Consider the following 55,216-nt stretch of genomic DNA (forward strand, 5'->3'; position numbering starts at 1 on the left):
ACCCATGCCGGTGGTCGAAGTCACCGCCAGAAATGCTTCCGGGCCAAAAGCCTGAACATCGGCAAGTGTCGCGCGCGGGTTGTGCCAGGTTTCAAAACCGGCGGCGTTCAATAGGCTTGCGGCGTGGCGGGCGACTTCTTCGGCCGTGCCGTACACCGAGCCGGAAAGGATGGCGACTTTCATCAATCTGATCCTGAAGCTGAGTAAAAGGCCGAGATATTAACAGCACAGCCCTCATTGATCTTTTAGAATGCAGCGTACCCATCAATACGCAAAGGACTCTGCGATGATCAATGCCTCACTGCTGCAAATGGTGATCGACGCGTCCAACGACGGCATCGTGATTGCCGAAAAGGAAGGCGAGCAGGACAACATCCTGATTTACGTAAACCCGGCGTTCGAACGCCTGACGGGCTATACGAGCGAAGAAATCCTCTATCAGGATTGCCGTTTTTTGCAGGCAGGAGACCGGGATCAGCCCGCCCTCGCATTGATTCGCCAAGCGCTGGACAATGGCGCTTCCTGCCGGGAAATTCTCAGGAATTACCGCAAGGACGGCACCCCGTTCTGGAACGAACTGTCGCTTTCCACGGTAAAAAACCCGCACGACGGACAAACCTATTTTGTCGGGGTGCAGAAAGACGTCACGGTTCAGGTCAAGGCACAGCAGCGAGTTGCACAGCTGGAAGCGCAATTGGCTGAGGTACAGGCAGAACTTGCTGATCTCAAGTCGACGAACGGATCAAACCAATCTGAGAATTAGTGGTCATTTACTACAATCACCGATGACTTTGTAATTATTTCTTTCGAGCAAATCATGCAGCGCGACGCACTCCTGACCCAGGATGAGCTGGACTTTATCCAGACCATGCAACACAACCCGCAACTCAATGTGCGGGATGCGACGTCGAGTTTGCTGGTCAACGGCGGCTCGCAGATCCGTGATTTGCTCACACGCCTGGCCGCCCATGAGCAAGTCACCATCCAGGCCACTTTCGAAAATCAGCAAATGACCTTCCCGCTGCACCTGGTGGAAGATGAGTTTCACGCAATGCATCTACGCCTCGGTGTCCCCAGCATTTATGAAGACGGGCCAATGATTCGGCCATGGCGCCTGGCGCTCGAAGAGCCAGTGGCGCTGGAAAATGCCAAGGGGCAACCCGGCACGATGTGGGTGCACGAAATATCGTTCAAAGGGGTTTTGCTGGAAGTTCGCAACAAGACCAAGGCGCCAAAGCACTTCGCGCTGTGGTTCAGCCCGTCAGGCTATGAGCGGATTGCATTGCGCGGCACCCTGGAGCGTGAGACCGAGCAAGGTTTCTACGCCTACGAGTTGAGCCAGAGTGACAAGGACGAAACCGAGCGTCTGCGTCAGTACATCCTTCAGCAACATCGCCTGACCCATCCTGCTTTGCATATTTGAATCTCAGGTATCCAGGTTTCCCGCCAGGAACTGTTTCAGACGCTGGCGCATCACCCCCCCTTCGTTTCCAAGGCAACCCACCGACGACCCGGCCAGACTCTCTTGCGCCAGGTCGGACGCATCCCCGGCCAGAAACAGCTGACATTCCAGCCCCATGGCCAGACGGTTCAAACGTCGAGGCAGTTCGGCAGTCGGCGCGTGATTGGAAATCAACACCAGCGCCCTGGGCTTGATCTTCTCACAGACCAGGATCAACTCGTCGAAGGGCTGCCCGATCGCCAACAACTGAATAGCCGAATCGATGCTGCTCAGATACAGCGCCGTGACCAACACTTCGAGTTCACGACATTGGTCGGCCAAGGCGCAGACAATCACTCGTCGCGGTTGCATGACACGCACCAGCAGCAGGCGTTGCAATACTCGAGAACGCAGAAAGCCATCCAGAAAAAGCCACTCGCTGGTCTGACCGAACGCATCTTGGCGTTGTAGCAATAGCTTCCAGATCGGAATCAGAATGTCCTGGAATACAACTGTCAGCGGATAACTGGAAAAAATCTGACCGTAGATGTGTTCCAGCTGAACTTCGTCAAAAACACTCACCGCCGCCTTGACCTGCTGCTGCCATTGGCCGTAGTCGGCTTGAACGAGCTCGTCGGGAATGATCCGCTCCAGCGCCTGGAGCGGTTCGGTCTTGGCCAGTATCTTGCCAACCTTGCTGACCGCGACACCGCGCTCGATCCAGCCGAGGATGCTGCGGACACGCTCGATATCGATCATCGAATACAAACGGTGCCCGCTTTCGGTGCGGGTGGGCTGTATCAGCCCGTAGCGTCGCTCCCAGGCTCGAAGCGTGACCGGGTTGACTCCTGTCATGCGCGCGACCTCACGAATCGGGAACAGCTCTTCTCGAATCAGGGAGATACCAGAGGACAAGCCAGGCGTAACGTCGGTCAGCGCAGGCATCTTTGGATTTACGTCCATGTAAAATATTGGATCCCATTCTAACTCTCCTGCCCCGGTAGCTTTCAACACGTAGTTGAAAGAAGTTGGTACTGACGTCCATGACGTAATCAGGAATAATCCTTGCTTGTCCCGAGACGCAGCCCACCACCCCGGCGCTGTGTCTGGCGAAGCTCTTATCCGGAGCGACGCGTTTGTCATATGGAGATACACAATGTCTACTTCCCCCGTCACGCTGATGGTTGCGCGTCGCGTCGCCGACGGGCGTTATCAGGACCTGATGGCCTGGTTGCGCGAAGGCGAACAATTGGCCACCGACTTCCCCGGTTACCTCGGCTCTGGCGTGCTCGCTCCGCCACCCGACGATGACGAATTCCAGATTATTTTCCGCTTCGCCGACGAGCAGACCCTGCATGCCTGGGAGCATTCCGCCTCGCGTACTGCCTGGCTGGGACGCGGCAGCAATCTGTTTGCCCATCCTTCGGAGCATCGGGTCAGTGGCATCGATGGCTGGTTCGGTGCGGTAGGGCAACGCCCGCCACGCTGGAAGCAGGCCGTGGCGATCTGGCTGGCGTTCTTTCCCGTGTCCCTGCTGTTCAACTTTGTACTGGGACCGTTATTGGCCGAAACAGGATTACTGGCCCGGGTGTTCGTCAGCACCCTGTGCCTGACGCCGCTGATGGTCTATTTCTTCATTCCATTGTCGACCCATCTGTTGGCCGGCTGGCTGAACACCGCACCGCAACAACCGTTGCCCGCAACGCCTACTACCCAAAATCAGTAACTCTTGCAGGAGCGTAGGTGCACGACTCCCGTCGCTGGTATAGTTTTGCTCTAACCGCGACGCGAGCCGTTCATGACCTCTTCCGCAGCCCCCATCCTCATCACCGGTGCCGGCCAGCGTGTCGGCTTGCACTGCGCGCAGCGTTTGCTCGAAGACGGCCATCCGGTCATTTTCAGTTACCGCAGCGAACGCCCCGGCGTAAAGACCCTGCGCGATCTGGGAGCGACCGCGGTGTTCGCGGACTTTTCCAGCGAGGCCGGAATTCTCGCGTTCATCGGTGAACTGAAGAACCACACCGACAGCCTGCGGGCGATAGTCCACAACGCCTCCGAATGGCTGGCCGAAACCCCGGGCGCCGAAGTCGAAGCCTTCACCCGCATGTTCAGCGTGCACATGCTGGCGCCCTACCTGATCAACCTGCACTGTGCCGATTTACTCAGACGCTCAAGCCCCGCCGACATCGTGCACATCAGCGATGACGTGACCCGCAAGGGCAGCAGCAAGCACATCGGCTACTGCGCCAGCAAAGCCGGGCTCGACAGCCTGACCCTGTCCTTTGCCGCCAAGTACGCGCCAGACATCAAGGTCAACGGTATCGCGCCAGCCCTGCTACTGTTCAATCCCGACGACGACGCGGCGTACCGCGCCAGGGTCCTGGCCAAATCCGCACTGGGCATCGAACCCGGCAGCGAAGTGATCTACCAGAGCCTGCGCTATTTGCTCGACAACCCTTATGTCACCGGCACGACCCTGACCGTCAATGGCGGACGGCACGTCAAATAAGCCGCCCCCGCGAGGATGTCCCCATGACGTTATCCCTGCCCCACAACGCCCTGTCCCAGAGCTATCGCGAGATCCTCATCGGCCTCGGTGAAAACCCCGACCGCGAAGGGCTGCAAGACACCCCGTTGCGCGCCGCCAAGGCCATGCAATACCTGTGTCACGGTTACGAACAGAGTGTCGAAGAGATCGTCAACGGCGCACTGTTCGCCTCTGACAACGATGAAATGATCATTGTCGACAACATCGAGTTGTACTCGCTGTGTGAACATCACATGCTGCCCTTCATCGGCAAGGCGCATGTGGCTTATATTCCAACGGGCAAGGTGCTGGGCCTGTCGAAGATTGCACGGCTTGTGGATATGTTCGCCCGCCGCCTGCAAATCCAGGAAAACCTCACCCGGCAAATCGCCGAAGCCGTGCAGCAAGTGACCGATGCCGCCGGTGTCGCGGTGGTCATCGAAGCCCAGCACATGTGCATGATGATGCGCGGCGTCGAGAAACAGAATTCGACCATGAACACCTCGGTGATGCTCGGCGCCTTCCGCGAGTCGAGCAACACCCGCCAGGAGTTCCTGCAATTGATTGGACGGAGCAAGTAGCAATGCCACAACTTCAACCAGGAATGGCACGCATCCGGGTCAAGGACCTGTGTTTGCGAACTTTCATCGGGATCAACGAGGACGAAATCCTCAACAAGCAGGATGTGCTGATCAACCTGACCATCCTGTATGCCGCCCAGGACGCCGTGCGTGACAACGACATCGATCACGCGCTGAACTACCGCACCATCACCAAGGCGATCATTGCCCACGTGGAAGGCAATCGCTTTGCCCTGCTCGAGCGCCTGACCCAGGAGCTGCTGGACCTGATCATGGCCAATGAGTCGGTGCTGTATGCCGAAGTCGAAGTCGACAAGCCCCACGCCCTGCGCTTCGCCGAGTCGGTGTCGATTACCCTGGCCGCAAGCCGCTGACCGCGTCTGGCGCATCGCTCGCCAGGCTTTTATCATCCGCGCCACGATTTGATTGCACAGAGCCCATCATGAACGATCAACAACGCCTGGAACTTGAAGCCGCCGCCTTTCGCCGGCTGGTTGCCCACCTGGACAGCCGCAAGGACGTGCAGAACATCGACCTGATGAACCTCTCGGGTTTCTGCCGCAACTGCCTGTCCAAGTGGTACAAGGCCGCGGCCGACGAACGCCAGATCGACGTCAGCCTCGATGAAGCCCGCGAAGTGGTTTACGGCATGCCGTACGCCGAGTGGAAAGCCCAATACCAGAAAGAAGCCAGCGCCGACCAACAAGCGGCGTTCGCCAAAGGAAAACCCAATGAGTGATTTGAACACCCTGCGCGCCAGCCTCAACAGCGGCGAACACGTTTTCGCCGACACCCTGGCGTTCATTGCCGCCGTTTATGACTACCAGCCCCAGGCTTTCAACAACGGTGGCGTGGAAAACGCAGCCGGGCAGAACGAAGGCTCGTGCAAGACCCTGGGCCTGGCGCTGCTGGAAGGTCTGAGCAATGAAGAAGCGTTGTTGGCGTTTGGCGAGCATTATCGTTCGGTGGTGGCCACGCCCGAAGGCAGCGACCACGGTAACATTCGGGCTCTGATTGCCCATGGCCTGGCCGGTGTGAAGTTCGCTCAGCAGCCACTGACACGCCGCTGATTCGCGAAAGATCAACATCAAAAGATCGCAGCCTTCGGCAGCTCCTACGGTATTTGCGCAAATCTTGAATAACGCGCAATCCCTGTAGGAGCTGCCGAAGGCTGCGATCTTTTGATCTTTTGCCATTCATCTCTTACCGCACATCCCGACTTTTAAGATTGACCCGGCAACTTTATTTCGTTTGCCGGGCACCTCTGCTCGCGGCTTAGATAAAAAGAAGTATCCCTTCTTCAGAGTCAGCCATCCATGCGCCGCGAAACCATCAGTCAATCGATTTCCATTGTTCACCCCATCAGTCTCAGCCACGGCAAAAATGCCGAAGTCTGGGACACCGATGGCAAGCGCTACATCGACTTCGTCGGGGGAATCGGCGTACTGAACCTCGGCCATTGCCATCCGCGCATCGTCGAGGCCATTCGTGAACAAGCCACCCGCCTGACCCACTACGCGTTCAATGCGGCTCCCCATGTGCCTTACATCGAACTGATGGATCGCCTGGCTGCGTTTATTCCGGTGGATTACCCGGTCAGTGGCATGCTCACCAACAGCGGCGCGGAAGCGGCGGAAAACGCCCTGAAGATCGTCCGTGGCGCCACCGGCCGCACCGCGATCATTGCCTTTGACGGCGCCTTCCACGGCCGCACGCTGGCCACCCTCAACCTCAACGGCAAGGTCGCGCCCTACAAGCAGAAAGTCGGCGTGCTGCCGGGGCCGGTGTACCACCTGCCCTTCCCCAGCAAAGACAATGACGTGACCTGCGCCGAGGCCCTGAAGGCAATGGATCGGCTGTTCAGCGTCGAGATCGACGTGAATGACGTGGCCTGTTTTATCGTCGAGCCGGTGCAGGGCGAAGGCGGTTTTCTGGCGATGGATGTGGAATTCGCCCAGGCGCTGCGGCGTTTCTGTGATGACAAAGGCATTCTGCTGATCGCCGATGAAATCCAGTCCGGCTTCGGCCGCACCGGCCAGCGGTTTGCGTTTTCGCGACTGGGCATTGAGCCGGACCTGATCCTGCTGGGCAAAAGCATTGCCGGCGGCGTGCCGCTGGGTGCGGTTGTCGGGCGCAAGTCGCTAGTCGACAACTTGCCCAAGGGCGGACTGGGCGGCACCTACTCAGGAAATCCCATCGCCTGCGCCGCCGCGTTGGCGACCCTGGATGAAATGAGTGATGCACATCTGCACGCTTGGGGCTCGCAGCAGGAAGAAGCGATTGTCAGCCGCTACGAAGCCTGGCGAGCACGCGGACTGTCACCGTATCTGGGCCGTTTGACCGGCGTGGGTGCGATGCGCGGCATTGAGTTGATCAATGCCGACGGCACACCGGCTTCGGCGCAACTGACACAACTGCTGGCCTTGGCGCGAGAGTCGGGCTTGCTGCTGATGCCCAGCGGCAAGTCGCGCCACATCATTCGGCTGCTCGCGCCATTGACCACTGAGGCCGCCGTGCTGGAAGAAGGGCTGGATATTCTTGAGGCGTGTCTACAGAAACTGGCTTGAGCATTTAAGCCCGCTCCCACAGGTTTACTGCATTTTTCTGAAGGCGCAAAAAAACCGGCCGAGGCCGGTTTTTTGCGTCCTGCGGAATCAGAACGAAGCGTTCTGAAGGCCGTCGAGGTAACGCTCGGTGTCCAGTGCCGCCATGCAGCCGGCGCCGGCCGAGGTGATGGCTTGACGATAAACGTGGTCGGCCACGTCACCGGCAGCAAAGATACCTTCGACGCTGGTGGCAGTGGCGTTGCCGTCACGGCCGCCCTGTACAACCAGGTAGCCGTCTTTCAACGTCAGCTGACCTTCGAACAACGACGTGTTCGGGGTGTGGCCGATGGCGATGAACACGCCGTCGACTTTGATTTCGTCGAAGCTGCCATCGTTGTTCTTCAGGCGAGCACCGGTCACACCCATGTTGTCGCCCAGCACTTCGTCCAGGGTCGCGTTCAGCTTCAGGATGATCTTGCCTTCGGCAACCCGGGCATTGAGCTTGTCGATCAGGATCTTCTCGGCGCGGAACGTTTCGCGACGGTGAATCAGGGTCACGGTGCTGGCGATGTTGGCCAGGTACAGCGCTTCTTCGACAGCGGTATTACCGCCACCGACCACAGCCACTGGCTTGTTGCGATAGAAGAAACCGTCACAGGTCGCGCAGGCCGAAACGCCTTTGCCCATGAACGTTTCTTCCGACGGCAGGCCCAGGTAACGAGCGCTGGCACCGGTAGCGATGATCAGTGCATCGCAAGTGTAAGTCGCGCTGTCGCCAATCAGGGTGTACGGCTTGGCAGCGAAGTCCACGGCATTGATATGATCAAACACGATCTCGGTTTCAAAGCGCTCGGCGTGCTCTTTCATCCGTTCCATCAGCGCCGGGCCGGTCAGGCCGTGGACGTCGCCTGGCCAGTTGTCGACTTCGGTGGTGGTGGTCAGTTGACCGCCTGCCTGCATGCCGGTGATCAGCAGAGGCTTGAGGTTGGCACGGGCGGCGTAGACCGCGGCGCTGTAACCGGCAGGGCCGGAACCGAGAATAATCACTCGCGAATGACGGACTTCAGACATGACCTGCTCCTGTTGACCGGCCCGAAACACTGGGCGCGGAACGCCGGATTGCCGGCGGGAATAAAAAAGGACCGTTGAAAGCACTTGGGGAAGGCTTGGGCTCGACAGTCCTGTAAAAGAATGGGTGCAGCGTATCGAGGGGGCGAAGATTAAGGAAATACGGTTTAACAATCCAGCTCATAGGCGGTCTCTATTCCGTTGCAGTGAATGTATAGACGCCTTTGTTACAGTTAATGTCGATGCCGCTACCGCGCTTTCACCCACCAGGCAAAGCCGGTAAGGTCGGCGCGTTTACCCCTTGCTCGGAGCACGTTATGCCCGCCCCTGTTCTGTCCGGCCCACAATATTTGCGCGAGGGCCTCAAATTGGTCCTGAGCCCGAGTCTGCGTCTGTTCGTGTTGTTGCCGCTGGCGATCAACCTGGTGCTGTTCGTCGGATTGATCTATCTGGCCGGCCATCAGTTCAGCCTATGGGTCGATACGCTGATGCCGTCCCTGCCCGATTGGCTGAGCTTCCTCAGCTATATCCTCTGGCCGATATTCGTGGTGTTGGTGGTGTTGATGGTGTTCTTCACCTTCACCCTGCTCGCCAACGTCATCGCCGCGCCATTCAACGGCTTCCTCGCGGAGAAAGTCGAAGTGGTGGTGCGCGGCACCGACGATTTCCCGACCTTCAGCTGGGGCGAACTGATCGCCATGATCCCCCGTACCCTGACCCGGGAAATGCGCAAGCTCGGCTACTTCCTGCCAAGGGCCATCGGGCTGTTCATCCTGTCGTTCATCCCGGTGGTCAACATTATTGCCGCACCGCTGTGGCTGCTGTTCGGGGTGTGGATGATGGCGATCCAGTACATCGACTACCCGGCGGACAACCACAAGCTGGGCTGGAACGAGATGCTCGCCTGGCTGCGCAAGAAGCGCTGGCAGAGCATGAGCTTCGGCGGGATCGTTTATCTGGTGCTGCTGATTCCGGTGGTGAATATCCTGATGATGCCGGCGGCGGTGGCCGGAGCGACGTTGTTCTGGGTGCGTGAGCGTGGCGCGGAGAATCTGGTGGCAGAGCGCCGTTAATCGCGTCACATATCCATCATCCCACCGTCACAATGACGACATGGCCTCAGCCGACACTGAGGTCATGACGACAGCTCTGCATATCACCCTGATCACCGAAACCTTCCCCCCGGAAATCAACGGCGTGGCCAATACCCTTGGCCGATTGTTCGACGGTTTGCGTGCGCGCGGGCATCAGGTCGAGTTGGTGCGGCCACGTCAGGGCGGCGACCCGCTGATGGGCAGCAATGATGAGTTGCTGCTGTGTCGGGGCTGGCCGCTGCCGGGTTATCCCGGCCTGCAATGGGGGCAGTCGTCGATGCACAAGTTGCTGCGGCGCTGGAAGCGCCATCGCCCGGATGTGCTGTACATCGCCACCGAAGGACCGCTGGGGTTGTCGGCGTTGCGCGCGGCACGGCGTTTGGGGATTTCGGTGGTCAGCGGCTTTCATACCAATTTTCAGCAGTACTCCAACCAGTACGGGCTCGGGTTGCTGACGCGTTTGCTGACCCACTACCTGCGCTGGTTTCACAATCGCTCGACCCTGACCCTGGTGCCCAGCGCCAGCCAGCGACTGGAGCTGGAGCGCCGCAGTTTCGAGCGCCTGGCGCTGCTCTCTCGAGGCGTCGACAGCCAGTTGTTCCATCCGGCCAGACGACTGAAATCACTGCGTGAGCAATGGGGACTGGCCGAGGATGACATCGCCTTCATCCACGTAGGACGTTTGGCCCAGGAGAAGAATCTTGGTCTGCTCAAGCGCAGTTTCGACACGCTGAAAACCACTTATCCACAGCGGAACATGAAATTGATTGTGGTCGGCGACGGTCCGCAACGAGCGACGCTGGAAAAGGAATTGCCCGAGGCGATTTTTTGCGGCTCACAACGCGGCGAAGCGCTGGCCAGTCACTATGCCTCGGGGGATGTGTTTCTGTTTCCGAGCCTGACCGAAACCTTCGGCAATGTGGTGCTTGAGGCATTGGCCTCAGGGCTGGGGGTGGTGGCGTACGATCAGGCTGCGGCGGCTCAGCATATTCGCCATGGCTACAACGGCGTATTGGCCATGCCCGGGGATGAACAGGCGTTCTGCGATGCGGCACGTTGGCTGCTGGAGGAGCGCGAAACCTTGCGCTGCGTGCGGCTCAATGCCCGCCAGCATGCAAGCCGTCAGGGCTGGGCGGCGATTATCGAGCAGTTCGAGGGGCAGTTGCGCGGGGCTTGCCGCGATCCTCGTGGCGAGGGGGCTTGTCGGAACGCCGCATCGCCCCGTTCGGCTGCGAAGCAGTCGTAAACCCAGCGCACGCTGGTGTATCTGATGAAAAACATTTTCAGGTTTCAGGGCCGCTTCGCGGCCCAACGGGGCGGTGCGGCGTTCCGACGAGCCCCCTCGCCACATTAAACCAGCGTCATCAACGCATCACGGCTGAACGGCAGGATGTCCTGCTCACGACCGTCACGCACTTTCTGCGCCCAGTCCGGGTCCACCAACAACGCACGACCCACCGCCACCAGGTCGAACTCATCGTTATTCAAACGTTCCAGCAGTTTTTCCAGGCTGGCCGGCTGTGCGATCTTGTCGGTGTTGACCATGAATTGCAGGAACTCGCCATCCAGACCGACGCTGCCAACGGTGATGGTCGGCTTGCCGGTGAGCTTGCGGGTCCAGCCGGCCAGGTTCAGTTCGGAACCGTCGAACTCCGGCTCCCAGAAACGGCGTGTCGAGCAGTGGAAAATATCCACGCCGGCGTCGGACAACGGCTTGAGAAATTCGCTCAACGCCTCTGGCGTCTGCACCAGACGCGCGGTGTAGTCCTGCTGCTTCCACTGGGAGAAACGGAAGATGATCGGGAAGCCCTCGCCAACCGCTGCGCGCACCGCCTGAATCAGTTCGATGGCAAAGCGCGAACGGTTGGCCACGCTGCCACCGTATTCGTCGGTGCGCTGGTTGCTGCCTTCCCAGAAGAACTGGTCCACCAGATAACCATGGGCACCGTGGATTTCCACGCCGTCCATGCCGATGCTCTGGGCGTCTTTGGCGGCTTGGGCGAACGCAGCGATCACCTCCTGGATATCCTGCTGGGTCATGCCGTGAACCACGACCTGTCCGTCTTTCAGTTTTTCCGACGGACCATAACCCGGCACGCTGGCATCCGGCTCGGTGCCGATGCGGCGCACGCTGCCCACATGCCACAGCTGCGGAACGATCTTGCCGCCCTCGGCATGCACTGCATCGACGACTTTTTTCCAGCCGGCCAGTGCGGCTTCACCGTAGAAGTGCGGCACGTTCGGGTAACCGTTGGAGGCCTTGTGACCGACAGTGGTGCCTTCGGTGATGATCAGGCCAACTCCGGCGGCAGCGCGGCGACGGTAGTATTCAATCACTTTGGAGTTGGGCACGCCGCCCGGCGAAAACGAGCGGGTCATCGGCGCCATGACGACGCGGGTCGGCAGTTCGAGAGCGCCGAGGTGAAAAGGCTTGAACAGGGCTTTGACAGGCATTGGACGCTCCACGGAACATAGACTTTATGACGGCGATAATATGGGGAGAGCCAAGTATTGAACAGCACTATTGATTTAAGTGATTAAGGATTAGAAACGAAAAGATCGCAGCCTTCGGCAGCTCCTACGGAGGAATGTGAACACCTGTAGGAGCTGCCGAAGGCTGCGATCTTTTGATCTTTATTTCAGCTCAACGCTTTTTCGATAGCCTGGATAACAGAAGGATCATCCGGCGCCGTACGCGGCGAGAATCGCGCCAATACGCGACCGTCCTTGCCCAACAGGAATTTTTCGAAGTTCCAGGTGATGTCGCCCGGAAACTCCGCGCCCTCGCCCGCCAGCAGGCGGTACAGCTGATGACGTTCGTGACCGTTGACTTCCAGCTTGCTGGACAACGGAAAGGTCACGCCATAGTTGAGGCTGCAGAACGCCTGGATCTCCTGCTCGGTACCCGGTTCCTGCCCGGCAAACTGGTTGCACGGCAAGCCCAGCACGCTGAAACCCTTGCCCTTGTATTGCTGGTAGAGGTTTTCCAGAGCAGCGTACTGTGGGGTCAAGCCACATTTGGAGGCGACGTTGACCACCAGCACGACGTGCCCTTTGAAGGGCGCCAGAGGTAACTCCTGGCCATCCAAAGTTTTCAATGTAAGGTCGTGAAAAGCACTCATGACGGACTCCAAATTTCCCGTGTTCTTCTCGAAACAGCCACTTGGTCATGTCGCCAAGGACAGCCGCGGACTAAAAAGGCGCCCTCGGGCGCCTCTCCAGTTCTCGAAAGCTTAGCGCAGAAAATCAGTGGTGATGGCCACCTTCGCCATGGACGTGACCATGAGCGATTTCTTCCTGGCTGGCATCACGGATGGCAACGATCTTGACCTGGAAATTCAGGCGCTGACCGGCCAGCGGGTGGTTGCCGTCGACGGTGACATCGTCGCCGTCCAGATCGCGAATGGTGACGATCTGCATCTGGCCGTCCGGAGCGGAAGCGTGGAACTGCATGCCCACTTCCAGTTCGTCGACGCCTTCGAACATGCTGCGGCTCAGGGTGCTGACCAGTTCGGCAGCGTATTCGCCGTAGGCATCTTCAGGTTCTACGGCAACGGTCAGTTCGTCACCGACTGCTTTGCCTTCCAGCGCCTTTTCCAGGCCCGGAATGATGTTACCTGCGCCTTGCAGGTAGACCAGCGGCGCGCCGCCGGCGGAGCTGTCGATGACCTCACCAGCGTCGTTGGTCAGGGTATAGTCGATGGAGACAGCCTTATTGGCGGCGATCAGCATGGGGCGAGACCTTTTGCATAAGAATGATGAATGTCCAAGTTTAGCGAAGCAATCGCCCGAAAGCGAACACAACCCGGACAAACGGGGTGCGATGAAAGCCTCGACCATTACAGGTTTCCATCGGGACGAGGACGGGCACTGGGTGGCCGAGCTGTCCTGCGGCCATACCCAACACCTGCGGCACCAGCCGCCGTGGCAATCCCGGGCCTGGGTGCTGGACCCTGTGCTGCGCAATGAAAAAATAGGCCTGCCCTTTGATTGCGGTTGGTGCGCACAAGGCTCGGTTAGCGATAACCTTGACCACTGAATATCGGTAGAACGCCAGCCATAGGCGTTCACCATTGCCATGCACCCTTAGAGAATCCGCATGCAAACTTTTTTTATCGCGCCCACCGATTTTGGTGTGGGTCTGACCTCCATCAGCCTCGGGCTGGTGCGTACCCTTGAGCGGGCCGGCCTCAAAGTCGGCTTTTTCAAACCGATTGCCCAACCGCACCCGGGCGACACCGGCCCTGAACGCTCCACCGAACTGGTGGCCCGCACCCACGGCTTGAAACCGCCTCAGCCGCTGGGCCTGGCCCATGTCGAGCGGATGCTCGGCGACGGTCAGCTGGACGAGTTGCTCGAAGAAATCATCACCCTTTACCAGCAAGCCGCTATCGGCAAGGACGTGCTGATTGTCGAAGGCATGGTCCCGACCCGCAGCGCCAGCTACGCCGCGCGGGTCAACCTGCACTTGGCCAAGAGCCTCGACGCCGACGTGATTCTGGTTTCGGCGCCGGAAAACGAAGTGCTGACCGAATTGTCCGGCCGGGTGGAATTGCAGGCGCAATTGTTCGGCGGGCCGAAAGACCCGAAAGTGCTGGGCGTGATCCTCAACAAGGTCAAGACCGACGAAAGCATGGACGTCTTCGCCTCGCGCCTGAGAGAGCACTCGCCGTTGCTGCGCAGTGGCGACTTCCGTCTGCTCGGCTGCATCCCGTTTCAACCGGAGCTGAACGCGCCGCGCACCCGTGACGTGGCCGAGCTGATGGGCGCTCAGGTGCTCAATGCCGGTGACTACGAAACCCGGCGCATGACCAAAATCATCATTTGCGCCCGCACCGTGCGCAACACCGTGGAGCTGCTCAAGCCCGGCGTGCTGGTGGTGACCCCCGGCGATCGCGACGACATCATCCTCGCGGTCAGCCTCGCGGCGATGAACGGTGTGCCTCTGGCCGGTCTGCTGCTGACCAGCGACACCCTGCCCGACCCGCGCATCATGGAGCTGTGCCGTGGCGCCTTGCAGGCCGGCCTGCCGGTGTTGTCGGTGAGTACCGGCTCCTACGACACCGCCAACCAGTTGAACGGTTTGAACAAGGAAATCCCGATCGACGACCGCGAGCGCGCGGAGATCATCACCGATTTCGTCGCCAGCCACCTCGACGCCAACTGGCTGCACCAGCGCTGCGGCACGCCACGGGAAATGCGCCTGTCGCCTGCGGTGTTCCGCTATCAACTGATCCAGCGCGCCCAGATCGCCAACAAGCGCATCGTGTTGCCCGAGGGCAGCGAGCCGTTGACCGTGCAGGCCGCCGCGATCTGCCAGGCACGGGGCATCGCCCGTTGCGTGTTGCTGGCCAAGCCGGCAGACGTCGAGGCGGTCGCCCGCGCCCAAGGCATCGAGTTGCCACCGGGGCTGGAAATCCTCGACCCGGACCTGATCCGCGAGCGTTATGTCGAGCCGATGGTTGCGCTGCGCAAGACCAAAAGCCTCAACGCGCCGATGGCCGAGCAGCAACTGGAAGACACCGTGGTGATCGGCACCATGATGCTGGCGCTGGATGAAGTCGACGGGCTGGTGTCCGGGGTCATTCACTCCACCGCCAACACCATCCGCCCGGCCCTGCAACTGATCAAGACCGCGCCGGGTTGCACCCTGGTGTCGTCGGTGTTCTTCATGCTGTTCCCCGAAGAAGTGCTGGTCTATGGCGACTGCGTGATGAACCCGCACCCAAGCGCCAGCGAACTGGCCGAGATTGCCTTGCAAAGCGCCGATTCGGCAGCGGCGTTCGGCATCACTCCGCGAGTGGCGATGATCAGCTACTCCAGCGGAGAATCGGCCAGTGGCGAAGAAGTCGAGAAGGTTCGCGAGGCCACCTTGCTCGCCCACGAACAGCAACACTCACTGTTGATCGACGGCCCGTTGCAATACGACGCCGCCGCCAACGAAACCGTGGCCCGGCAACTGGCGCCGAACAGTCAGGTGGCCGGTCGTGCCACGGTGTTTGTGTTCCCCGACCTGAACACCGGCAACACCACCCACAAAGCCGTGCAACGCAGCGCCGACTGCGTCAGCCTCGGGCCGATGCTGCAAGGCCTGCGCAAACCGGTGAACGACCTGCCGCGTGGCGCGCAAGTCGACGACATCGTGTACACCATCGCGTTGACCGCGATTCAAGCGGCCAACCGACCTATGGATATTTAAATGCTGGATTTTCTACCTGCACCCGTGCGCGGCGTGATCGCCTCGCTGCTGTTGGCGCTGAATACGATTCTGCTCTGCTCGTTTCTGTTCTGTGTGGCGCTGTTCAAAGTGTTGCCGTTCACCCTCACCCAACGTTTCGCGCGCTGGCTGATGAGTCATACCCACGAAGCGTGGATCAGTAACAACAAGGGCTGGATGAATCTGGTTTGCCGCACACGCTGGCACCTCAGCGGCTTGCAAGACCTGGACTATCGGCACTCCTATCTGATCACCAGCAACCACCAGAGCTGGGTCGACATCATGGTGTTGCAGTACGTGCTCAACCGTCGCATCCGCCCGCTGAAGTTCTTCCTCAAACAGGAACTGATCTGGGTACCGGTGATTGGCCTGGCGTGGTGGGCGTTGGGTTTTCCGTTCATGAAGCGTTACTCCAAGGCCTATCTGGAAAAGCATCCGCAGAAGAAGGGCAAAGACCTGGAGACCACCCGCAAGACCTGCGACAAGTTCCGCAATAACCCGGTGGGGATTTTCAACTTCGTCGAAGGCACGCGCTTCACCGAGGGCAAGCACACCCAGCAGGGCTCACCGTTCCGCTACCTTCTCAAACCGAAAGCGGGCGGCATTGCATTCGTGCTGGATGCCATGGGCGACCAGCTGGAAGCCATCGTCAACGTGACCATCCACTACCCGGCCGGGCGTCCGGGTTACTGGGATTTGCTCTGCGGTAATGTGAAGGACGTGGTGGTGCACTTTCAGGAGCTGAAGATTCCACCGCAGTTCGTTGGCAAGAACTACGACCAGGACGGGGTGTATCGCCTGGAGTTTCAGGGCTGGATCAATCAATTGTGGCAGGACAAGGATGCGTTGCTGGGGCAGATGCACCGTGAGTATCCAGTGACCTAAGATCAAAAGATCGCAGCCTTCGGCAGCTCCTACACAGACCGAGTACAACCGCGATTAATCGGGTGTGCATCTTCCCTGTAGGAGCTGCCGCAGGCTGCGATCTTGACGATCAAAAGTACACAAAAAAGCCCGCAGATGATCACTCATCTGCGGGCTTTTTGTTTTCAGCTAACGCTTAGATCGCGCCACGCTTGCGCAGCAGATCCAGCACTTGCTTGACGCTTTCTTCCAGCGACAGCGACTGGGTGTCGATCACCAGATCGGCATCCAGCGGCACGTCGTACGGGAAGGATTCGCCCGGGATGTTGTCGCCACCCGCCGCGTACAGACCTTGCGGATCACGCTCGGCGCAGACCGTCGGCGAGGCCTGGACGTAGACCGTCAGCAGACGCTCCTTGCCGATCAGGTCCTTGGCCTGCTCACGACCTTCGGCACTCGGGGCAACGAACGCCGCCAGTGTCAGCAGGCCGGCTTCGTTGAACTGACGCGCAACGTGCGCCGCACGACGCCAATTCTCGGTGCGCCCGGCGCGATCCTGCGGCAGACCTTTGTTCAGGTCATGACGCAGGTTCTGGCCATCGAGTACAAACACCGCGCGCCCCATGTCGAACAGCTTGCGTTCAACCGCATACGCCAGGGTGCTTTTGCCAGCGCCCGACAGGCCGCTGAACAACACGGTGGCCGGTTGCTGACCGAAGCGCTGAGCGCGTTCTTCGGTGGCTACATGGGCCAGTTTGCCGTGGTGGGAGCTGCTGCCATGCGCCAGCGGCTGAGCGATGATCATGCCGGCCGCGACCGTGCCGTTGGTCAAACGGTCGATGACGATGAACGAACCCGTGGTGCGGTTGCTGTCGTAACCGTCCAGCGCAATGGCCGCGTCGAGGCTGATCTTGACCCGACCGATCTCGTTCAGCTGCAACGAGCTGGCAGGGCCTTCGGCCAAGGTGTTCACGTCCACGCGATTGACGATGCTGGTGATCGAGCCCGGCACGTAAGTCGTGGCGCGCTTGATGTCGTACTTCTTGCCCGGCAGCATCGGCTCTTCGGCCATCCACACCAGCATGGCGTCGAAGGCGTCGGTCACTTGCGGCTGGTTATCGGCGTGCACCAGCAAGTCGCCACGGGAAATGTCGATCTCGTCTTCCATGGTCAGCGTCACCGCTTGACCAGGGCCTGCATGCTCCAGCTCACCTTCGAAGGTGACAATGGATTTCACGCGGCTGCTCTTGCCCGACGGCAACACGACGACTTCGTCGCCCTTGTGCACGATGCCGCTGGCCAGGGTGCCGGCGAAACCACGGAAGTTCAGGTTCGGACGGTTGACGTACTGCACCGGGAAACGCAGGTCGGTGTAGTTGCGGTCGCTGGCGATTTCGACGGTTTCGAGGATTTCCATCAGCGACTGGCCGGTGTACCACGGCGAGCGCTCGGACTTGTTCACCACGTTGTCGCCCTTGAGCGCGGACATCGGCACGAATGCCATGGTGCTCGGCTTGAACGCGATGCCTTCGGCGAACTTCAGGTAATCGGCCTTGATCGACTCAAATACGCTTTCGTCGAAGCCGTTGAGGTCCATCTTGTTGATGGCGACCACGATGTGCTTGATGCCCAGCAACGAGGCGATAAAGCTGTGGCGACGGGTCTGGGTCTGCACGCCGTAACGGGCGTCGACCAGGATGATCGCCAGGTCACAGGTGGATGCACCGGTGGCCATGTTGCGGGTGTACTGCTCATGGCCGGGGGTATCGGCGATGATGAATTTGCGCTTGGCGGTAGAGAAATAGCGGTAGGCGACATCGATGGTGATGCCCTGCTCACGCTCGGCCTGCAAGCCGTCGACCAGCAACGCCAGGTCGATGTCTTCGCCGGTGGTGCCGACTTTTTTCGAGTCGCGGGTAATGGCTTCCAGATGATCTTCGTAGATCATTTTGGAGTCGTGCAGCAGGCGCCCGATCAGGGTGCTCTTGCCGTCGTCGACGTTGCCACAAGTCAGAAAGCGCAGCATTTCCTTGCGTTCATGCTGGCCCAGGTAGGCGAGGATGTCCTCGCTGATCAAATCAGATGCGTGCGACATGACAACCCCTTAGAAATAACCCTGACGTTTCTTTTCTTCCATGGAACCGGCGCCATCGTGATCGATGACTCGGCCCTGGCGTTCGGAAGTTCGCGTCAGGAGCATTTCCTGAATGATGTCGGTCAGGCTGGTGGCCTCAGACTCGACAGCACCGGTCAACGGGTAGTCGCCCAGTGTACGGAAACGGACCTTCTTCTTGACGATGCGCGCCTTGTCTTCGTCGCTCAGGTGATTGAGCAGGCGTTCGTCGTCGATCATGATCCAGGTGCCGTTCATCTCGATGACATCACGTTCGGCTGCGAAATACAGCGGCACGATCGGGATGCCTTCCAGGTAGATGTACTGCCAGATGTCCAGTTCGGTCCAGTTCGACAACGGGAATACGCGGATCGATTCACCCTTGTTGACCTTGCCGTTGTAGACGTTCCACAGCTCCGGGCGCTGGTTTTTCGGGTCCCAGCGGTGCTTGCTGTCACGGAACGAATACACGCGCTCTTTGGCACGGGACTTCTCTTCGTCGCGACGGGCGCCACCGAATGCGGCGTCGAAGCCGTACTTGTCGAGGGCCTGCTTGAGGCCTTCGGTCTTCATGATGTCGGTGTGCTTGGCACTGCCGTGGGTCAGCGGGTTGATACCCTGCGCAACACCCTCGGGGTTGACGTGTACCAGCAGGTCCAGGCCGAGCTCTTCGACCATGCGGTCGCGGAACGCGTACATTTCCTTGAACTTCCACTGGGTGTCGACGTGCATCACCGGAAACGGAAGTTTGCCCGGGAAGAATGCCTTGCGCGCAAGGTGCAGCATCACGGCGGAGTCTTTACCGACGGAGTACAGCATCACCGGGTTATCGAACTCGGCGGCGACCTCGCGGATGATGTGGATGCTTTCGGCCTCCAGCTGTTTCAGATGCGTCAGTTTGTCGACCATGGCTACTCACGAAAACGATCTTATGGACGGCCTGCGGGCCGTGTTCGAGCGGGGAATCCTAGCACAGCGCCCTCTTCTAATCAGGACGGCGGCTAGATCGAAAGGGTATATGAATATACCCCCTCGTTTGGGCTCCAGCCCTGTAGTCAAATCGGGTTCGGGCAATCGATGAAGATGTGCTCGAGGGCGAAACGTCGCGCCAGGTAATCACCCAAAGCCTGCACACCGTAACGCTCGGTGGCATGGTGGCCGGCGGCGATGAAACTGATATCGTTTTCCCGGGCGCTGTGGAACGTCTGCTCGGAGGCCTCGCCGCTGAGGTACAGATCGACACCGGCCAACACCGCCTGGTCAATGTAACCCTGCCCGCCACCGGTGCACCAGCCGACCCGACGAATCATCTCGCTGCCTTCGATCAGCAGCGGCTCGCGCCCCATGACTTCCTGTACCCGACGGGCAAAATCGCGGGGAGTCATCGGTTCGCTCAACGAGCCGACCAACCCGACGATTTTCAGGTTATCCGGATCCAGTGGGCCTTCGACGGTGATGTCCAATTGTCGGGCAAGCTGTACGTTGTTGCCGACTTCCGGGTGCAGGTCCAGCGGCAAGTGATAAGACAGCAGGCTGATGTCGTGCTTGAGCAGGGTTTTCAACCGGCGCTGCTTCATGCCGGTGATGCACGGGTTCTCGCCTTTCCAGAAATAGCCGTGATGCACCAGCACCAGATCGGCCTGGGCCTCCACCGCGGCGTCCAGCAACGCCTGGCTGGCGGTGACACCGCTGACGATGCGCATTACTTGCGGCCGGCCTTCGACCTGCAAGCCGTTGGGGCAGTAATCGGCGATCTTCGCACTTGCCAGGTAACGGTCGGCTTCTTCGACCAGGGTGCTCAGGGCGACGGCCATAAAAGACTCCTAAATATCCCGTTCAGAGGCGCGCGCGGCCTCGTATAATGCGCGACATTATGGGCGGTCTCATACCGCCTGCAACCTCTCAGGACGTGCTTAATGCTCAAGGCGCTGCGTTTTTCCGGCTGGCCGCTGTTGGCCGGCGTGCTTGTCGCTCTACTGATTATTCAGCGTTACCCGCAGTGGGTCGGGCTGCCAAGCCTCGACGTCAATCTGCAACAAGCCCCGCAAACCCTTGGTGTGCAGCAGGGCCCGGTGTCCTATGCCGATGCGGTGACCACGGCTGCGCCGTCGGTGGTCAACCTTTACACCACCAAAGTGGTCAACAAACCGAGCCATCCGCTGTTTGAAGACCCGCAGTTCCGCCGCTTCTTCGGCGACAACTCGCCCAAGCAGAAGCGCATGGAGTCGAGCCTCGGTTCGGGCGTGATCATGAGCCCGGAAGGTTACCTGCTGACCAACAACCACGTGACCAGCGGTGCCGACCAGATCGTGGTGGCGCTCAAGGATGGTCGTGAAACCCTGGCCCGGGTCATCGGCAGCGACCCGGAAACCGACCTCGCGGTATTGAAGATCGACCTGAAAAACCTGCCGTCGATCACCGTCGGCCGTTCCGACAACCTGCGCATCGGCGACGTGGCCCTGGCCATCGGCAACCCGTTCGGCGTCGGCCAGACCGTGACCATGGGGATCATCAGTGCCACCGGGCGCAATCAGTTGGGCCTGAACAACTACGAAGACTTCATCCAGACCGACGCCGCGATCAACCCCGGCAACTCCGGTGGTGCGCTGGTGGACGCCAACGGCAACCTGACCGGCATCAACACGGCGATCTTCTCCAAGTCCGGCGGCTCGCAAGGCATCGGCTTCGCGATCCCGGTCAAACTGGCGATGGAAGTGATGAAGTCGATCATCGAACACGGCCAGGTGATTCGCGGCTGGCTCGGCATCGAAGTGCAACCGTTGAGTCAGGAACTGGCGGAGTCGTTTGGCCTGTCGGGACGCCCGGGCATTGTGGTCGCGGGGATTTTCCGTGACGGCCCAGCGCAGAAGGCCGGCCTGCAACTGGGCGACGTGATCCTCAGCATCGATGGTGAACCGGCTGGCGATGGTCGCAAGTCAATGAACCAGGTGGCGCGCATCAAGCCAACCGACAAGGTCACGATCCAGGTCATGCGCAACGGCAAAGAGCTCAAGCTCACCGCAGAAATCGGTCTGCGTCCGCCACCGGCACCGGTCCAGGAAAAAGAAGAACAGTAAGCCGTAGGAGCTGCCGAAGGTTCGGGCCGCGTTCGGACGATCTTTTACGCCCTCGAAAGCTCCACCGCTCCAAAGCCGTTAACGGCAGACATTCTCATTAGGCATGTTATATTGTTTCAATATCACTATTGGAACAACATAACATGTCGTCTCGAACAATGGCTTCCCTCGCAGGCCTGGCCCTCGGTCTGCTGGGAGATCCGGTCTTCGCCGAAGAACCCCAAACCGTTGAACTGGACGCCATCAGCGTCACCTCCGACTACGAATCCCCCACCGGCTCGGTCAAGGGCTATCGCGCGACACGTTCTTCCAGCGCGACCAAAACCGACACCGCCCTTCGCGACATCCCGCAATCGATCAGCGTGATTCCTGTCAGTGTGCTCAAGGATTTGGGCAGCACCAGCGTCGAGCGCGCCCTGGATTTTGCCGGCGGGGTGTCGAAGCAGAACAACTTTGGCGGCCTGACGCTTTACGAATACAGCGTGCGCGGCTTCACCACCTCGGAGTTCTACAAGGACGGTTTCAGCGCCAACCGCGGCTATCCGAGCACGCCGGACGTGGCCAACATCGAACGCATCGAAGTGCTCAAAGGCCCGGCCGCCAGCCTCTATGGGCGTGGCGATCCGGGCGGCACGGTGAACATTGTCACCAAGAAACCCCAGCCCGAAGCCTTCACCACCCTGCAGACCAGCGCCGGCAGCTGGGATCGTTATCGCACCGCCGTGGACGTCAACACGCCGCTGGATGATGCCGGCAACGTTCTGTCCCGGGTGAACCTGGCCGTCGAGGACAACCACAGCTTTCGCGATCACGTCGACAGCCAGCGTGTGTTCGTTGCTCCGTCGTTCAGCTGGCAGCTGAATCCGGACACCAGCCTGTTGGTGGAGAGCGAGTTGGTCCGCCACAGTTCGACATTCGATCGCGGCGTCGTCGCGCCGAACAATAAGTGGAGCGGCGTCTCCCGCTCGACCTTCCTCGGCGAACCCAACGACGGCAACATCGACAACCACAACAACCTGCTGCAAGCCACCCTCGAACACCAACTCAACGACCGCTGGAAACTGCGCCTGGCCAGCCATTACAAGGAAGGCAAGCTCTGGGGCTTCGCCTCCGAAAATCGGCCATTGAACGCCGACGGCCATACCATCAACCGTCGCTACCGCGAGCGCGACACCAACTGGCACGACAGCATCACCCAACTCGAACTGCGCGGCCTGTTCGACATCGGCAGTTGGCAACACGAACTGCTGATCGGCAGCGAGTACGAAAACTTCCGCAAGAACGAACGGGTCACGACCATTGCCGGCGGCCCCTACGCCATCGATATCTATCGGCCGATCTACGGCCAGCCGAAACCCGATGGTGCGCGCTCCGGGACCGACTTCTTCGAGCACGTCGAAAGCCAGGCGCTGAACCTGCAGGACCAGATCGTCTTCACCGACAAACTGCGCGGCATGCTCGGTGTGCGCTTCGAACATTTCGAACAGCGCATCGACGATCACAGCCGCGGCACGACCAGCCACCAGCGCCACGACGCGCTGACTCAACGGGCTGGCCTGCTCTACCAACTGACGCCCGAAGTGGGACTGTTCGCCAACGCCTCCACTTCGTTCAAACCGAACAATGGCCTGGACGCTGCCGGTAAGTCCTTCGACCCGGAAGAAGGTGTCGGCTACGAAGTCGGGATCAAGAGCGAGCTGTTTGACGATCGCTTGAGCAGCACCCTCGCCGCCTTTCATATCGACAAGGAAAACGTCCTGGCCCTCGACCCGAGCACCGACTCCAGCCGGGCCATGGGCAAGGCCCGCAGTCAGGGTGTCGACCTGCAAGTCACCGGGCAAGTCACCGACGCCGTGAGAGTGATTGGTGCCTTTGCTTACATCGATGCCGAAGTCACCCAAGGCGACAAGGTGACTCCCACCGGCAGCCGAATTCTCGGCGTAGCCAAACGCAGCGGCAGTTTGCTGGGGGTTTATGAGTTTCAGGATGGCCATCTGCGCGGCTCGGACCTCGGCGCCGCGTTCACCTATGTCGGTGATCGCTCGGGTGAAGCCGGCAGCGATTTCGAACTGCCCGCCTACCACACCGTCGACCTGCTGGCCCATTACAAGGCCAGCGAAAACGTCACCGTGGGCCTGAACCTGAACAACCTTTTCGACGAGAAATACTTCGAGCGCTCCTACAGCAACTACTGGGTCAACCCCGGCGAGCCGCGCAATTTCACTGTCAGCCTGACACTCAATCTGTAAAGGGAAAAATCACCATGCAACACGCTAAATCACTGGTTCTGCTGGGTCTGTTCGGCGCGATGTTCGCCTCTCACGTCTCGGCCCACGGCCTGTGGACCGAACAACGTCGCGGCAACATCGAAGTCATCTACGGCCACGGCGCCGAAGACAACGCCTTCAAGGCGCAGAAAATCAGCGGCGCCTGGGCCTATGACGCCAGCGGCAAAATGATCCCGGTGAGCGTGCTACGCCTGGCCGACCACGCCCGCCTGCAACCGTTGAAATCGCCGGCGGTGATGGCCGTGGCGCTGAACAATGGCATGTGGTCGCAGACCGCCGATAAAAAATGGATCAACGAAGGACGCAGCAAAGTGCCTGGGGCGATCGAGTCGACCCAGACCTTCAAATACAGCCTGGCGATTTACCAGCCGGGGGCGAAGCTGCCGAAGCTCGATCAGATAAAACTGCTGATTCTGCCGGAGGTTGATCCGCTGACCGTCGGGCCGGGGAAATCGTTGCCGGTTCGAGTGCTACTCGATGGCAAACCAGCGGCGGGTGTGAAGTTGGTGGGCGACTATCGCAGCGCGCCGGATACCTTGAGCACCGAGACCGACGCAGATGGCCGGGCGCAAGTATTGGTGCGTAATGAAGGGTTGAATGTGATTGCGGCGCAGGTGGAAATCCCGCTAAAGGACAATGCTGATGTGGCGACGCGTGGGCTCTTCAGCTCGTTGACGTTCCTCGGCGAACCGCATCACGAGTAACACACCAAACCCAGTAGGAGCGAGCGTTGCTCGCTCCTACTGGATCAGTTTAGAGATCGCCGAGGCCGTCGATCAGTGCCTGATTCTGCTCCGGCGCGCCGATGGAAATCCGCAGGAACTGGGCAATCCGCTCCTGCTTGAAGTGCCGAACGATCACGCCCTGCTCACGCAACTTCGCCGCCAGCCCCGCCGCATCGTGCTTCGGGTGACGGGCGAAAATGAAGTTCGCCGCCGACGGCAACACTTCAAACCCCTTCGCCTCCAGTTGCGCGACCACTTGCTCGCGACTCTCGATGACCAACCGGCAAGTCTTGTCGAAATACTCGCGATCTTCGAACGCCGCCGCAGCCCCCACAATCGCCAGGCGATCCAGCGGGTAGGAGTTGAAGCTGTTCTTGATCCGCTCCAGTGCCTCGATCAGGTCCGGGTGCCCCACGGCCAGGCCAACCCGCAGGCCGGCCAGGGAACGGGATTTGGACAGGGTCTGCGTCACCAACAGGTTCGGATAACGGTCCACCAGCGTGATCGCCGTTTCACCGCCGAAGTCGATGTAAGCCTCATCCACCACGACCACCGAATCCGGGCTGGCCTTGAGGATTCGCTCAACAGCGTCCAGCGCCAACAGGCAACCGGTCGGCGCATTCGGGTTCGGGAAGATGATCCCGCCGTTCGGCTTGGCATAGTCCGCCGGGTTGATCTGGAACTGCTCGTCCAGCGCAACCGCATCGAACTTGATGCCATACAACCCGCAGTAAACCGGGTAGAAGCTGTAGCTGATGTCCGGGAACAGCAGCGGTTTATCGTGCTGCAGCAAACCGTGAAAGATGTGCGCCAGGACTTCATCGGAACCGTTACCGAGGAACACCTGATTGCCCTGCACGCCGTAGTACTTGGCAACAGCTTGCTTGAGCAGGTCGCTGTTCGGGTCCGGGTACAGACGCAGGTTGTCGTTCAGTTCGGTCTGCATCGCCGCCAGGGCTTTTGGCGATGGACCGTACGGGTTTTCGTTGGTGTTGAGCTTCACCAGCTTTGCCAGTTTCGGCTGTTCGCCCGGCACATAAGGCACCAGATTCTTGACGAACGGGCTCCAGAATTTACTCATGCTCAGTTCCCCTGCTTGTCATCAAGAATGCGGTATTCAGCACTGCGGGCGTGAGCGCTCAGCGATTCGCCACGGGCCAGTACGGAGGCGGTCTTGCCCAGTTCGGAGGCACCCTGCTCGGAGCAGAAGATGATCGACGAACGTTTCTGGAAGTCGTAAACACCCAGCGGCGAGGAGAAGCGCGCAGTGCCGGAGGTCGGCAATACGTGGTTCGGACCTGCGCAGTAGTCGCCCAGGGCCTCGGAAGTGTGGCGGCCCATGAAGATCGCGCCGGCGTGACGGATCTGCGGCAGCCAGGCCTGCGGATCGGCGACCGACAGCTCCAGGTGCTCCGGGGCAATGCGGTTGGCCACTTCGATGGCCTGTTCCATGTCGCGAACCTTGATCAGCGCACCACGGCCATTGATCGAGGTTTCGATGATCTCGGCGCGTTCCATGGTTGGCAGCAGTTTGGCGATGCTTGCCGCGACCTTGTCGAGGAACTCGGCGTCCGGGCTGACCAGAATCGCCTGGGCATCTTCGTCGTGCTCGGCCTGGGAGAACAGGTCCATGGCGATCCAGTCCGGATCGGTCTGACCGTCGCACACCACCAGAATCTCCGACGGGCCAGCGATCATGTCGATGCCGACCTGGCCGAACACGTGGCGCTTGGCGGTGGCGACATAGATGTTGCCCGGGCCAACCACTTTGTCGACCTTCGGCACGCTTTCGGTGCCGTAAGCCAGCGCCGCAACCGCCTGGGCGCCGCCGATGGTGAACACCCGGTCGACGCCGGCGATGCAGGCTGCGGCCAGCACCAGTTCGTTGACTTCACCGCGCGGAGTCGGCACGACCATGACCACTTCGGTCACGCCCGCCACCTTGGCCGGAATCGCGTTCATCAGCACCGAGGACGGGTAGGACGCCTTGCCGCCCGGCACGTACAGACCGGCGCGATCCAGTGGCGTGACCTTCTGGCCCAGCACCGTGCCATCGGCTTCGGTGTAGCTCCAGGAGTCCTGTTTCTGCTTTTCGTGGTAGCTGCGCACACGGGTCGCGGCTTTTTCCAGGGCTTCGCGCTGAGGCACGGTGATGCGGGTCAATGCCAGTTCCAGGCGTTCACGCGGCAGAATCAAGTCCGCCATGGACGCCACTTGCAGGCCGTCGAACTTCTGGGTGAACTCGACCACCGCCGCATCGCCGCGATCACGCACGGCCTTGATGATATCCAGCACCCGCTGATTGACCGAGTCGTCAGACACACTTTCCCAGCTCAGCAGATGATCCAGATGATGTGCGAAATCCGGGTCAGCAGCGTTGAGTCGGCGAATTGCAGTCGGTGCGGTCATAGCGAGAGCCTCATAGGAATGGCAAAAACTCGGGCGCCCTAAGCTAGCCGTTGATCCGCTTGGGCACCCGAGAATTCTGGCTATGAGGCGGATAGACGGGCGCGACTCAAGGTCGCGCAGGTGAATCAGCCGCGGTGTCGAGACTCCACTGCCTTGCGCAGGGTGTCGATCAACGCCTGGATACGGGCATGCTGCATTTTCATCGACGCCTTGTTGACGATCAGACGGGAGCTGATGGCAGCGATGAAATCCTGTGGTTCCAGGCCATTGGCCCGGAGCGTGTTACCGGTGTCGACCACGTCGATGATCTTGTCCGCCAGACCGATCAGCGGCGCCAGTTCCATCGAGCCGTAGAGCTTGATGATGTCGACCTGACGACCCTGTTCGGCATAGTAGCGCTTGGCGACGTTGACGAACTTGGTGGCAATGCGCAGACGGCCCTTGGGCTCGACTGCGCCGACTTTACCGGCCGTCATCAGTTTGCACTGGGCGATTTGCAGGTCCAGTGGCTCGTACAGACCCTGGCCGCCGTATTCCATCAGCACGTCTTTACCGGCGACGCCCAGGTCGGCGGCACCATGCTCGACATAGGTCGGCACATCGGTGGCACGCACGATCAGCAAGCGCACATCGGCCTGGGTCGTGGGGATGATCAGCTTGCGGCTCTTGTCCGGATTCTCGGTCGGCACGATGCCCGCTTCAGCCAGAAGCGGCAAGGTGTCGTCAAGGATGCGGCCCTTGGACAGTGCGATAGTCAACATGGGAAACGTCAGTCCTTATCAAGGTACTCATGCCCGGACGCAAATGGCGCCGGACACACATCGAGCCTGAAACAGACTCGACTTCAACAAATCAACGGGCACGTCCCTGCGCCCATGCAGCAGAAACTAGCCCGGTACGCGGCGGATCTTGGCGCCGAGCATCTGCAGTTTCTCTTCGATGCACTCGTAACCACGGTCGATGTGGTAGATGCGGTCGATCAGGGTATCGCCTTCGGCGATCAGCGCCGAGATCACCAGGCTGGCCGAAGCACGCAGGTCGGTGGCCATGACTGGCGCGCCCTTGAGCTTTTCGATGCCGGTGACGATGGCGGTGTTGCCCTCGACCTGGATATGCGCGCCCATGCGGTGCAGTTCGTAAACGTGCATGAAACGGTTTTCGAAGATCGTCTCGATCACCGCACCGGTGCCTTCGGCAATGGCGTTGAGGGAGATGAACTGCGCCTGCATGTCGGTCGGGAACGCCGGGTAAGGAGCGGTCCGCACGTTGACGGCTTTCGGCCGCTTGCCGTGCATGTTCAGCTCGATCCAGTCTTCACCGGTGGTGATTTCGGCGCCGGATTCACGAAGTTTTTCCAGAACAGCTTCGAGGATGGTCGGATCGGTGTCCTTGACCTTCACACGCCCGCCGGTGACCGCTGCCGCCACCAGATAGGTGCCGGTCTCGATACGGTCAGGCATCACTTTGTAAGTGGTCGTGTGCAGACGCTCGACGCCATCGATGGTGATGGTGTCGGTGCCGGCGCCGGAAACCTTCGCGCCCATGGCGTTCAGGAAGTTCGCCAGGTCGACGACTTCAGGCTCGCGAGCGGCGTTGGCCAGAACGCTGCGGCCCTTGGCCAGAGCGGCCGCCATCATGATGTTCTCGGTACCGGTCACGCTGACGGTGTCGAAGAAGAAGTGCGCACCGCGCAGGCCGCCTTCAGGGGCCTTGGCCTTGATGTAGCCGCCTTCGACGTCGATGACCGCGCCCATGGCTTCAAGACCACGGATGTGCAGGTCAACCGGACGCGAACCGATGGCGCAACCGCCAGGCAGTGCAACTTCGGCTTCACCGAAACGGGCAACCATCGGGCCCAGCACCAGGATCGAGGCGCGCATGGTTTTAACCAGTTCGTACGGCGCGATCAAGGTCTTGATGGTGCGTGGGTCGATTTCGACGCTGAGTTTCTCGTCGATCACAGGTTCAATGCCCATGCGACCGAACAGCTCGATCATGGTGGTGATGTCGTGCAGGTGCGGCAGGTTGGCCACGGTCACCGGGCCATCGCACAGCAAGGTGGCAGCCAGGATCGGCAGGGCAGAGTTCTTTGCCCCGGAAATGCGGATCTCGCCATCAAGACGAGCGCCACCGGTAATAATCAATTTATCCATAAGAATCTCGACGCCCTTGGGCTCAGGTGCGCTCGGCCCAGGCCGCGCTGCTGAAAAATTTCATAGTGACCGCATGGATGCTGCCATCGACAATCCACGGGTTCAAATGGGCATAGATGCTCTGCTGACGCTTCACCGGGCTCAACGCCGCCAGTTCATCGCTAATCACGTTCAGCTGAAAGTTGCAGCCTTCGCCCTCAACTTCTACCTGAGCTCCGGGCAGCTTTCCTTCAAGAAAGCTCTTCACTTCGTTGGCCTGCATGCTCAACCTCAATCGGCGCCCTGTGCGCGCGGGTCGGACATCATACAAAAAAGCCCCGCGCCTGCGAACCCCGCGAAGCAGGACTCTGACGGGGGGCTTCTTTATAGATGCGGTTCAGGGGTGCGCCAACAGCTCGGTCAACTCACTGACCTGAGCGATTTTGCGCATGTCTTCGGGCATCGCGCGAATGCTCACGGCCTTGCCGGCCACCTGAGCATCGCGCATGAAGCACAGCAGCAGCGACAAGCCGACACTGCTGGACTTCTCCACTGCGGAGCAATCGACCACCAGCGCAGGCGCCTTGCTGGATTTGATCAGTACCTGCCCCTGCTTGCGCAAGTTCGGGCCGGTCCGGTAATCCAGCACACCGCTGAGCAGCAGCTCGCCGGTTTCGCTCATGCGAATGGCCGACTCACTCATTGGGCTTTCTTCTCGACAGCTTTTTCGGTGTTTTCCTTGGCTTTGGCGACTTCCCCGGCCCAACCATTGATGGTCTTGTCCAGGTCGTTGCCATTGCGCTGCATCGCATCAGCGAACTGATCGCGGAACAGCTTGCCGATATTGATGCCGTTGATGATGACGTTACGCAGCTTCCATTCGCCGTTGATCTTTTCGAGTGTGTAAGACACAGGATAGATCGCGCCGCTGCTGCCTTTGACCGTCATGCCAACGCTGGTACGGTCTCCCGATTCATCCTTGGCAGGCTCAACAGTGATGCCCTGGTTGTTGTATTCGAGCAATGCGTTGCCATAAAACTGGAACAGGCCCTTTTTGAAGTTTTCTTCAAACGTCTTCATTTGCTCGGGCGTTGCTTTGCGCGAGTATTTGACGGTCATGATGCTTTTGGAAATGCCCTCGGCATCCACCACGGGGCCGACGATGGTATTCAACGCCGTATAAAAGTCTTGTGGATCCTGCTTGTACTTCTCTTTATTGGCCGACAGGTCGGCGAGCATCCGGGTCGTGGTGTCCTGAACCAGATCGTGCGCCGACTGCGCCGCCACAGCGTTAGCCATCAACGGCAAGGCCGCGAGCAATATCAACAGGCCACGTCGCAAGATAGAGATCATTGAAAAGCTCCTCATTTGGCGTCTTTGCTAACGGTATTGAGCAGAAATTTACCAATCAGGTCCTCGAGCACCAGCGACGACTGCGTGTCGTGGATGGTTCCACCATCCTTGAGCAGGGTTTGTTCCCCGCCCACGCTGATACCGATGTATTTCTCACCCAACAGGCCAGCGGTCAGGATAGATGCAGTGGAGTCAGTCGGCAGGTTATCTACGCGCTTTTCCAGTTGCATGGTCACCCGACCGGTGAAGCTGTCGCGATCCAGATCGATCGCCGTGACCTTGCCGATGGTCACACCAGCCATGGTCACTTTAGCTCTGACCGTCAAACCGGCGATATTATCGAAATATGCATAAAGTTTATAAGTGTCGGTGCTCGGGCTCGGGGACAGGCCACTGACCCGCAACGCAAGCAACAGCAAAGCCAGGATGCCAGCCAGCAAGAAAAGGCCGACACCGATTTCCAGGGTGCGGTTTTGCATCAGAAATCTCCAAACATCAAGGCGGTCAGAATAAAGTCCAGGCCGAGTACCGCCAAAGAGGCGTACACCACGGTCTTGGTAGTGGCACGACTGATCCCCTCGGAAGTGGGCTCGCAGTCATAGCCTTGGAATACGGCGATCCAGGTCACGACGAAGGCAAAAACGATGCTTTTGATAATGCCGTTAAGCACATCGTCGACAAACGTCACGCTGTTTTGCATGTTCGACCAGTAGGAACCTTCATAGACACCCAGCCAGTCGACGGCCACCCACGAACCACCCCAGATACCCACCACGCTGAAAATCATTGCCAGCACCGGCAGGGAAATGAAGCCGGCCCACAGGCGCGGGGCAATGATGTATTTGAGCGGGTCAACCCCGATCATTTCCAGACTGGACAGTTGCTCGGTGGACTTCATGTTGCCGATTTCGGCGGTCAGCGCCGAACCCGCACGCCCGGCGAACAGCAAGGCCGTGACGACCGGCCCCAGTTCACGCAGCAGCGTCAGCGCAACCATCTGCCCGACAGCCTGCTCCGAGCCATAGCTGGACAGGATGTTGAAGCCCTGCAGCGCCAGCACCATGCCGATGAACACCCCGGAGACCACGATGATCACCAGGGACATCACGCCAACCGAATGCAGTTGCTTGACCAGCAGGCCAAAACTGCCGCCGATGCCACCGCGACCGAGCAAGGCATGAAACAGGAACAGCGCCGAACGCCCGAACACCGCCAGCACATCGATGCCGGCGTGGCCGAAACGGCGCACTCTTTCTATTAATGAAATCTTGCGCATCAGCGCTTCCCCAGAAGATCTGCGCGGTAATCCGTCGCTGGAAAGTGGTATGCGACCGGGCCGTCGGGTTCGCCAGTCATGAACTGGCGAATCCGTGGTTCCTGCGAATTCATCAATTCCTTGGGTGTGCCCTGCCCCAACACTTGCCCGTCGCCCACCACAATGATGTAGTCGGCGATGCTCGCGGTCTCGGCCAGATCATGGGAGACCACGATGCTGGTGATGCCCAGCGCATCGTTGAGCAGGCGGATCAGGCGCACCAGCACGCCCATGGCGATCGGATCCTGGCCGACAAAAGGCTCGTCATACATGAGAATCTGCGGATCGAGGGCAATCGCCCGGGCCAGAGCGACTCGACGCTTCATGCCGCCGGACAGTTCGTCAGGCATCAGGTCAATGGCGCCACGCAAGCCCACGGCCTGCAATTTGAGCAGGACAATATCGCGAATCATCTCTTCCGGCAGCGTGGTATGAACACGCAGCGGAAAGGCGACGTTCTCGAATACATCGAGATCGGTAAACAGCGCGCCGCTCTGAAACAGCACGCCCATGTGCTTGCGCGCATCGAACAAATCGCTGCGCGACAACGTTGGCAGGTTCTGGCCATTGACCCAGACTTCGCCGCTGGTGGGGCGCAATTGGGCCCCCATCAACCGCAACAGCGTGGTCTTGCCACACCCGGAAGGCCCCATGATGCCGGTGACCTTGCCGCGTGGTATGCGGATATCGATGTTATTGAAAATGCTGCGCGCACCGCGCTTGAAGGTCAGTCCCTTCAGCTCGACCGCGTAGGCGTTATCGGCACTCATCTAAACTCCTTGCGATGCAGCCTCTCACTCGGACGCCTGGCCTTCTGACGAAAGCACATACCTCCCCGGGCAGGCCGAACTGGCGGCGAACTATATCACTGCAAAGGCCAAGCGCCCAAGGCCCAAGCCGGGCACGTTCAGCAACGTGACCACCTGAAATCATCTATTTAGAGGGTTTCGGTAACAAGGAATGACAAACCGCGACGAACTTGCGTGAGGGTTTTGATCATTACCGTTATAATCGCCGCCTTTTCATCAGGCTATACGATTTCTGACATGAGCCAATCCAGCGACCTGATTCAATCTGCACAACGCACCATCCGTCTCGAACTGGAAGCCGTGCAAGGCTTGTTACCCCATATCGACGCAGATTTCGTACGCGCTTGCGAGATGATTCTGGCCAGCAAAGGCCGCGTAGTCGTGGTCGGCATGGGCAAATCGGGGCACATCGGCAACAAGATCGCCGCCACCCTGGCCAGCACCGGCACCACGGCGTTCTTCGTGCATCCAGCCGAAGCCAGCCACGGCGACATGGGCATGATCACGCGTGACGACATCATCCTGGCACTGTCGAACTCCGGCTCCACCAATGAAATCGTTACCCTGCTGCCACTGATCAAGCGCCTGGGCATCAAATTGATCAGCGTCACCGGCAATCCCGACTCGGCACTGGCCAAGGCTGCCGAGGTCAACCTCAACGTTCACGTCGAGCACGAAGCCTGCCCGCTGAACCTGGCGCCAACCTCATCGACCACCGCCGCTCTGGTGATGGGCGATGCCCTGGCGGTGGCGCTGCTGGAAGCCCGCGGTTTTACCGCTGAAGATTTCGCTTTTTCCCACCCAGGCGGCGCACTTGGCCGACGCTTGCTTCTGAAAGTGGAAAACGTCATGCACGCCGGGCAAGAGCTGCCGCAGGTTCAGCGCGGCACCCTGCTCAAGGACGCATTGATGGAAATGACCCGCAAGGGCCTGGGCATGACCGTGATTCTGGAAGCCAACGGTAAACTTGCCGGGATCTTCACCGACGGCGATCTGCGTCGCACCCTGGACCGCAGCATCGACATCCACAGCGCCACCATCGAGCAGGTGATGACCGCCCACGGCAAGACCGCACGTGCCGAGATGCTGGCTGCCGAGGCGTTGAAAATCATGGAAGACCACAAGATCAATGCACTGGTCGTGGTCGACAGCGAAGACCGCCCGGTCGGCGCCCTGAACATGCACGATTTGCTGCGCGCTGGAGTAATGTAATGAGCACGGACCTGCTGCAACGCGGCAAACAGATCAAACTGGCGGTATTCGACGTCGACGGCGTACTGACCGACGGGCGCCTGTACTTCCTCGAAGACGGCAGCGAATTCAAGACTTTCAACACCCTCGACGGCCAAGGCATCAAGATGTTGATGGCAGCCGGCGTGCAGACCGCTATCATCAGCGGACGCAAGACCCCGGTGGTCGAACGACGAGCCAGGAACCTCGGCATTCCACACCTGTACCAGGGTCGCGAAGACAAACTGGTGGTGCTCGACGAGCTCCTTGCCCAACTCAACCTGAACTATGAACAAGTGGCCTACCTCGGCGACGACCTGCCGGACCTGCCGGTGATTCGCCGCGTCGGTCTGGGCATGGCCGTGGCCAACGCCGCCAGCTTCGTGCGCGAACACGCCCACGGCATCACCCAGGCCCGTGGCGGCGAGGGTGCCGCGCGCGAATTCTGCGAATTGATCCTGCGCGCCCAGGGCCGCCTCGATGCGGCCAACGCCGCGTACCTGTGAGCCCATCATGCTGAGCAAAAAGATTCGCAACATCCTGATATTCGGTTGCATCGCGGCGCTATTCGCAGCGGTCGGCTACTGGAACATCAGCCCGGAACGCTTCCTCGATAAGCCAGTGGTCAAGGTCGATGAAAGCGCGATCGACTATTACGCCATCAACGCCCACAGCGTGCAGTACCTGCCGGACGGCAAATTGCAGTACGAAATGACGTCCGACAAGGTCGAACACCTGAAGGCGACGGAAGTGACGTTGCTGTCCAACCCTGACCTGAACATGTTTCGTGGCACCGAATTCCCTTGGCACGTCCAGAGCGAACGCGGCGAAGTCAACGCGGACGGCACCCAGGTCGAGCTGATCGACTCGGTACGTATCACGCGTTTCGACGAAAAAAACCGTAAAACCCTGATTACCACCACCCGTATGACAGTGTTCCCGCAGCAGCAATATGCGCAGACCGATCAACCCGTTAGAATCGACGGCGCCGGCGGTGTATCGACAGGCAACGGAATGAAAGCGTACTTGAAAGAAAGCAGGATACACCTGCTATCGAACGTAAGAGGACAGTATGAGGCTCGTTAAAACCCTCCCTATTTTGCTCAGTCTGAGCGCAGCACTGGGAAGCGTGAGCGCCTGGGCTCTGCCGACCGATCAAGCGCAGCCTATCCGCATTCAGGCCGACGACGCCCAACTGGACGACAAGAACGGTGTTGCCACCTATAAAGGTGATGTGATCATCACTCAGGGCTCGATGAAGGTCACCGGCAACACCGTGACCATCACTCGCACCCCGACTGGCGACATCGACGTGGTGACCTCGGTGGGCAACCTGGCGTACTTCGAGCAGTTGCAAACAGCTGGCGACACCAAGCCTGTTCAGGGTTGGGGCGTGACCATCCAATATCACGCCGCGCAAAACCGCGTCGTACTGATCGACAAGGCCAAAGTTGTCGACAAGGACAACAACGTCACCCAGGGCGAAAAAATCGTCTATGACACGGTGAAAAAACTCGCCAGCGCCGGTCGCGCCACGGGCAGCAAGGTCACCGAGACACGTCCGCGTATCGACATGGTGATCCAGCCGAAGAAGAAAACCGACGAGAAAACCCAGTAATGGCAACTCTGAAAGCTCAGCATCTGGCCAAGAGCTACAAGAGCCGCCAGGTCGTGCGTGACGTCAGCCTGTCCATCGACAGCGGCCAGATCGTCGGCCTGCTTGGCCCCAACGGCGCCGGCAAAACCACCTGTTTCTACATGATCGTGGGTCTGGTACAAGCCGATCAGGGTCGCGTACTGATCGACGACCTGGACGTCAGCCACCAGCCGATGCACGGTCGTGCGAAGGCCGGTATCGGCTATCTTCCGCAAGAAGCGTCGATCTTCCGCAAACTGTCAGTGACCGACAACATCATGGCCATCCTCGAGACCCGCAAGGAACTCGACAAGGCCGGTCGCCGCAAAGAGCTGGAAAGCCTGCTGCAGGAGTTTCACATCCACCACATCCGTGACAGCCTTGGCATGAGCCTGTCCGGTGGTGAACGCCGTCGAGTGGAAATCGCCCGGGCACTGGCCACCAACCCGAAATTCATCCTCCTCGACGAACCCTTCGCCGGCGTGGATCCGATCTCGGTGGGCGACATCAAGCAGATCATCCATCACCTCAAGGCCAAAGGCATTGGCGTGCTGATCACTGACCACAACGTCCGTGAAACCCTGGACATCTGCGAAACCGCCTACATCGTCAACGATGGCCAGCTGATCGCCGAAGGCGACTCCGCCACCATCCTGGCCAACGAACTGGTCAAGGAAGTGTATCTGGGCCATGAGTTCCGCCTGTAAGCGCTGAGGTGCCTGGCCAGTCGCCTCGGTGCTCATCTCAATAAAAAATCAATAGTTTTTTATTGTTACAGCGCTCTAGGCAAACACTTCAGTTTCAGGCATATAATTTGCTTATGTTTGGCGCTTCGGCGCCCTGTAGTGGATGGCGCATGTGCGCCGGCGAATAAGGTGTTAAGCCCCTGCCATGAAACCATCGCTAGTCTTGAGAATGGGCCAGCAGCTGACGATGACACCGCAGCTGCAACAGGCCATCCGCCTGCTCCAATTGTCGACCCTGGACCTGCAACAGGAAATCCAGGAGGCCCTGGAGTCCAATCCGATGCTCGAACGCCAGGAAGAAGGCGACGACTTCGATAACGCCGACCCCTTGGCCGACAAAGCCGAACAGCAACCCAACGCCGACATTCAGGAACCCTCCTACCAGGAAACCGCCCCGACGGTGGATAACCTTGAGGAAGGCGACTGGAACGAGCGCATTCCCAACGAATTGCCTGTCGATACTGCTTGGGAAGACGTCTACCAGACCAGCGCCAGCAGCCTGCCGAGCAACGATGACGACGAGTGGGATTTCACCACCCGTACTTCGGCCGGTGAAAGCCTGCAAAGCCATTTGCTCTGGCAACTGAACCTGGCACCGATGTCCGACACCGATCGCCTGATCGCCGTGACCCTGATCGACTGCATCAACAATCAGGGCTATCTGGATGAAACCCTCGAGGAAATCCTTGAGGCCTTCGATCCGGAACTGGACATCGAACTGGACGAAATCGAAGCCGTCCTGCACCGCATCCAGCAATTCGAGCCCGCCGGTATCGGCGCCCGCAACCTCGGTGAATGCCTGCTGCTGCAACTGCGTCAACTGCCCGCCAAGACCCCTTGGCTGACCGAGGCCAAGCGCCTGGTCACCGATTACATCGACCTGCTCGGCAGCCGCGACTACAGCCAGCTGATGCGCCGCATGAAGCTCAAGGAAGACGAACTGCGCCAAGTGATCGAACTGGTCCAGAGCCTCAACCCGCGCCCGGGTTCGCAAATCGAGTCCACCGAAGCCGAATACGTCGTTCCCGACGTGATCGTGCGCAAGGACAACGAGCGCTGGCTGGTGGAACTGAACCAGGAGTCGGTGCCACGCCTGCGGGTCAACGCCCAATACGCCGGCTTCGTACGCCGCGCCGATACCAGCGCTGATAACACCTTCATGCGTAATCAGCTGCAGGAGGCTCGCTGGTTCATCAAGAGCCTGCAAAGCCGCAACGAAACCCTGATGAAAGTGGCCACCCAGATCGTCGAGCATCAACGCGGCTTCCTGGAGTACGGCGACGAGGCCATGAAACCGTTGGTGCTGCATGACATCGCCGAAGCGGTGGGCATGCACGAATCGACGATTTCACGGGTGACCACGCAAAAATTCATGCATACCCCACGGGGCATCTATGAACTGAAATACTTTTTTTCCAGCCACGTCAGCACCTCCGAAGGCGGTGAATGCTCGTCCACGGCGATCCGCGCGATCATCAAAAAACTGGTTGCCGCGGAAAATCAGAAAAAGCCGTTGAGTGACAGCAAGATCGCTGGTTTACTGGAGGCACAAGGCATTCAGGTGGCTCGCCGCACCGTCGCCAAGTACCGCGAATCCCTAGGAATCGCGCCTTCGAGCGAACGCAAGCGGTTGATGTAGAGCCACGCCACAGCGTTCCAGTGGTAGATCATCGGATCTACCGCTTTATGCACTGGCAACGAAGGAGAAGCTGTATGCAAGTCAACATCAGTGGACACCAACTGGAAGTGACCGAACCTCTTCGCACCTACATCGGCGAAAAACTCGAACGATTAGAGAGGCATTTCGACAAGATCACCAACGTGCAGGTCACGATGACGGTCGAGAAGCTCAAGCAGAAAATCGAAGCCACGCTGCATATTCCCGGCAATGAGGTGGTCGCTAACGCGGAACATACCGATATGTACGCAGCGATCGACGCACTGACCGACAAGCTGGATAAACAACTCAAAAAGCATAAGGAAAAGACCCAGAGCCTCCTCCAGGGCGCGACCGGTCGTTAACACTCCCAACCCATGATCCGACTTGAAAGCATCCTGACCCCCGGCCGTTCCCTGGTGAACGTGCCGGGCGGCAGTAAAAAGAAAGCCCTCGAGCAAATTGCCAACCTCATCCATCGCGAAGTGCCGGATCTGGCCATGCAGGATGTCTTCGAGAGTCTGGTCGCCCGTGAAAAACTCGGTTCCACCGGTTTTGGCAACGGTATCGCCATCCCCCACTGCCGTCTCAAGGGCTGCGGATCGCCCATCAGTGCCTTGATGCACCTGGATGCACCCATCGATTTCGACGCCATCGACGGTGCCCCGGTTGACCTGCTGTTTGTACTGCTGGTCCCGGAAGCCGCCACCGATGCGCACCTGGAGTTGCTGCGCCAGATCGCCAGCATGCTTGATCGCAAGGAAGTGCGTGAAAAACTGCGCAGCGCCCCGAGCAACGAAGCCTTGTATCAGGTTGTCCTGGACGAGCAAAACGGTCACTAATCATGCGCCTGATCATCGTCAGCGGCCGCTCCGGCTCAGGTAAAAGCACTGCCCTCGATGTTCTCGAGGACAACGGCTACTACTGCATCGACAACCTGCCCGCCGGACTGTTGCCGGAACTGGCCGAACGCGCGCTGATTCATACCGAACTGGCACAACCGCTGGTGGCCGTGTCCATCGATGCACGCAACTTGCCGAGCCACCTGTCACGGTTTCCCGAATTGCTGGAAGAAGTCCGCAGCCGGCATATCCAGTGCGATGTGCTGTATCTGGACGCCGATGAAGAGACCCTGCTCAAACGTTTTTCGGAAACCCGCCGCCGTCACCCGCTGAGCAGTGCCAATCGCTCGCTGGCGGAGGCGATAGAGGACGAAACCAATCTGCTGGGGCCGATCGCCGATCTGGCCGACCTCAAGGTCAACACCACCAATCTGAACCTGTATCAGCTGCGCGATACCATCAAGCTGCGCCTGCTGAATCAGCCGGAGCCCGGCACTGCGTTCCTGGTGGAGTCTTTCGGGTTCAAGCGTGGCATGCCGGTGGACGCCGATCTGGTGTTCGACGTGCGCTGCCTGCCTAACCCTTACTGGAAACCGGAGCTGCGGGCACAGTCCGGGCTCGATCAACCGGTGGCCGACTACCTGGCGGCGCAGCCGGATGTCGAAGAGATGTTCCAGGACATTTCCTCCTACCTGCTCAAGTGGCTGCCCCGCTTTGCCGCCAGCAACCGCGCCTATGTCACCATTGCCATTGGCTGCACCGGCGGGCATCACCGCTCTGTCTACCTGACCGAACGTCTGGGCCAGGTACTGCAACAATCCCTGAAGAACGTCCAGGTTCGCCACCGCGACCTCAGCTAAAGGATTCACATCGCGATGCCTGCTCTGGAAATCGAAATCATCAACAAGCTGGGCCTGCATGCCCGCGCGTCTGCAAAATTCGTTGGCGTCGCCGGGCAGTACCCTTGTCAGATCAGGGCTGGCCGTACACCGGAAACGATGGTCGACGGCAAAAGCATCATGGCCATGATGATGCTGGCCGCGGGAAAAGGCACCACAATCCACCTGAGTACCGAAGGCGAACAAGAGCAGGAAGCGCTGGATGCGCTGGTGGCGCTGATCAACAACTTCTTCGACGAAGGCGAATAAACGTCAAAAGATCGCAGCCCCTGTAGGAGCTGCCGAAGGCTGCGATCTTTTGATCCACAAAAAAACGCCACCCTATTGGGTGGCGCGTTTTTTTGTGCAGCAACCGCAGCTTAACTACCCGCCACCGTCATCCGCTCGATCAACACCGAACCTGTGCGAATGTTGCTGCGCAATTCCAGGTCATTACCGACCGCAATGATCTGCTTGAACATGTCACGCATGTTGCCGGCAATAGTCACTTCCTGGACCGCGAACTGGATTTCGCCGTTCTCGACCCAGAAACCCGCTGCGCCACGGGAGTAATCGCCAGTGACCATGTTCAGGCCCTGCCCCATCAATTCAGTGACCAGTAGGCCACGACCCATGCGGCGCAACAGGGCCGCCTGATCTTCGTCGCCATGGGTGACGAACAGGTTGTGCACGCCGCCGGCATTGGCGGTGCTCGGCATACCCAGCTTGCGGCCGGAATAGGTGCCAAGCACGTAGGACACCAGCTCGCCGTTTTCCACGAACGGCTTGGCGTAGGTCGCCAGGCCATCGCCGTCGAAGGCAGAGCTGCCCAAAGCGCGCATCAAGTGCGGACGCTCATCGATGGTCAGCCATTCCGGGAACAGTTTCTGCCCCAGCGTGCCTTCGAGGAACGAAGACTTGCGATATAGACTGCCGCCGGAAATCGCCGAGAGGAAACTGCCGAACAAACCGCCGGCCAGTTCCGCAGAAAACAGCACCGGCACTTCGCAGGTCGGTACCGGGCGTGCGCCCAAGCGGCTCGCCGCCCGTTGCGCGGCACGCTGGCCGATGCTCTCCGGGCTGGCCAACAAATTGCCCTGCCGGTTCACGTCGTACCAGTAATCACGCTGCATCTGGCCATCGGCCTCGGCGATCATCACGCAGCTGAGGCTGTGACGGGTCGAGGCGTAACCGCCGATAAAACCGTGGCTGTTGCCGTACACACGGCAACCCTGATGAGTGCTGAGGGTGGTGCCGTCGGCGTTCTTGATCCGACTGTCGGCGGCAAACGCCGCCGCTTCACAGGCCAGGGCCTGCTCGATGGCTTGCTCCGGGGTGATGCTCCATTGGTGGAACAGGTCGAAATCCTGCAGGTCCTTGGCCATCAGCGCGGCATCCGCCAGGCCTGCGGCTTCGTCTTCAGACGTGTGCCTGGCAATCGCCAGCGCAGCAGCGACGGTTTCGCGAATCGCTTCCGAACCGCTGGCCGAGGTGCTGGCCGAGCCTTTGCGCTGCCCTACATACAGGGTAATACCGAAGCCCTGGTCGCGATTGAACTCAACGGTTTCGACTTCCCGCTGACGGACCGTGGTCGACAGGCCCTGCTCCAGCGACACCGCCACTTCACAGGCACTGGCGCCCTGGCGCTTGGCTTCAGCAATGATCTGCTCGACTTGCTCTTGCAGTGCCGGCAACGCTTGTGGGCCGACGCTTTCAACTGCACTCATGCTGTTCTCCACTCAAATTCTGCTTTCGGTAACGGTCATCGAGCGACCGGGCCGGACAAGCGGCCCCCGACTGGTTATCATGGCGGCGTTTCTTTGCGGACGGCCACCATGGTTGATTCTTACGACGACTCCCTCGATACGGGAGAAAAAAGCAAATCCCAGGTCAAACGCGAGCTGCATGCTCTGGTTGACCTCGGCGAGCGCCTTACAACACTCAAGCCTGACCTGCTGGCAAAACTGCCGTTGACCGACGCTTTGCGCCGGGCTCTGGCCGATGCGCCCAAGCACACCGCGAACATCGCGCGTAAACGGCACCTTCAGTTTATCGGCAAGCTGATGCGCGATCAGGACACTGGCGCCATTCTCACTCTGCTCGATCAACTCGATGCCTCCACCCGGCAGTACAACGAACGTTTCCACGGCCTGGAACGCTGGCGCGATCGCTTGATCGCAGGCGACGACGCCGTCCTGGAGAAGTTCGTCGTCGATTACCCGGAGGCCGATCGTCAACAATTGCGCTCCCTGATCCGTCAGGCCCAGCACGAACTGGCGACCAACAAGCCACCGGCTTCGAGCCGTAAAATCTTCAAGTACATCCGTGAGCTGGACGAGACTCAACGCGGTTTGCGTTAAATAAAGCCGACGGCATCCTTCGTGTAGGAGCTGCCGAAGGCTGCGATCTTTTGATCTTTCTTTTGAAAATCCAAAGTCAAAAGATCGCAGCCTGCGGCAGCTCCTACATGAATCTTGTGCATCCTTACGCGCCCGTGCCACCCACGGTGATCGCATCGATTTTCAGCGTTGGCTGGCCGACACCCACCGGCACCGACTGCCCATCCTTGCCACACGTTCCCACACCGCTGTCCAGCGCCAGATCGTTACCGACCATCGACACCCGGCTCATGGCTTCCGGCCCGTTGCCGATCAACGTCGCGCCTTTGACCGGGGCGGTAATCTTGCCGTCTTCGATCAGGTACGCCTCGCTGGTGGAGAACACGAACTTGCCACTGGTGATGTCCACCTGACCGCCGCCGAGGTTGGCGCAGTAGATGCCTTTTTTCACCGAGGCGATGATTTCCGCCGGGTCGCTTTCGCCACCGAGCATGTAAGTGTTGGTCATGCGCGGCATCGGCAGGTGCGCGTAGGATTCGCGACGACCGTTGCCAGTGCGGGCCACGCCCATCAGGCGCGCATTGAGCTTGTCCTGCATATACCCTTTGAGCACGCCTTTTTCGATCAGCGTGGTGCACTCGGTCGGCGTGCCTTCGTCGTCGACACTCAGCGAACCTCGGCGGCCGGCGAGGGTGCCGTCATCGACGATGGTGCAAAGCTTCGATGCAACCATCTCGCCCATGCGCCCGCTGTAGGCCGAACTGCCCTTGCGGTTGAAATCGCCTTCCAGACCGTGCCCGACGGCTTCGTGCAGCAACACGCCGGACCAACCCGAACCCAACACCACCGGCAACGTACCGGCCGGCGCCGGGATGGCTTCCAGATTCACCAGTGCCTGACGCAACGCTTCACGGGCATAACCCATGGCGCGGTCTTCGCTGAGGAAATAGCGGTAGTCGGTACGACCGCCACCGCCATGGCCGCCGCGCTCACGACGACCGTTCTGCTCGACGATCACGCTGACGTTGAAACGCACCAACGGCCGCACATCTGCCGCCAGGCCGCCATCGGTGGAGGCGATCAGAATCCGCTCCCAGACCCCGGCCATGCTCACGGTGACTTGCTGAATACGCGGGTCGAGGGCGCGGGTCGCCACGTCGATGCGCTTGAGCAGCTCGACTTTCTCGGCGCGGGTCATTACTTCCAGCGGGTTGTCCGGCCCGTACAACTGAGCGACATCCTGGGTGGTGAACGCCTGCACGGTGCCATTCTGCCCGGCCCGGGAGATCGAACGGGCCGCGCGGGCCGCCGCGCCCAGCGCTTCGAGGGTGATCGCATTGCTGTAGGCGAAACCGGTTTTTTCACCCGATTGCGCACGCACGCCGACGCCCTGGTCGAGGTTGAAGCTGCCTTCCTTGACGATCCCGTCTTCCAGCGCCCAGGACTCGGAAATCTGCCCCTGGAAATACAGGTCGGCGGCATCGATGCCCGGGCCGGCCAGATCGCCGAGCACACCTTGCAGGCTCTCGATCGTTACGCCGCCGGGCGCCAGGAGGTGTTCACTGACAGAGGACAACAACTCGCTCATATGCTTTACGCCTTAAATTCGTCGTTCTGATGCAGGTCGCTGAGCGCCCTGCGAGAAAAAGCGCCGGTGAGTGGACACCGGCATCCGCGCCCTGATGGACGCCTGTTCGCTGCTGTCGCGTTCGGCCAGCAGCACGGCCTCGCCCTGATCCTGTTGTGCCAGCACGCGCCCCCATGGGTCGATAATCGCGGCATGACCAAAGGTTTCTCGCGGTCCCGGATGAGTGCCACCCTGGGCGGCCGCGAGCACGTAACATTGAGTCTCGATGGCGCGCGCGCGAATCAGCACGTCCCAATGGGCCGCGCCGGTCACCGCGGTAAAGGCCGACGGGGCGGTAATCAATTCCGCGCCGGCTGCACGCAATTCGCTGTACAGCTCCGGAAAGCGCAAGTCGTAACACACTGTCAGGCCGACTCGACCGACCGGCGTATCGGCAACCACCACGCCACTGCCATAAGCATAGTCATCGGATTCGCGATAACGCCCGCGATTGTCCGCCACGTCCACGTCGAACAGGTGCAGCTTGTCGTACCGCGCCACGGTCTCGCCTTGATCATCGACCAGTAACGAGCACGCATGCGCTTTGGCCGTCGGTTGATCCGCCGGCGGCAACGGCAACGTGCCAGCCACTATCCATAACTTGAGGTCGTGGGCGGTCTGTTTCAACCACGGCAGGATCGGGCCTTCGCCCAGCGCTTCGGCGCGACCAATGTCGGCAATGTCGCGACGACCCATGGCTGCGAAGTTTTCCGGCAGCACGGCAAGCCGCGCGCCACCGGACGCTGCCTGCTCAAGCAGACGACGGGCCTGGGCCAGATTGGCCAGCACGTCGCTCTGGCTGACCATTTGAATGACTGCTACAGACACGGCCATTTCCTTATCTGGAATCAACACATACCTATAGGAACCGCCTGCGGCAGCTCCTACAGGGGACTTACGGCCATGCTACTCCATAGGCTTGGAAAGTGGCTTTTCAAAAAGGCTTGTCGAAGGTGATTTTCGGCTCTTTCCACGGACCTTTGACCGTGTATCTGACGCTGGCAAAGCGCGCCACGCGGTCACCGATCAGCTTATCGATCAGGAACAGCGCCCCACCTACGGCTGGCGCACCGACGATCAGCGCGGCAATCGGCAGATTGTTGGTCACCGGCAAGGTCACCAGCAACTTGGCATCGACCTGATCAGCCACCAGGTCCAGGGTGCCGTTAAGCTCCAGGTTGCTCGACGGGCCGGTCAGCAGGATCGGCTCACGGGTCACGTAGACCCCGTTGCTCGCGACCAACAGCCCTTTGACCCGGTCATAGCTCAAGCCTTTGCCGAACAGGTCGGAAAAGTCCAGGCGCAAGCGGCGGCCAATGGAGTTGAAGTTGAGCAGGCCAAATACCCGTAGAGCCTGGGCGCTGCCCTCGACTTCAACAAACTGACCTTTATTGAGCGACGCATCAAGGCTGCCGGAGAAGCGCTTGGTGGCCAGCCACGCCGGTGAGCCAGGCCAGCGACCGTCGACATCCATGTGAAACTCTTCGCTGGTGACGCTCGGCGCAAAGCCCCAGCCCTTGAGCACGTCGGCGAGGTTCTTGCCACTGACCCGGCCCTTGTACCAACTGCTGGAATTGCCAGGTGTGCCTTCCCAACCGCCGTTGCCCTGCAGGAAGATGCCCTTGAGGCCCATATCCAGGGAGTTGAGGGCAACGCCCTTACCGGTCGGGCGAACTTTCAATAGCCAGGCACCCACCAGGTCCTGCCCCTGGAACAGTTGATTGATGGTGATATCCAGCGCCGGGATTTTCGTCGGGTCCACGGTGGCCAGCGGATCCGGCGAATTCTCGTCGGCCAGCACCGTCGGGTCTGGGGCCGGCAAACGTACGTATTGCAGATTGATCGCAATCGGTGTGGCTTTGGCATCGGGAATACCGACGGTGCCCTTGGCCTGCTGACTGTCGAGTTGCAGCGCCCAGGCGGCCGGCTTGCGCGTCAACTGCACCGACGCCTGATCAAGGGTGGTGCCGAAACCGCTGAGCTTGCCAACCTTGAAATCCGCGCCGCTGAGCAATTGCTTGGCGCTGCCGCCTGGATCCTGGCCAGCATACTTGCTGACAAGATCCTGCCAGGGAGACACATCCAGCTCGGACAGTACACCGCGCACGCGCAGGCCTTTGTTGCCGGGCAGCACAGCATCACCACCGCCGAGAAACAACTCACCGCGACCGTCGACGAAATTGCCGGTCGGTGCCGCAAACGTGAAGTTCGCCAGCTCACCATAGTTGACCCAGTAACGCCGCTCCGGTCCTTGCAGGGTCATGCGGAACACGGTGTCGCGGCCGACATCGGCCGCCATGCCGAACGGCGCCGGCAAATCCACCGCCACGCCTTTGAGATTGGAGCTGACTATCAATTGGCTGTCGGCGCCATCAAGGTTCAGTTGCAGCTGATAAGGGACCACACCGGACACCGGCAACGGCTGAGTGACATTCAGCCATTCGCTGAGCTTCTTGACCTCGACCTGACCCGCTGCGGTGACCCGAGTGTTGAGCTTGCCCGCACTGCCATCGGCAAAAATCTGCGCAGTCACGGGCTTGTCGAACGCTCGCGCGGTGATTTTTTGCCCGCTCAAACCCTTGGCGCTGTCGAAGCGGAAGTCGCCCTTGAGTTGTGTCAGTTCCAGGGTGGGCTCGCGAAGTTTCAAACGGGCCTTGTCGGTCTTGAAGTCGACGAGGATTTTCGGTTGCTCACCTTTGACCAGCGGGATATCCAGGTTGACCTTGCCTTGCAGATCGCCCTCGCCCTCCCAGCCGGCGAAGGTGTCGGCGGTGCCGATCGGTGCTTCCTGCAGAATCTTCAGGCCATCGCCCAACCCACCGGCGAACCCGCCATCGAGGAACAGGTGAGGGCTCTGTCCGGCAGGCACATGAGGAATATTGACGTAGACGTCGCTGACCTGGGTGTCGAGCAATTGCCCCTTGCTCGCGAGAATCCGCACGCCGCTGTCTTCGATGAACACATCGCCGCTGACCTTGCTGACATGCGGCCAGCCCGGCTGAAACGCCAGCTCGGCATCGTGAACCTTGAAAAACAGGCTGATGCTGCGAGCTGTTTCCGGGGCGCCGTGGTTCAGCGATCCCTGGTACTGGAAGAAACCTTCATCCACCGCGCCTTTGAGAATCGCCGTACGCAGCCATTCGTCCAGCGCCGGGCTCAACACGACCGGCAGGTACTTGGCGGTGTAGCGACCGTCGCCGTCGACCAGGCCGACCCGCAGGTCCATGTAGTCTTCCTGGGTGTGATCGAAATGCAGGCGAATCAGGAAGTCGCCGGCAATCTTGCCCTCTTCGCCCAGCACCTTCAGGTACGGCGCGATCAGGGTGAAACCTTCTTTATCGAGCTTCCAGGTCAACCGCGCATTGGCTTGAATGTACTGCCATGGCTTGGCGAAAATCGGGTCCAGGTGCAGGGAAAAATCCTTGCTGTCCATGCGCAACTCGCCCTGCCCGAGATTGCCGCTGATGCTGCCGCTGACGTTTCGCGCCGCCGGTGCGCCGTGATAGGCGTCGAAGCCGACCCGCTCAAGATTGGCGGCAAAGCTGAATTTGCTGTCATCGGTCGCCGCGGGGCGCAAGTCAATCAGCACGTTGCGCAATACCCCGGTGACCTTGAGCCGCTCGACGGCCGTAGCGACACCTTCCGGAAGCGGCCCCAACGCGTTCAGCAACGGGGTGAGCGGCGTGAGGTCGATGCGGTCGGCTTGCAGATGCAAGAGCTCTGGCGTTGTGTCGGTCGCCGCCGTTTGTTGAAATTGCAGTTTCGATTCCCAGCGGGTTTCGTCCAGGCTCATCGCCAGAGAATCCAGGGTGACCTGGACGCCTGTGGAGCTGCGCTGGAAATACCCGTTAAGCGCCAGATTGTTGATCTGGATCGGCTTGCGCTCGGCGTAGGCGCCCTTGAGTTGCGGTGCGTTCAAACGGATCGCGGCGCTTTGCAGGGCGCCCTCGCTCCAGTTCACCCAAAGCTCGCCACCGGCCTTTATCTCGGAGAAATTCCATTGTTGGGTCAGGCGCTCGGGCAACCATTTCGACCAATCGCTTTGTGGCAGGCTCAAGTAAGCCTCAACCTCGCCGTCCTGCCACTGGCTGGCGCGGATACGGGTGCGCAGGCTCATCGCAACCGGCTGGCCGTCGGGCAGGGTCAAACGGGCGTCGATGCGCTGACGCGAGACACCGGTTCTCAGATTGAGGCCAACGTAGGTCAGAGTCAGTGGCGGCTGATCCAGTGGCTGCAAGGTCACCTGGCTGTCGAGCACCGACAATTGCTGGACCATCTGCATACGATTGAACAACTGCTCCGGGTCCAGCGGCTGATCCTGCCGCACCGGCAACCCTTCCAGCGCCCAATGACCGTCCTCGCCTTCCTTGAGGCTGATCTTCAGGCCGTTGAGTTCGAGATGTGCGATGCGTATTTCGCGCGCCAGCAGGCTGGCCCAGATATCCGGCACCGCGCGCACCTGGTCCAGGCGCAAGGCATTGGAACCCTCGCCGACCATCACGTCATGGGCCAGCAGAACCGGGGCGAGGCCACTCCAGTTGCCCTCCAGTTCGCCGATGTGCAGTGGCATGCCCACGGCGGCGCTGGCTTTGGCTTCGACGTCGGCACGGTATTCGGCCACCAGCGGTGTCAGCTCCCGGCCGAGACTGACGAACAGCGCCATCAACACCAAAACCAACGCGCACAGGCCCAGACCCCAGCGGGTCAATGCGGCCAAAATGCGTGTCAGACCGTCCATGTCAGTTGGCTCCCATGGCAAAAATACTGCAAAAAGCTGAGGCCAGCCGTTCTAGTGGTATTGAAATACAACGCTTCAGAGCAGCACCACGTCGTATTGTTCCTGGGAATACATGGTTTCTACCTGAAACCGAATGGTGCGCCCGATAAACCCTTCGAGCTCGGCGACGTTGCCCGACTCTTCATCGAGCAAGCGGTCGACCACTTTCTGGTTCGCCAGCACGCGATAACCTTCGGCCTGATAGGCACGGGCCTCACGCAGGATTTCGCGGAAAATCTCGTAGCACACGGTTTCCGGAGTCTTGAGCTTGCCGCGCCCCTGGCAGCTGCTGCACGGTTCGCACAGCACTTGCTCGAGACTTTCGCGGGTGCGCTTGCGGGTCATCTGCACCAGGCCCAACTCGGTGATGCCGATGATGTTGGTCTTGGCGTGATCGCGCTCCAGTTGCTTCTCGAGGGTGCGCAGCACCTGACGCTGATGCTCTTCATCTTCCATGTCGATGAAGTCGATGATGATGATCCCGCCCAGGTTGCGCAGACGCAGTTGACGGGCAATGGCGGTGGCGGCTTCGAGGTTGGTCTTGAAGATGGTTTCTTCGAGATTGCGATGACCGACGAAGGCTCCGGTGTTGACGTCGATAGTGCTCATGGCTTCCGCCGGGTCGACCACCAGATAGCCACCGGATTTGAGCGGCACCTTGCGCTCCAGGGCTTTCTGGATTTCGTCTTCGACGCCATACAAGTCGAAAATCGGCCGTTCGCCCGGATAATGCTCCAGACGGTCGGCGATTTCCGGCATCAGTTCGGCGACGAACTGCGTGGTTTTCTGGAAGGTTTCCCGGGAGTCGATGCGGATCTTTTCGATCTTCGGGCTCACCAGATCGCGCAAGGTGCGCAACGCCAGGCCGAGGTCTTCGTAGATCACGCTCGGCGCGTTGATGGTTTTGATCTGGGCATTGATCTGGTCCCAAAGCCTGCGCAGGTAGCGGATGTCCATGAGGATTTCATCGGCCCCGGCCCCTTCGGCAGCGGTACGCAGAATGAAACCGCCGGCCTCCTTGATACCTTCTTTCTCCACGCAGTCGGTGACCACTTGCTTGAGGCGTTCGCGCTCGGCTTCGTCTTCGATCTTCAGGGAAATACCGACGTGGGCAGTGCGCGGCATGTACACCAGATAGCGCGACGGGATCGACAGTTGCGTGGTCAGGCGTGCGCCTTTGGAGCCGATCGGGTCCTTGGTGACTTGCACCACCAGGCTTTGGCCTTCGTGAACCAGCGAGCTGATGCTCTCCACCGCCGGGCCTTCGCGCAGGGAAATTTCCGAGGCGTGAATGAATGCGGCGCGGTCCAGCCCGATGTCGACGAAGGCGGCCTGCATGCCCGGCAATACCCGCACGACCTTGCCTTTGTAGATGTTGCCGACGATCCCGCGCTTTTGCGTGCGTTCGACATGGACCTCTTGCAGAACACCGTTTTCGACCACCGCCACGCGTGATTCCATCGGCGTGATGTTGATCAGGATCTCTTCACTCATGGCAGGGTCTCGTTCAGGCATGTTCACGATAATGGCCGCATCTTGTCAGTACGACGCTCAGTGCGCGTTAAGGGTTTGCCAACAGGGTATGCCGAAATGGCCGAGTAGTTCTGCGGTTTCGCACAGCGGCAAACCGACCACCGCCGAGTAGCTGCCATTGAGCCCGGCGACGAACACCGCGCCCAGCCCTTGAATCCCGTAGCCGCCCGCCTTGTCCCGGGGTTCGCCGCTGGCCCAGTAGGTCGCCGCTTCGTCGCGGCCGATGGTGCGAAAACGCACCAGACTGCGCACCACCAGAGACTCGCAACGTTCACCATCGTGCACCGCAATCGCCGTCAGCACTTCATGCTCACACCCGGACAACAGCATAAGCATGGCGCATGCTTCGGCTTCATCCACCGGTTTGCCGAGAATTTTCCCGTCCAGCACCACGGCAGTGTCGGCGCCCAGCACGCAGAAATCCACGTCGGACACGATCGCTCCGCGCCCGACCTCGGCCTTGCCGCGCGCCAAACGCTCGACATAGGCCGATGGGGATTCTTCAGGGAAAGGGGTTTCGTCGATGTCCGCGCTGATGGCGGTGAACGGCACGCCGATCTGCGTGAGCAGTTCACGCCGACGCGGCGAGCCTGAGGCGAGGTACAGCTGTTTCATCAAGACATCTCCCTGTCGAGGTGCGGGCACATGCCTGACCGAATTAATTGATTTTGTAGCGTCGACGCAAACCGCGCAAACCGAAGCTGATCCAAGGCCAGAGCAACGCACTGACCAGTGCCGGCAACACCAGCGCCAGGGTCGGCTGACGATTACCGGTCAGGGCGCTCAGCCACAACTGAACCAGTTGGGCGAGGCCGAAGATCACCAGGATCACCAGGCTCTGTTGCCACATCGGGAACATGCGCAGGCGCTGTTGCAGCGACAGCACCAGGAACGTAATGAGCGTGAGGATCAACGCGTTCTGGCCCAGCAACGTGCCATACAGCACGTCTTCGGCCAACCCCAGGCACCAGGCGGTGACCATGCCGACTTTATGCGGCAGGGCCAACGCCCAGAAGGCCAACAGCAAGGCAAGCCACAAAGGACGCAGGATTTCCATGAATTGCGGCAGCGGTGAAACGCTGAGCAACAGGCCGATGGCGAACGTCAGCCAGACCATCCAGCCGTTTCGGGAGGAAGTTGCACCGCCCATTATTCTGTTCCCCCAGTGGTGGCCGGCGCGGCGACAGGCGGTTTGGCAGCAGGCTTCACGGCAGCGGGTTTGGGTTTGGCGGCCGTCGGTGTCGTCGCGGGTGGCTTGGCGGCAGCAGGATGGGACGCGGCAGGTTTGACCGGGGTCGCGGCAGCAGGTGCAGCCGCCGGAGTAGCCGGAGTTGCAGCGGCAGCCGGTATCATCGACGCGGCCGGTTTCGGTACGGTTGCAGGAATGATCGGCCCGCCACCCTGCCGGTCCAGAGCCTCTTGAGCCTGGGCGGCTTCGTTGGCGCGCTCCTCGGCTGTGCGACCATCACTGAACACCAACAGCAAGTAACGGCTGCGGTTCAGCGCGGCAGTCGGCACCGCACGCACGATGGCAAACGGTTGACCGGAATCGTGGATCACTTCCTTGACCGTCGCCACCGGGTAACCCGCCGGGAAACGCTGACCGAGGCCGGAGCTGACCAGCAGATCGCCTTCTTTAATATCGGCGGTATCGGCCACATGACGCAGCTCAAGGCGCTCCGGGTTGCCGGTGCCGCTGGCAATCGCCCGCAGACCGTTACGGTTCACCTGCACCGGAATGCTGTGGGTGGTGTCGGTCAGCAACAGTACGCGCGAGGTGTACGGCATCAGCTCGACCACCTGCCCCATCAGGCCACGGGCATCGAGCACCGGCTGACCGAGGATCACACCGTCGCGCTCACCTTTATTGATGATGATGCGATGGGTGAAGGGGTTGGGGTCCATGCCGATCAACTCGGCCACTTCGACCTTCTCGTTGACCAGTGCGGAAGAGTTGAGCAACTCGCGCAGCCGAACGTTCTGCTCGGTGAGGGCGGCAAGCTTTTGCATGCGCCCCTGCAACAGCAGGTTTTCGGTTTTGAGTTTTTCGTTTTCGGCGACCAGCTCGGTCCGGCTGCCGAATTGGCTGGCCACACCTTGCCATAGCCGCTGCGGCAGGTCGGTGATCCAGTAAGACTGCATCAGCACCAGCGACATTTGGCTACGCACTGGCTTGAGCAGTGTGAAGCGGGCATCGACCACCATCAGCGCGACCGATAGCACGACCAGCACCAACAAGCGCACGCCCAGTGAGGGGCCTTTGGTGAAAAGCGGTTTAATAAGCCGCTCCTCCCAGGCAAATGTTCTCTTTATTCATACGGCATCAAACCGGCCTGGATGCAGACTGACAGAAGATAAACGCCAACAGGCAGCACTGCAAAGTGCTGCCTGCGGGCTCACCAGCATAGATGCATCGGGCGAGATCACTCGCTCGACAGCAGGTCCATGGTGTGTTTATCCATCATTTCCAATGCACGGCCACCGCCGCGAGCAACGCAGGTCAGCGGGTCTTCGGCGACGATCACCGGCAGACCGGTTTCCTGGGCCAGCAACTTGTCGAGGTCGCGCAGCAAAGCGCCACCACCGGTCAGTACCAGACCACGCTCGGCGATATCGGAAGCCAGTTCCGGAGGCGATTGCTCCAGCGCACTTTTCACTGCTTGAACGATGGTGGCCAGCGACTCTTGCAGAGCTTCCAGCACTTCGTTGGAGTTCAGGGTGAATGCGCGTGGAACGCCTTCGGCCAGGTTACGGCCACGAACGTCGACTTCACGAACTTCGCCGCCCGGGTAGGCCGTACCGATTTCCTGTTTGATGCGCTCGGCGGTGGATTCGCCGATCAGGCTGCCGTAGTTGCGACGCACGTAGGTGATGATCGCTTCGTCGAAGCGGTCGCCGCCAACCCGTACGGATTCGGCATAGACCACACCGTTGAGGGAGATCAGCGCGATTTCAGTGGTACCGCCACCGATATCGACAACCATCGAGCCGCGAGCTTCTTCAACCGGCAGGCCGGCACCGATCGCAGCAGCCATTGGCTCTTCGATCAGGAACACTTCACGGGCGCCGGCACCGAGGGCCGACTCACGGATGGCACGACGCTCAACCTGGGTGGATTTGCATGGAACGCAGATCAGCACACGAGGGCTAGGCTGCAAAAAGCTGTTCTCGTGAACCTTGTTGATAAAGTACTGCAGCATTTTTTCGCAAACGCTGAAGTCGGCGATCACGCCGTCCTTCATCGGACGAATGGCTGCAATATTGCCCGGCGTACGACCGAGCATGCGCTTGGCCTCGGTGCCGACAGCAACGACACTTTTCTGGTTACCGTGTGTCCGAATAGCCACAACCGATGGCTCATTCAGGACGATACCGCGCTCGCGCACGTAAATAAGGGTGTTGGCAGTGCCCAGGTCAATGGAAAGATCGCTGGAAAACATGCCACGCAGTTTCTTGAACATGGGAAAGGGACCCTAGGCAACGCGTGGGTAAAAAAGTGCGGCAAACTCTAACAACGACAGGGATTTTGGGCAAGGCGCCAATATGTTAAATTGGCTGCTTTTCTGTGCACCAAGCACCACAATCGCGGCCTTGAGACCGTAGATATGCGGTAGTGTTCCGACAATCTAACACACGGACGCGGTCCGTTTTGTTTTCCACTGGAGAATCCCATGGCGCTTGAACGCTCCGACGTGGAAAAAATCGCTCATTTGGCCTGCCTTGGCCTCAATGATGCCGATCTTCCACACATCACTTCGGCCCTGAACAGCATTCTCGGGCTGGTCGACGAAATGCAAGCGGTCAATACCGACGGTATCGAGCCGCTGGCCCACCCACTGGAAGCCAGCCAGCGCCTGCGTGCAGACGTCGTGACCGAGACCAATCATCGCGAGGCCTATCAGTCCATCGCACCAGCGGTCGAAAACGGCCTGTACCTGGTTCCGAAAGTCATCGACTAAAGGGAAAGAGCCTGCAATGCATCAATTGACTCTGGCCGAGATCGCCCGCGGACTCGCCGATAAAAAGTTTTCCTCCGAAGAGCTGACCAAAGTCCTGCTGGCGCGCATCGCCCAGCTCGACCCGCAGCTCAACAGTTTCATCAGCCTCACCGAAGACCTGGCACTGCAGCAGGCGAAAGCCGCTGACGCACGTCGGGCCAACGGTGAGAGCGGCGCCCTGCTCGGCGCGCCGATCGCCCACAAAGACCTGTTCTGCACCCAGGGCATCCGCACCAGCTGCGGCTCGAAGATGCTCGACAACTTCAAGGCGCCGTACGACGCCACCGTGGTCGCCAAACTGGCCACTGCCGGGGCCGTGACTCTGGGCAAGACCAACATGGACGAATTCGCCATGGGGTCGGCCAACGAGTCGAGCTACTACGGCGCGGTGAAAAACCCGTGGAACCTGGAATATGTTCCGGGCGGTTCGTCCGGCGGTTCGGCGGCGGCGGTGGCCGCTCGTCTGTTGCCGGCGGCAACGGGCACCGACACCGGCGGCTCCATTCGTCAGCCCGCTGCGCTGACCAACCTAACCGGCCTGAAACCGACGTACGGTCGTGTTTCGCGCTGGGGCATGATCGCCTACGCATCCAGCCTCGATCAGGGCGGCCCGCTGGCCCGTACCGCCGAAGACTGCGCGATCCTGCTGCAAGGCATGGCCGGCTTCGACCCGCAGGACTCCACCAGCATCGACGAGCCCGTGCCTGATTACAGCGCCGGCCTCAACGGTTCGCTGCAAGGCCTGCGCATCGGCGTGCCGAAGGAATACTTCAGCGCAGGCCTGGACCCGCGCATCGCCGACCTGATCATGGCCAGCGTTGAAGAGCTGAAAAAACTCGGCGCCGTGATCAAGGAAATCAGCCTGCCGAACATGCAGCACGCGATTCCTGCGTACTACGTGATCGCCCCGGCGGAAGCGTCCTCCAACCTGTCGCGTTTCGACGGCGTACGTTTCGGCTATCGCTGCGAGGACCCGAAAAACCTGGAAGACCTGTACAAGCGTTCCCGTGGCGAAGGTTTCGGCCCGGAAGTGCAGCGCCGGATCATGGTCGGTGCCTATGCGTTGTCGGCCGGTTACTACGACGCCTACTACCTGAAGGCGCAGAAGATCCGTCGCTTGATCAAGAACGACTTCATGGCTGCCTTCAATGAGGTCGACATCATCCTCGGCCCAACCACGCCGAACCCGGCCTGGAAGCTCGGCGCCAAGAACAACGACCCGGTCGCCGCGTATCTGGAAGACGTCTACACCATCACCGCCAACCTCGCCGGTCTGCCGGGCTTGTCCATGCCTGCAGGTTTTGTCGATGGCCTGCCGGTCGGCGTGCAACTGCTCGCCCCGTATTTCCAGGAAGGTCGCCTGTTGAACGTTGCCCATCAGTATCAGCAAAACA

Annotated in this window: 59 protein-coding genes (2 of these 59 cut by a window edge); 30 read left to right on the forward strand and 29 right to left on the reverse strand. The window is 60.0% G+C overall.

From position 1 onward, the window contains the following. A protein-coding gene (locus ACEN9A_RS24950; protein WP_258671144.1) for a flavodoxin crosses the window boundary here: on the reverse strand, positions 1–183 show its 5' portion. It extends 273 nt beyond the left edge of the window; only the first 183 of its 456 coding nucleotides appear in the window; it begins with the start codon at positions 181–183; its stop codon lies beyond the left edge, outside the window. Between the two features lie 103 nt (positions 184–286). Here ACEN9A_RS24950 and ACEN9A_RS24955 point away from each other — a divergent pair, with 103 nt between their 5' ends. Together ACEN9A_RS24955 and ACEN9A_RS24960 are read left to right on the forward strand one after the other, a co-directional pair. After that, positions 287–763, forward strand: a complete 477-nt coding sequence (locus tag ACEN9A_RS24955; RefSeq protein ID WP_258671145.1) for a PAS domain-containing protein — start codon at positions 287–289, stop codon at positions 761–763. 54 nt (positions 764–817) lie between these two features. Further along, on the forward strand, positions 818–1,423 hold the full coding sequence (locus ACEN9A_RS24960; protein WP_018927173.1) for a hypothetical protein: 606 nt from the start codon (positions 818–820) through the stop codon (positions 1,421–1,423). Positions 1,424–1,426: 3 nt separating this feature from the next. Here the strand turns inward: ACEN9A_RS24960 and ACEN9A_RS24965 are convergent, their stop codons facing one another. Next, positions 1,427–2,386 (reverse strand): MerR family transcriptional regulator, encoded by a 960-nt coding sequence (locus ACEN9A_RS24965; protein ID WP_495688593.1) that lies wholly within the window; start codon positions 2,384–2,386, stop codon positions 1,427–1,429. 211 nt (positions 2,387–2,597) lie between these two features. Here ACEN9A_RS24965 and ACEN9A_RS24970 point away from each other — a divergent pair, with 211 nt between their 5' ends. From ACEN9A_RS24970 to ACEN9A_RS25000, 7 genes are all read left to right on the forward strand, one after another. Then, complete coding sequence (locus ACEN9A_RS24970; protein WP_258671147.1) at positions 2,598–3,167, forward strand: antibiotic biosynthesis monooxygenase; 570 nt, start codon at positions 2,598–2,600, stop codon at positions 3,165–3,167. Between the two features lie 72 nt (positions 3,168–3,239). Beyond that, positions 3,240–3,950 carry a dihydromonapterin reductase gene (gene folM, locus ACEN9A_RS24975; protein WP_028940304.1) on the forward strand — a complete coding sequence of 237 codons (711 nt, stop codon included), beginning with the start codon at positions 3,240–3,242 and terminating at the stop codon, positions 3,948–3,950. Positions 3,951–3,973: 23 nt separating this feature from the next. Continuing rightward, entirely contained in the window at positions 3,974–4,549 is a 576-nt protein-coding gene (gene folE / locus ACEN9A_RS24980) for a GTP cyclohydrolase I FolE (protein ID WP_019647673.1), read from the forward strand. Positions 4,550–4,551: 2 nt separating this feature from the next. After that, positions 4,552–4,923, forward strand: coding sequence for a dihydroneopterin triphosphate 2'-epimerase (gene folX / locus ACEN9A_RS24985; protein ID WP_007942179.1), 372 nt, complete (start codon positions 4,552–4,554; stop codon positions 4,921–4,923). Between the two features lie 68 nt (positions 4,924–4,991). Then, positions 4,992–5,288 carry a DUF1244 domain-containing protein gene (locus ACEN9A_RS24990; RefSeq protein WP_018927179.1) on the forward strand — a complete coding sequence of 99 codons (297 nt, stop codon included), beginning with the start codon at positions 4,992–4,994 and terminating at the stop codon, positions 5,286–5,288. Next, on the forward strand, positions 5,281–5,619 hold the full coding sequence (locus tag ACEN9A_RS24995; RefSeq protein WP_258671148.1) for a HopJ type III effector protein: 339 nt from the start codon (positions 5,281–5,283) through the stop codon (positions 5,617–5,619). Before ACEN9A_RS24990 ends, ACEN9A_RS24995 begins: the two co-directional genes overlap by 8 nt. Before the next feature lie 246 nt (positions 5,620–5,865). Further along, the gene (locus ACEN9A_RS25000) at positions 5,866–7,116 is read left to right on the forward strand and encodes a 2-aminoadipate transaminase (RefSeq protein ID WP_258671149.1); all 1,251 of its coding nucleotides are present in this window, start codon (positions 5,866–5,868) and stop codon (positions 7,114–7,116) included. Positions 7,117–7,203: 87 nt separating this feature from the next. Here the strand turns inward: ACEN9A_RS25000 and trxB are convergent, their stop codons facing one another. Continuing rightward, a complete protein-coding gene (gene trxB, locus ACEN9A_RS25005; protein ID WP_007942183.1) occupies positions 7,204–8,166 on the reverse strand; it encodes a thioredoxin-disulfide reductase in 963 nt (320 codons plus the stop codon). 314 nt (positions 8,167–8,480) lie between these two features. Between trxB and cysZ the strand changes: the two genes are divergently transcribed. Both cysZ and ACEN9A_RS25015 read left to right on the forward strand, forming a co-directional pair. Further along, positions 8,481–9,236, forward strand: coding sequence for a sulfate transporter CysZ (gene cysZ / locus ACEN9A_RS25010; protein WP_258671150.1), 756 nt, complete (start codon positions 8,481–8,483; stop codon positions 9,234–9,236). A gap of 40 nt (positions 9,237–9,276) precedes the next feature. Further along, positions 9,277–10,503, forward strand: coding sequence for a glycosyltransferase family 4 protein (locus tag ACEN9A_RS25015; protein WP_019647667.1), 1,227 nt, complete (start codon positions 9,277–9,279; stop codon positions 10,501–10,503). 104 nt (positions 10,504–10,607) lie between these two features. Here the strand turns inward: ACEN9A_RS25015 and ACEN9A_RS25020 are convergent, their stop codons facing one another. From ACEN9A_RS25020 to ACEN9A_RS25030, 3 genes are all read right to left on the reverse strand, one after another. Next, entirely contained in the window at positions 10,608–11,711 is a 1,104-nt protein-coding gene (locus tag ACEN9A_RS25020; RefSeq protein WP_258671151.1) for an NADH:flavin oxidoreductase, read from the reverse strand. A 185-nt stretch (positions 11,712–11,896) separates the two neighbouring features. After that, the gene (locus ACEN9A_RS25025) at positions 11,897–12,379 is read right to left on the reverse strand and encodes a glutathione peroxidase (protein ID WP_018927186.1); all 483 of its coding nucleotides are present in this window, start codon (positions 12,377–12,379) and stop codon (positions 11,897–11,899) included. Positions 12,380–12,503: 124 nt separating this feature from the next. After that, on the reverse strand, positions 12,504–12,989 hold the full coding sequence (locus ACEN9A_RS25030) for an FKBP-type peptidyl-prolyl cis-trans isomerase (protein ID WP_007942189.1): 486 nt from the start codon (positions 12,987–12,989) through the stop codon (positions 12,504–12,506). On the opposite strand from ACEN9A_RS25030, the gene ACEN9A_RS25035 reads away from it, so the two are divergent. From ACEN9A_RS25035 to yihG, 3 genes are read left to right on the forward strand one after another with little or no spacing between them, the layout of a single operon-like run. Then, positions 12,958–13,296: a DUF3565 domain-containing protein gene (locus tag ACEN9A_RS25035; RefSeq protein ID WP_258671152.1), complete on the forward strand. Its 339-nt coding sequence runs from the start codon at positions 12,958–12,960 to the stop codon at positions 13,294–13,296. The two genes, ACEN9A_RS25030 and ACEN9A_RS25035, sit on opposite strands and share 32 nt — an antisense overlap. 60 nt (positions 13,297–13,356) lie before the next feature. Beyond that, positions 13,357–15,456 (forward strand): phosphate acetyltransferase, encoded by a 2,100-nt coding sequence (gene pta, locus ACEN9A_RS25040; RefSeq protein ID WP_258671153.1) that lies wholly within the window; start codon positions 13,357–13,359, stop codon positions 15,454–15,456. Further along, positions 15,457–16,359, forward strand: coding sequence for a 1-acylglycerol-3-phosphate O-acyltransferase, YihG family (gene yihG, locus ACEN9A_RS25045; RefSeq protein ID WP_258671154.1), 903 nt, complete (start codon positions 15,457–15,459; stop codon positions 16,357–16,359). It abuts the gene before it with no gap. Positions 16,360–16,534: 175 nt separating this feature from the next. Here the strand turns inward: yihG and cysN are convergent, their stop codons facing one another. The 3 genes from cysN to ACEN9A_RS25060 form a co-directional block, all read right to left on the reverse strand. Further along, on the reverse strand, positions 16,535–18,433 hold the full coding sequence (gene cysN / locus ACEN9A_RS25050) for a sulfate adenylyltransferase subunit CysN (protein WP_018927190.1): 1,899 nt from the start codon (positions 18,431–18,433) through the stop codon (positions 16,535–16,537). 9 nt (positions 18,434–18,442) lie between these two features. After that, positions 18,443–19,360, reverse strand: coding sequence for a sulfate adenylyltransferase subunit CysD (gene cysD, locus ACEN9A_RS25055; protein ID WP_007941268.1), 918 nt, complete (start codon positions 19,358–19,360; stop codon positions 18,443–18,445). Between the two features lie 146 nt (positions 19,361–19,506). After that, positions 19,507–20,265 carry a Nif3-like dinuclear metal center hexameric protein gene (locus ACEN9A_RS25060; protein WP_018927191.1) on the reverse strand — a complete coding sequence of 253 codons (759 nt, stop codon included), beginning with the start codon at positions 20,263–20,265 and terminating at the stop codon, positions 19,507–19,509. A gap of 102 nt (positions 20,266–20,367) precedes the next feature. Between ACEN9A_RS25060 and algW the strand changes: the two genes are divergently transcribed. From algW to ACEN9A_RS25075, 3 genes are all read left to right on the forward strand, one after another. Further along, positions 20,368–21,528 carry a Do family serine endopeptidase AlgW gene (gene algW / locus ACEN9A_RS25065; RefSeq protein ID WP_258671155.1) on the forward strand — a complete coding sequence of 387 codons (1,161 nt, stop codon included), beginning with the start codon at positions 20,368–20,370 and terminating at the stop codon, positions 21,526–21,528. A gap of 143 nt (positions 21,529–21,671) precedes the next feature. Then, positions 21,672–23,777 (forward strand): TonB-dependent siderophore receptor, encoded by a 2,106-nt coding sequence (locus tag ACEN9A_RS25070; protein ID WP_258671156.1) that lies wholly within the window; start codon positions 21,672–21,674, stop codon positions 23,775–23,777. 14 nt (positions 23,778–23,791) lie between these two features. Next, positions 23,792–24,520, forward strand: a complete 729-nt coding sequence (locus ACEN9A_RS25075) for a DUF4198 domain-containing protein (protein WP_258671157.1) — start codon at positions 23,792–23,794, stop codon at positions 24,518–24,520. Between the two features lie 49 nt (positions 24,521–24,569). Here the strand turns inward: ACEN9A_RS25075 and hisC are convergent, their stop codons facing one another. From hisC to ACEN9A_RS25125, 10 genes are all read right to left on the reverse strand, one after another. Further along, a complete protein-coding gene (gene hisC / locus ACEN9A_RS25080) occupies positions 24,570–25,622 on the reverse strand; it encodes a histidinol-phosphate transaminase (protein WP_258671158.1) in 1,053 nt (350 codons plus the stop codon). A 2-nt stretch (positions 25,623–25,624) separates the two neighbouring features. Continuing rightward, complete coding sequence (gene hisD, locus ACEN9A_RS25085; protein WP_258671159.1) at positions 25,625–26,950, reverse strand: histidinol dehydrogenase; 1,326 nt, start codon at positions 26,948–26,950, stop codon at positions 25,625–25,627. Positions 26,951–27,075: 125 nt separating this feature from the next. Beyond that, positions 27,076–27,711, reverse strand: a complete 636-nt coding sequence (gene hisG / locus ACEN9A_RS25090; protein ID WP_007941260.1) for an ATP phosphoribosyltransferase — start codon at positions 27,709–27,711, stop codon at positions 27,076–27,078. Positions 27,712–27,837: 126 nt separating this feature from the next. Next, positions 27,838–29,103, reverse strand: coding sequence for a UDP-N-acetylglucosamine 1-carboxyvinyltransferase (gene murA / locus ACEN9A_RS25095; RefSeq protein ID WP_018927195.1), 1,266 nt, complete (start codon positions 29,101–29,103; stop codon positions 27,838–27,840). Positions 29,104–29,125: 22 nt separating this feature from the next. After that, positions 29,126–29,365, reverse strand: a complete 240-nt coding sequence (locus ACEN9A_RS25100; RefSeq protein ID WP_007941258.1) for a BolA family protein — start codon at positions 29,363–29,365, stop codon at positions 29,126–29,128. Between the two features lie 114 nt (positions 29,366–29,479). Further along, positions 29,480–29,785, reverse strand: coding sequence for an STAS domain-containing protein (locus tag ACEN9A_RS25105; protein WP_018927197.1), 306 nt, complete (start codon positions 29,783–29,785; stop codon positions 29,480–29,482). Further along, a complete protein-coding gene (locus tag ACEN9A_RS25110) occupies positions 29,782–30,435 on the reverse strand; it encodes an MlaC/ttg2D family ABC transporter substrate-binding protein (protein ID WP_019647660.1) in 654 nt (217 codons plus the stop codon). The genes ACEN9A_RS25105 and ACEN9A_RS25110 overlap by 4 nt, the downstream gene beginning before the upstream one ends. A gap of 11 nt (positions 30,436–30,446) precedes the next feature. Continuing rightward, complete coding sequence (mlaD, locus tag ACEN9A_RS25115) at positions 30,447–30,914, reverse strand: outer membrane lipid asymmetry maintenance protein MlaD (protein WP_019647659.1); 468 nt, start codon at positions 30,912–30,914, stop codon at positions 30,447–30,449. Further along, positions 30,914–31,711 (reverse strand): lipid asymmetry maintenance ABC transporter permease subunit MlaE, encoded by a 798-nt coding sequence (gene mlaE / locus ACEN9A_RS25120; protein WP_026286502.1) that lies wholly within the window; start codon positions 31,709–31,711, stop codon positions 30,914–30,916. Before mlaE ends, mlaD begins: the two co-directional genes overlap by 1 nt. Then, on the reverse strand, positions 31,711–32,520 hold the full coding sequence (locus ACEN9A_RS25125; RefSeq protein WP_019647658.1) for an ATP-binding cassette domain-containing protein: 810 nt from the start codon (positions 32,518–32,520) through the stop codon (positions 31,711–31,713). Before ACEN9A_RS25125 ends, mlaE begins: the two co-directional genes overlap by 1 nt. A 276-nt stretch (positions 32,521–32,796) precedes the next feature. Between ACEN9A_RS25125 and ACEN9A_RS25130 the strand changes: the two genes are divergently transcribed. From ACEN9A_RS25130 to ACEN9A_RS25175, 10 genes are all read left to right on the forward strand, one after another. After that, a complete protein-coding gene (locus tag ACEN9A_RS25130) occupies positions 32,797–33,771 on the forward strand; it encodes a KpsF/GutQ family sugar-phosphate isomerase (RefSeq protein WP_064620295.1) in 975 nt (324 codons plus the stop codon). Beyond that, positions 33,771–34,295 (forward strand): KdsC family phosphatase, encoded by a 525-nt coding sequence (locus ACEN9A_RS25135; protein WP_064620298.1) that lies wholly within the window; start codon positions 33,771–33,773, stop codon positions 34,293–34,295. Before ACEN9A_RS25130 ends, ACEN9A_RS25135 begins: the two co-directional genes overlap by 1 nt. A 7-nt stretch (positions 34,296–34,302) precedes the next feature. Beyond that, the gene (gene lptC, locus ACEN9A_RS25140; RefSeq protein WP_258671160.1) at positions 34,303–34,875 is read left to right on the forward strand and encodes an LPS export ABC transporter periplasmic protein LptC; all 573 of its coding nucleotides are present in this window, start codon (positions 34,303–34,305) and stop codon (positions 34,873–34,875) included. After that, positions 34,862–35,407 (forward strand): lipopolysaccharide transport periplasmic protein LptA, encoded by a 546-nt coding sequence (lptA, locus tag ACEN9A_RS25145; RefSeq protein ID WP_018927205.1) that lies wholly within the window; start codon positions 34,862–34,864, stop codon positions 35,405–35,407. Before lptC ends, lptA begins: the two co-directional genes overlap by 14 nt. Next, positions 35,407–36,132: an LPS export ABC transporter ATP-binding protein gene (lptB, locus tag ACEN9A_RS25150; RefSeq protein ID WP_018927206.1), complete on the forward strand. Its 726-nt coding sequence runs from the start codon at positions 35,407–35,409 to the stop codon at positions 36,130–36,132. Before lptA ends, lptB begins: the two co-directional genes overlap by 1 nt. Positions 36,133–36,316: 184 nt before the next feature. After that, positions 36,317–37,810, forward strand: a complete 1,494-nt coding sequence (locus ACEN9A_RS25155) for an RNA polymerase factor sigma-54 (RefSeq protein ID WP_026331852.1) — start codon at positions 36,317–36,319, stop codon at positions 37,808–37,810. Positions 37,811–37,884: 74 nt separating this feature from the next. Next, the gene (gene hpf, locus ACEN9A_RS25160) at positions 37,885–38,193 is read left to right on the forward strand and encodes a ribosome hibernation-promoting factor, HPF/YfiA family (RefSeq protein ID WP_007941242.1); all 309 of its coding nucleotides are present in this window, start codon (positions 37,885–37,887) and stop codon (positions 38,191–38,193) included. A 12-nt stretch (positions 38,194–38,205) separates the two neighbouring features. Beyond that, the gene (ptsN, locus tag ACEN9A_RS25165) at positions 38,206–38,670 is read left to right on the forward strand and encodes a PTS IIA-like nitrogen regulatory protein PtsN (RefSeq protein WP_018927208.1); all 465 of its coding nucleotides are present in this window, start codon (positions 38,206–38,208) and stop codon (positions 38,668–38,670) included. A 2-nt stretch (positions 38,671–38,672) separates the two neighbouring features. Then, a complete protein-coding gene (gene rapZ, locus ACEN9A_RS25170; protein WP_018927209.1) occupies positions 38,673–39,530 on the forward strand; it encodes an RNase adapter RapZ in 858 nt (285 codons plus the stop codon). Between the two features lie 15 nt (positions 39,531–39,545). After that, the gene (locus ACEN9A_RS25175; RefSeq protein ID WP_019647654.1) at positions 39,546–39,818 is read left to right on the forward strand and encodes an HPr family phosphocarrier protein; all 273 of its coding nucleotides are present in this window, start codon (positions 39,546–39,548) and stop codon (positions 39,816–39,818) included. Between the two features lie 110 nt (positions 39,819–39,928). On the opposite strand, the gene pmbA is transcribed toward ACEN9A_RS25175, so the two are convergent. After that, entirely contained in the window at positions 39,929–41,275 is a 1,347-nt protein-coding gene (pmbA, locus tag ACEN9A_RS25180) for a metalloprotease PmbA (RefSeq protein WP_019647653.1), read from the reverse strand. Positions 41,276–41,383: 108 nt separating this feature from the next. On the opposite strand from pmbA, the gene yjgA reads away from it, so the two are divergent. Further along, positions 41,384–41,908, forward strand: coding sequence for a ribosome biogenesis factor YjgA (yjgA, locus tag ACEN9A_RS25185; protein WP_007941230.1), 525 nt, complete (start codon positions 41,384–41,386; stop codon positions 41,906–41,908). Here yjgA and ACEN9A_RS25190 read toward each other — a convergent pair. From ACEN9A_RS25190 to mreB, 9 genes are all read right to left on the reverse strand, one after another. Beyond that, positions 41,905–42,030 (reverse strand): hypothetical protein, encoded by a 126-nt coding sequence (locus tag ACEN9A_RS25190; protein WP_019647652.1) that lies wholly within the window; start codon positions 42,028–42,030, stop codon positions 41,905–41,907. The genes yjgA and ACEN9A_RS25190 overlap by 4 nt on opposite strands. 2 nt (positions 42,031–42,032) lie before the next feature. Then, entirely contained in the window at positions 42,033–43,475 is a 1,443-nt protein-coding gene (tldD, locus tag ACEN9A_RS25195; RefSeq protein WP_258671161.1) for a metalloprotease TldD, read from the reverse strand. Between the two features lie 12 nt (positions 43,476–43,487). Then, positions 43,488–44,342, reverse strand: coding sequence for a carbon-nitrogen hydrolase family protein (locus ACEN9A_RS25200; RefSeq protein WP_258671162.1), 855 nt, complete (start codon positions 44,340–44,342; stop codon positions 43,488–43,490). 106 nt (positions 44,343–44,448) lie between these two features. After that, complete coding sequence (locus tag ACEN9A_RS25205) at positions 44,449–48,252, reverse strand: YhdP family protein (protein WP_258671163.1); 3,804 nt, start codon at positions 48,250–48,252, stop codon at positions 44,449–44,451. A gap of 75 nt (positions 48,253–48,327) precedes the next feature. Next, on the reverse strand, positions 48,328–49,785 hold the full coding sequence (gene rng / locus ACEN9A_RS25210) for a ribonuclease G (protein ID WP_019647649.1): 1,458 nt from the start codon (positions 49,783–49,785) through the stop codon (positions 48,328–48,330). A 57-nt stretch (positions 49,786–49,842) separates the two neighbouring features. Beyond that, complete coding sequence (locus tag ACEN9A_RS25215; RefSeq protein ID WP_258671164.1) at positions 49,843–50,439, reverse strand: Maf family protein; 597 nt, start codon at positions 50,437–50,439, stop codon at positions 49,843–49,845. 43 nt (positions 50,440–50,482) lie between these two features. Next, positions 50,483–50,974, reverse strand: a complete 492-nt coding sequence (mreD, locus tag ACEN9A_RS25220; RefSeq protein ID WP_019647648.1) for a rod shape-determining protein MreD — start codon at positions 50,972–50,974, stop codon at positions 50,483–50,485. Then, positions 50,974–52,104: a rod shape-determining protein MreC gene (gene mreC, locus ACEN9A_RS25225; protein ID WP_081628174.1), complete on the reverse strand. Its 1,131-nt coding sequence runs from the start codon at positions 52,102–52,104 to the stop codon at positions 50,974–50,976. Before mreC ends, mreD begins: the two co-directional genes overlap by 1 nt. Before the next feature lie 143 nt (positions 52,105–52,247). After that, positions 52,248–53,285: a rod shape-determining protein MreB gene (gene mreB / locus ACEN9A_RS25230; RefSeq protein ID WP_002555108.1), complete on the reverse strand. Its 1,038-nt coding sequence runs from the start codon at positions 53,283–53,285 to the stop codon at positions 52,248–52,250. A gap of 210 nt (positions 53,286–53,495) precedes the next feature. On the opposite strand from mreB, the gene gatC reads away from it, so the two are divergent. Then, positions 53,496–53,783 carry an Asp-tRNA(Asn)/Glu-tRNA(Gln) amidotransferase subunit GatC gene (gatC, locus tag ACEN9A_RS25235; RefSeq protein WP_007901429.1) on the forward strand — a complete coding sequence of 96 codons (288 nt, stop codon included), beginning with the start codon at positions 53,496–53,498 and terminating at the stop codon, positions 53,781–53,783. 16 nt (positions 53,784–53,799) lie between these two features. Further along, on the forward strand, positions 53,800–55,216 hold the 5' portion of the coding sequence (gatA, locus tag ACEN9A_RS25240) for an Asp-tRNA(Asn)/Glu-tRNA(Gln) amidotransferase subunit GatA (RefSeq protein ID WP_258671165.1). Its footprint extends 35 nt past the window's final position; the window shows 1,417 of its 1,452 coding nt (coding positions 1–1,417); the start codon lies at positions 53,800–53,802; the stop codon falls past the right edge of the window.

It is taken from the genome of Pseudomonas sp. Pseusp18, assembly GCF_059506005.1.

Coding starts and splice junctions, on each gene's coding strand:
- ACEN9A_RS24955 (WP_258671145.1), top strand. CDS start 287: ATGATCAATGCCTCACTGCTGCAAATGGTGATCGACGCGTCCAACGAC.
- ACEN9A_RS24960 (WP_018927173.1), top strand. CDS start 818: ATGCAGCGCGACGCACTCCTGACCCAGGATGAGCTGGACTTTATCCAG.
- ACEN9A_RS24965 (WP_495688593.1), bottom strand. CDS start 2,386: ATGCCTGCGCTGACCGACGTTACGCCTGGCTTGTCCTCTGGTATCTCC.
- ACEN9A_RS24970 (WP_258671147.1), top strand. CDS start 2,598: ATGTCTACTTCCCCCGTCACGCTGATGGTTGCGCGTCGCGTCGCCGAC.
- folM (WP_028940304.1), top strand. CDS start 3,240: ATGACCTCTTCCGCAGCCCCCATCCTCATCACCGGTGCCGGCCAGCGT.
- folE (WP_019647673.1), top strand. CDS start 3,974: ATGACGTTATCCCTGCCCCACAACGCCCTGTCCCAGAGCTATCGCGAG.
- folX (WP_007942179.1), top strand. CDS start 4,552: ATGCCACAACTTCAACCAGGAATGGCACGCATCCGGGTCAAGGACCTG.
- ACEN9A_RS24990 (WP_018927179.1), top strand. CDS start 4,992: ATGAACGATCAACAACGCCTGGAACTTGAAGCCGCCGCCTTTCGCCGG.
- ACEN9A_RS24995 (WP_258671148.1), top strand. CDS start 5,281: ATGAGTGATTTGAACACCCTGCGCGCCAGCCTCAACAGCGGCGAACAC.
- ACEN9A_RS25000 (WP_258671149.1), top strand. CDS start 5,866: ATGCGCCGCGAAACCATCAGTCAATCGATTTCCATTGTTCACCCCATC.
- trxB (WP_007942183.1), bottom strand. CDS start 8,166: ATGTCTGAAGTCCGTCATTCGCGAGTGATTATTCTCGGTTCCGGCCCT.
- cysZ (WP_258671150.1), top strand. CDS start 8,481: ATGCCCGCCCCTGTTCTGTCCGGCCCACAATATTTGCGCGAGGGCCTC.
- ACEN9A_RS25015 (WP_019647667.1), top strand. CDS start 9,277: ATGGCCTCAGCCGACACTGAGGTCATGACGACAGCTCTGCATATCACC.
- ACEN9A_RS25020 (WP_258671151.1), bottom strand. CDS start 11,711: ATGCCTGTCAAAGCCCTGTTCAAGCCTTTTCACCTCGGCGCTCTCGAA.
- ACEN9A_RS25025 (WP_018927186.1), bottom strand. CDS start 12,379: ATGAGTGCTTTTCACGACCTTACATTGAAAACTTTGGATGGCCAGGAG.
- ACEN9A_RS25035 (WP_258671152.1), top strand. CDS start 12,958: ATGGAGACAGCCTTATTGGCGGCGATCAGCATGGGGCGAGACCTTTTG.
- ACEN9A_RS25030 (WP_007942189.1), bottom strand. CDS start 12,989: ATGCTGATCGCCGCCAATAAGGCTGTCTCCATCGACTATACCCTGACC.
- pta (WP_258671153.1), top strand. CDS start 13,357: ATGCAAACTTTTTTTATCGCGCCCACCGATTTTGGTGTGGGTCTGACC.
- yihG (WP_258671154.1), top strand. CDS start 15,457: ATGCTGGATTTTCTACCTGCACCCGTGCGCGGCGTGATCGCCTCGCTG.
- cysN (WP_018927190.1), bottom strand. CDS start 18,433: ATGTCGCACGCATCTGATTTGATCAGCGAGGACATCCTCGCCTACCTG.
- cysD (WP_007941268.1), bottom strand. CDS start 19,360: ATGGTCGACAAACTGACGCATCTGAAACAGCTGGAGGCCGAAAGCATC.
- ACEN9A_RS25060 (WP_018927191.1), bottom strand. CDS start 20,265: ATGGCCGTCGCCCTGAGCACCCTGGTCGAAGAAGCCGACCGTTACCTG.
- algW (WP_258671155.1), top strand. CDS start 20,368: ATGCTCAAGGCGCTGCGTTTTTCCGGCTGGCCGCTGTTGGCCGGCGTG.
- ACEN9A_RS25070 (WP_258671156.1), top strand. CDS start 21,672: ATGTCGTCTCGAACAATGGCTTCCCTCGCAGGCCTGGCCCTCGGTCTG.
- ACEN9A_RS25075 (WP_258671157.1), top strand. CDS start 23,792: ATGCAACACGCTAAATCACTGGTTCTGCTGGGTCTGTTCGGCGCGATG.
- hisC (WP_258671158.1), bottom strand. CDS start 25,622: ATGAGTAAATTCTGGAGCCCGTTCGTCAAGAATCTGGTGCCTTATGTG.
- hisD (WP_258671159.1), bottom strand. CDS start 26,950: ATGACCGCACCGACTGCAATTCGCCGACTCAACGCTGCTGACCCGGAT.
- hisG (WP_007941260.1), bottom strand. CDS start 27,711: ATGTTGACTATCGCACTGTCCAAGGGCCGCATCCTTGACGACACCTTG.
- murA (WP_018927195.1), bottom strand. CDS start 29,103: ATGGATAAATTGATTATTACCGGTGGCGCTCGTCTTGATGGCGAGATC.
- ACEN9A_RS25100 (WP_007941258.1), bottom strand. CDS start 29,365: ATGCAGGCCAACGAAGTGAAGAGCTTTCTTGAAGGAAAGCTGCCCGGA.
- ACEN9A_RS25105 (WP_018927197.1), bottom strand. CDS start 29,785: ATGAGTGAGTCGGCCATTCGCATGAGCGAAACCGGCGAGCTGCTGCTC.
- ACEN9A_RS25110 (WP_019647660.1), bottom strand. CDS start 30,435: ATGATCTCTATCTTGCGACGTGGCCTGTTGATATTGCTCGCGGCCTTG.
- mlaD (WP_019647659.1), bottom strand. CDS start 30,914: ATGCAAAACCGCACCCTGGAAATCGGTGTCGGCCTTTTCTTGCTGGCT.
- mlaE (WP_026286502.1), bottom strand. CDS start 31,711: ATGCGCAAGATTTCATTAATAGAAAGAGTGCGCCGTTTCGGCCACGCC.
- ACEN9A_RS25125 (WP_019647658.1), bottom strand. CDS start 32,520: ATGAGTGCCGATAACGCCTACGCGGTCGAGCTGAAGGGACTGACCTTC.
- ACEN9A_RS25130 (WP_064620295.1), top strand. CDS start 32,797: ATGAGCCAATCCAGCGACCTGATTCAATCTGCACAACGCACCATCCGT.
- ACEN9A_RS25135 (WP_064620298.1), top strand. CDS start 33,771: ATGAGCACGGACCTGCTGCAACGCGGCAAACAGATCAAACTGGCGGTA.
- lptC (WP_258671160.1), top strand. CDS start 34,303: ATGCTGAGCAAAAAGATTCGCAACATCCTGATATTCGGTTGCATCGCG.
- lptA (WP_018927205.1), top strand. CDS start 34,862: ATGAGGCTCGTTAAAACCCTCCCTATTTTGCTCAGTCTGAGCGCAGCA.
- lptB (WP_018927206.1), top strand. CDS start 35,407: ATGGCAACTCTGAAAGCTCAGCATCTGGCCAAGAGCTACAAGAGCCGC.
- ACEN9A_RS25155 (WP_026331852.1), top strand. CDS start 36,317: ATGAAACCATCGCTAGTCTTGAGAATGGGCCAGCAGCTGACGATGACA.
- hpf (WP_007941242.1), top strand. CDS start 37,885: ATGCAAGTCAACATCAGTGGACACCAACTGGAAGTGACCGAACCTCTT.
- ptsN (WP_018927208.1), top strand. CDS start 38,206: ATGATCCGACTTGAAAGCATCCTGACCCCCGGCCGTTCCCTGGTGAAC.
- rapZ (WP_018927209.1), top strand. CDS start 38,673: ATGCGCCTGATCATCGTCAGCGGCCGCTCCGGCTCAGGTAAAAGCACT.
- ACEN9A_RS25175 (WP_019647654.1), top strand. CDS start 39,546: ATGCCTGCTCTGGAAATCGAAATCATCAACAAGCTGGGCCTGCATGCC.
- pmbA (WP_019647653.1), bottom strand. CDS start 41,275: ATGAGTGCAGTTGAAAGCGTCGGCCCACAAGCGTTGCCGGCACTGCAA.
- yjgA (WP_007941230.1), top strand. CDS start 41,384: ATGGTTGATTCTTACGACGACTCCCTCGATACGGGAGAAAAAAGCAAA.
- ACEN9A_RS25190 (WP_019647652.1), bottom strand. CDS start 42,030: ATGCACAAGATTCATGTAGGAGCTGCCGCAGGCTGCGATCTTTTGACT.
- tldD (WP_258671161.1), bottom strand. CDS start 43,475: ATGAGCGAGTTGTTGTCCTCTGTCAGTGAACACCTCCTGGCGCCCGGC.
- ACEN9A_RS25205 (WP_258671163.1), bottom strand. CDS start 48,252: ATGGACGGTCTGACACGCATTTTGGCCGCATTGACCCGCTGGGGTCTG.
- rng (WP_019647649.1), bottom strand. CDS start 49,785: ATGAGTGAAGAGATCCTGATCAACATCACGCCGATGGAATCACGCGTG.
- ACEN9A_RS25215 (WP_258671164.1), bottom strand. CDS start 50,439: ATGAAACAGCTGTACCTCGCCTCAGGCTCGCCGCGTCGGCGTGAACTG.
- mreD (WP_019647648.1), bottom strand. CDS start 50,974: ATGGGCGGTGCAACTTCCTCCCGAAACGGCTGGATGGTCTGGCTGACG.
- mreB (WP_002555108.1), bottom strand. CDS start 53,285: ATGTTCAAGAAACTGCGTGGCATGTTTTCCAGCGATCTTTCCATTGAC.
- gatC (WP_007901429.1), top strand. CDS start 53,496: ATGGCGCTTGAACGCTCCGACGTGGAAAAAATCGCTCATTTGGCCTGC.